Source organism: Microcoleus sp. D2_18a_D3 (assembly GCF_036702455.1).
Taxonomy (GTDB): Bacteria; Cyanobacteriota; Cyanobacteriia; order Cyanobacteriales; family Microcoleaceae; genus Microcoleus.
Genome location: NZ_JAUBTK010000061.1, coordinates 1 through 49,507 on the forward strand (window position 1 = coordinate 1; position 49,507 = coordinate 49,507).

General features: G+C 45.2%; 41 protein-coding genes and 2 pseudogenes. 23 read left to right on the forward strand and 20 right to left on the reverse strand.

The genetic code is table 11. The features are described 5' to 3' along the window. Together QUB06_RS23900 and psb30 are read left to right on the forward strand one after the other, a co-directional pair. On the forward strand, window positions 1-935 hold a 935-nt coding region (locus QUB06_RS23900), incomplete at its 5' end, for a transposase (protein WP_333437397.1). 156 nt (window positions 936-1,091) lie between these two features. Further along, on the forward strand, window positions 1,092-1,232 hold the full coding sequence (psb30, locus tag QUB06_RS23905; RefSeq protein WP_333437398.1) for a photosystem II reaction center protein Ycf12/Psb30: 141 nt from the start codon (window positions 1,092-1,094) through the stop codon (window positions 1,230-1,232). 121 nt (window positions 1,233-1,353) lie between these two features. Here the strand turns inward: psb30 and QUB06_RS23910 are convergent, their stop codons facing one another. Then, window positions 1,354-3,474: a DHH family phosphoesterase gene (locus QUB06_RS23910; protein ID WP_333437399.1), complete on the reverse strand. Its 2,121-nt coding sequence runs from the start codon at window positions 3,472-3,474 to the stop codon at window positions 1,354-1,356. Window positions 3,475-3,844: 370 nt separating this feature from the next. Between QUB06_RS23910 and QUB06_RS23915 the strand changes: the two genes are divergently transcribed. Beyond that, a complete protein-coding gene (locus QUB06_RS23915) occupies window positions 3,845-4,750 on the forward strand; it encodes a bestrophin family ion channel (protein ID WP_333437400.1) in 906 nt (301 codons plus the stop codon). A 223-nt stretch (window positions 4,751-4,973) separates the two neighbouring features. Here QUB06_RS23915 and lnt read toward each other — a convergent pair whose 3' ends face one another. From lnt to QUB06_RS23930, 3 genes are all read right to left on the reverse strand, one after another. Beyond that, window positions 4,974-6,812 (reverse strand): apolipoprotein N-acyltransferase, encoded by a 1,839-nt coding sequence (gene lnt / locus QUB06_RS23920; protein WP_445251416.1) that lies wholly within the window; start codon window positions 6,810-6,812, stop codon window positions 4,974-4,976. Between the two features lie 189 nt (window positions 6,813-7,001). Next, a complete protein-coding gene (gene psbA, locus QUB06_RS23925; protein ID WP_333437401.1) occupies window positions 7,002-8,084 on the reverse strand; it encodes a photosystem II q(b) protein in 1,083 nt (360 codons plus the stop codon). A gap of 545 nt (window positions 8,085-8,629) precedes the next feature. After that, window positions 8,630-8,977, reverse strand: coding sequence for a histidine triad nucleotide-binding protein (locus tag QUB06_RS23930; protein ID WP_006631073.1), 348 nt, complete (start codon window positions 8,975-8,977; stop codon window positions 8,630-8,632). 2 nt (window positions 8,978-8,979) lie between these two features. Between QUB06_RS23930 and QUB06_RS23935 the strand changes: the two genes are divergently transcribed. From QUB06_RS23935 to QUB06_RS23945, 3 genes are all read left to right on the forward strand, one after another. Then, on the forward strand, window positions 8,980-9,192 hold the full coding sequence (locus QUB06_RS23935; protein ID WP_333437402.1) for a hypothetical protein: 213 nt from the start codon (window positions 8,980-8,982) through the stop codon (window positions 9,190-9,192). Window positions 9,193-9,250: 58 nt separating this feature from the next. Next, on the forward strand, window positions 9,251-10,780 hold the full coding sequence (locus tag QUB06_RS23940; RefSeq protein ID WP_333437403.1) for a YifB family Mg chelatase-like AAA ATPase: 1,530 nt from the start codon (window positions 9,251-9,253) through the stop codon (window positions 10,778-10,780). A gap of 806 nt (window positions 10,781-11,586) precedes the next feature. Next, on the forward strand, window positions 11,587-12,972 hold the full coding sequence (locus tag QUB06_RS23945) for a hypothetical protein (protein WP_333437404.1): 1,386 nt from the start codon (window positions 11,587-11,589) through the stop codon (window positions 12,970-12,972). Window positions 12,973-13,470: 498 nt separating this feature from the next. On the opposite strand, the gene QUB06_RS23950 is transcribed toward QUB06_RS23945, so the two are convergent. Further along, window positions 13,471-14,313 carry a hypothetical protein gene (locus QUB06_RS23950; protein WP_333437405.1) on the reverse strand — a complete coding sequence of 281 codons (843 nt, stop codon included), beginning with the start codon at window positions 14,311-14,313 and terminating at the stop codon, window positions 13,471-13,473. Between the two features lie 603 nt (window positions 14,314-14,916). Then, the gene (locus QUB06_RS23955) at window positions 14,917-15,315 is read right to left on the reverse strand and encodes a DUF4342 domain-containing protein (protein WP_333283819.1); all 399 of its coding nucleotides are present in this window, start codon (window positions 15,313-15,315) and stop codon (window positions 14,917-14,919) included. A gap of 828 nt (window positions 15,316-16,143) precedes the next feature. Between QUB06_RS23955 and QUB06_RS23960 the strand changes: the two genes are divergently transcribed. Together QUB06_RS23960 and QUB06_RS23965 are read left to right on the forward strand one after the other, a co-directional pair. Further along, window positions 16,144-16,311, forward strand: a complete 168-nt coding sequence (locus QUB06_RS23960; RefSeq protein ID WP_333437406.1) for a hypothetical protein — start codon at window positions 16,144-16,146, stop codon at window positions 16,309-16,311. 434 nt (window positions 16,312-16,745) lie between these two features. Beyond that, a complete protein-coding gene (locus QUB06_RS23965) occupies window positions 16,746-18,230 on the forward strand; it encodes an ATP-binding protein (RefSeq protein WP_333437407.1) in 1,485 nt (494 codons plus the stop codon). 179 nt (window positions 18,231-18,409) lie between these two features. On the opposite strand, the gene QUB06_RS23970 is transcribed toward QUB06_RS23965, so the two are convergent. From QUB06_RS23970 to QUB06_RS23985, 4 genes are all read right to left on the reverse strand, one after another. After that, window positions 18,410-18,790, reverse strand: coding sequence for a hypothetical protein (locus QUB06_RS23970; RefSeq protein ID WP_333437408.1), 381 nt, complete (start codon window positions 18,788-18,790; stop codon window positions 18,410-18,412). A gap of 130 nt (window positions 18,791-18,920) precedes the next feature. Then, window positions 18,921-19,889: a protein translocase subunit SecF gene (secF, locus tag QUB06_RS23975; protein WP_333437409.1), complete on the reverse strand. Its 969-nt coding sequence runs from the start codon at window positions 19,887-19,889 to the stop codon at window positions 18,921-18,923. A 164-nt stretch (window positions 19,890-20,053) separates the two neighbouring features. Beyond that, entirely contained in the window at window positions 20,054-21,451 is a 1,398-nt protein-coding gene (gene secD / locus QUB06_RS23980; RefSeq protein WP_333437410.1) for a protein translocase subunit SecD, read from the reverse strand. Window positions 21,452-21,595: 144 nt separating this feature from the next. Beyond that, window positions 21,596-22,579 (reverse strand): alpha-ketoacid dehydrogenase subunit beta, encoded by a 984-nt coding sequence (locus QUB06_RS23985; protein WP_333437411.1) that lies wholly within the window; start codon window positions 22,577-22,579, stop codon window positions 21,596-21,598. A 194-nt stretch (window positions 22,580-22,773) separates the two neighbouring features. Between QUB06_RS23985 and QUB06_RS23990 the strand changes: the two genes are divergently transcribed. Together QUB06_RS23990 and QUB06_RS34770 are read left to right on the forward strand one after the other, a co-directional pair. Further along, window positions 22,774-22,920, forward strand: coding sequence for a hypothetical protein (locus tag QUB06_RS23990; protein ID WP_333437412.1), 147 nt, complete (start codon window positions 22,774-22,776; stop codon window positions 22,918-22,920). Beyond that, complete coding sequence (locus QUB06_RS34770; RefSeq protein ID WP_445251417.1) at window positions 22,920-23,501, forward strand: Uma2 family endonuclease; 582 nt, start codon at window positions 22,920-22,922, stop codon at window positions 23,499-23,501. The genes QUB06_RS23990 and QUB06_RS34770 overlap by 1 nt, the downstream gene beginning before the upstream one ends. Window positions 23,502-23,594: 93 nt before the next feature. Here QUB06_RS34770 and QUB06_RS24005 read toward each other — a convergent pair whose 3' ends face one another. Then, on the reverse strand, window positions 23,595-25,481 hold the full coding sequence (locus QUB06_RS24005; RefSeq protein WP_333437426.1) for a glycosyltransferase family 39 protein: 1,887 nt from the start codon (window positions 25,479-25,481) through the stop codon (window positions 23,595-23,597). Between the two features lie 496 nt (window positions 25,482-25,977). On the opposite strand from QUB06_RS24005, the pseudogene QUB06_RS24010 reads away from it, so the two are divergent. Continuing rightward, window positions 25,978-26,255: pseudogene (locus tag QUB06_RS24010) on the forward strand (hypothetical protein); the annotation flags it as partial. A gap of 6 nt (window positions 26,256-26,261) precedes the next feature. Here QUB06_RS24010 and QUB06_RS24015 read toward each other — a convergent pair. Beyond that, window positions 26,262-27,635 carry an NACHT domain-containing protein gene (locus tag QUB06_RS24015; protein WP_333437413.1) on the reverse strand — a complete coding sequence of 458 codons (1,374 nt, stop codon included), beginning with the start codon at window positions 27,633-27,635 and terminating at the stop codon, window positions 26,262-26,264. A 245-nt stretch (window positions 27,636-27,880) separates the two neighbouring features. Here QUB06_RS24015 and QUB06_RS24020 point away from each other — a divergent pair, with 245 nt between their 5' ends. After that, window positions 27,881-28,720 (forward strand): SH3 domain-containing protein, encoded by an 840-nt coding sequence (locus QUB06_RS24020; RefSeq protein WP_333437414.1) that lies wholly within the window; start codon window positions 27,881-27,883, stop codon window positions 28,718-28,720. Between the two features lie 74 nt (window positions 28,721-28,794). Here the strand turns inward: QUB06_RS24020 and QUB06_RS24025 are convergent, their stop codons facing one another. Next, complete coding sequence (locus QUB06_RS24025; RefSeq protein WP_333437415.1) at window positions 28,795-29,544, reverse strand: M15 family metallopeptidase; 750 nt, start codon at window positions 29,542-29,544, stop codon at window positions 28,795-28,797. 94 nt (window positions 29,545-29,638) lie between these two features. On the opposite strand from QUB06_RS24025, the gene QUB06_RS24030 reads away from it, so the two are divergent. Continuing rightward, window positions 29,639-29,875, forward strand: a complete 237-nt coding sequence (locus QUB06_RS24030; RefSeq protein WP_333236631.1) for a hypothetical protein — start codon at window positions 29,639-29,641, stop codon at window positions 29,873-29,875. Further along, complete coding sequence (locus tag QUB06_RS24035; protein ID WP_333149306.1) at window positions 29,875-30,213, forward strand: type II toxin-antitoxin system PemK/MazF family toxin; 339 nt, start codon at window positions 29,875-29,877, stop codon at window positions 30,211-30,213. Before QUB06_RS24030 ends, QUB06_RS24035 begins: the two co-directional genes overlap by 1 nt. A gap of 19 nt (window positions 30,214-30,232) precedes the next feature. Here the strand turns inward: QUB06_RS24035 and purB are convergent, their stop codons facing one another. From purB to QUB06_RS24050, 3 genes are all read right to left on the reverse strand, one after another. After that, window positions 30,233-31,528, reverse strand: coding sequence for an adenylosuccinate lyase (gene purB / locus QUB06_RS24040; protein ID WP_333039418.1), 1,296 nt, complete (start codon window positions 31,526-31,528; stop codon window positions 30,233-30,235). A gap of 210 nt (window positions 31,529-31,738) precedes the next feature. Then, window positions 31,739-32,125 carry a type II toxin-antitoxin system VapC family toxin gene (locus QUB06_RS24045; protein ID WP_333377397.1) on the reverse strand — a complete coding sequence of 129 codons (387 nt, stop codon included), beginning with the start codon at window positions 32,123-32,125 and terminating at the stop codon, window positions 31,739-31,741. Next, the gene (locus QUB06_RS24050) at window positions 32,122-32,385 is read right to left on the reverse strand and encodes a DUF2281 domain-containing protein (protein WP_333437416.1); all 264 of its coding nucleotides are present in this window, start codon (window positions 32,383-32,385) and stop codon (window positions 32,122-32,124) included. Before QUB06_RS24050 ends, QUB06_RS24045 begins: the two co-directional genes overlap by 4 nt. 562 nt (window positions 32,386-32,947) lie before the next feature. On the opposite strand from QUB06_RS24050, the gene QUB06_RS24055 reads away from it, so the two are divergent. Then, window positions 32,948-33,394: a helix-turn-helix domain-containing protein gene (locus QUB06_RS24055; protein ID WP_333437417.1), complete on the forward strand. Its 447-nt coding sequence runs from the start codon at window positions 32,948-32,950 to the stop codon at window positions 33,392-33,394. Window positions 33,395-33,572: 178 nt separating this feature from the next. Here the strand turns inward: QUB06_RS24055 and QUB06_RS34775 are convergent. After that, window positions 33,573-33,704 (reverse strand): annotated as a pseudogene (locus QUB06_RS34775) (adenylosuccinate lyase); the annotation flags it as partial. A 229-nt stretch (window positions 33,705-33,933) separates the two neighbouring features. Here QUB06_RS34775 and QUB06_RS24065 point away from each other — a divergent pair. Further along, the gene (locus tag QUB06_RS24065) at window positions 33,934-34,377 is read left to right on the forward strand and encodes a hypothetical protein (protein WP_333437418.1); all 444 of its coding nucleotides are present in this window, start codon (window positions 33,934-33,936) and stop codon (window positions 34,375-34,377) included. A 102-nt stretch (window positions 34,378-34,479) separates the two neighbouring features. Here QUB06_RS24065 and QUB06_RS24070 read toward each other — a convergent pair whose 3' ends face one another. Together QUB06_RS24070 and QUB06_RS24075 are read right to left on the reverse strand one after the other, a co-directional pair. Beyond that, window positions 34,480-35,424, reverse strand: a complete 945-nt coding sequence (locus tag QUB06_RS24070; protein ID WP_333437419.1) for a hypothetical protein — start codon at window positions 35,422-35,424, stop codon at window positions 34,480-34,482. Between the two features lie 173 nt (window positions 35,425-35,597). Further along, window positions 35,598-36,746 carry a DNA cytosine methyltransferase gene (locus QUB06_RS24075; RefSeq protein WP_333437420.1) on the reverse strand — a complete coding sequence of 383 codons (1,149 nt, stop codon included), beginning with the start codon at window positions 36,744-36,746 and terminating at the stop codon, window positions 35,598-35,600. Window positions 36,747-37,129: 383 nt separating this feature from the next. On the opposite strand from QUB06_RS24075, the gene QUB06_RS24080 reads away from it, so the two are divergent. The 4 genes from QUB06_RS24080 to QUB06_RS24095 all read left to right on the forward strand — a co-directional run bounded on the left by QUB06_RS24080 (window position 37,130) and on the right by QUB06_RS24095 (window position 42,666). Continuing rightward, a complete protein-coding gene (locus QUB06_RS24080; RefSeq protein WP_333437421.1) occupies window positions 37,130-38,185 on the forward strand; it encodes an alpha/beta fold hydrolase in 1,056 nt (351 codons plus the stop codon). A gap of 847 nt (window positions 38,186-39,032) precedes the next feature. Further along, complete coding sequence (locus QUB06_RS24085) at window positions 39,033-40,634, forward strand: metallophosphoesterase (protein WP_333437422.1); 1,602 nt, start codon at window positions 39,033-39,035, stop codon at window positions 40,632-40,634. 145 nt (window positions 40,635-40,779) lie between these two features. Continuing rightward, window positions 40,780-41,508 carry a DUF3891 family protein gene (locus QUB06_RS24090; protein ID WP_333437423.1) on the forward strand — a complete coding sequence of 243 codons (729 nt, stop codon included), beginning with the start codon at window positions 40,780-40,782 and terminating at the stop codon, window positions 41,506-41,508. A 135-nt stretch (window positions 41,509-41,643) separates the two neighbouring features. Then, entirely contained in the window at window positions 41,644-42,666 is a 1,023-nt protein-coding gene (locus tag QUB06_RS24095) for a YegS/Rv2252/BmrU family lipid kinase (RefSeq protein WP_445251415.1), read from the forward strand. Window positions 42,667-42,709: 43 nt separating this feature from the next. Here QUB06_RS24095 and QUB06_RS24100 read toward each other — a convergent pair whose 3' ends face one another. After that, complete coding sequence (locus QUB06_RS24100; RefSeq protein ID WP_006631047.1) at window positions 42,710-43,066, reverse strand: hypothetical protein; 357 nt, start codon at window positions 43,064-43,066, stop codon at window positions 42,710-42,712. Window positions 43,067-43,430: 364 nt separating this feature from the next. Here QUB06_RS24100 and QUB06_RS24105 point away from each other — a divergent pair, with 364 nt between their 5' ends. From QUB06_RS24105 to QUB06_RS24115, 3 genes are read left to right on the forward strand one after another with little or no spacing between them, the layout of a single operon-like run. Continuing rightward, entirely contained in the window at window positions 43,431-47,927 is a 4,497-nt protein-coding gene (locus QUB06_RS24105; RefSeq protein WP_333437424.1) for a WD40 domain-containing protein, read from the forward strand. Window positions 47,928-47,946: 19 nt separating this feature from the next. Beyond that, a complete protein-coding gene (locus tag QUB06_RS24110; RefSeq protein WP_333287612.1) occupies window positions 47,947-48,168 on the forward strand; it encodes a hypothetical protein in 222 nt (73 codons plus the stop codon). Window positions 48,169-48,171: 3 nt separating this feature from the next. Then, a complete protein-coding gene (locus QUB06_RS24115) occupies window positions 48,172-49,323 on the forward strand; it encodes a Fic family protein (RefSeq protein WP_333287610.1) in 1,152 nt (383 codons plus the stop codon). Window positions 49,324-49,507: the final 184 nt, after the last annotated feature.

The window sequence follows — 49,507 nt, forward strand, 5'->3', positions numbered from 1 at the left end:
AACCGGGAAAGAAAGGATTTCCACGTTTCAAAAAGCATGAAACCCGCGATTCTGTTGAATACAAAACCTGTGGATGGAAGCTTTCAGAAGATCTCAGAAGCATAAACTTTAGCGACGGCTTCAAAGCAGGAAGATTTAAGTTGTGGGGAACTCGCGACTTGCATTTCTACCAGCGAAGTCAAATCAAACGAGTGCGCGTAGTGCGTCGAGCCGACGGGTACTACGTGCAATTCTGTATTGATGCTGAACGGAATGAACAGCGAGAGCCTACGGGACGAACCATTGGTTTAGACGTAGGATTGACCCATTTCTACACAGACTCGGATGGTAATACCGTCGAGAACCCGCGTCATTTAAGAAAGTCAGAGCGGTCACTCAAAAAGCTTAATCGCAGACTTTCCAGAACCCAGAAAGGTTCTAAGAACAGAGAAGCGGCGCGGAATCGATTAAGCAGAAAACACCTCAAGGTAAGTAGGCGGCGTAAAGACTTTGCTGTGAAATTAGCAAGGTGCGTAGTCCAGTCCAACGACTTGGTAGCTTACGAAGACTTGTCGGTGCGTAACATGGTCAAAAACAAAAAGCTGTCCAAGTCTATATCTGATGCCGCTTGGACAGCTTTTAGGAATTGGATTGAATATTTTGGCAAAGTGTTTGGAGTAGCTACTGTTGCCGTCGCACCGCACTACACTAGCCAAAATTGTTCTAATTGCGAAAAGGTTGTGAAGAAATCGCTAAGTCAAAGAACACATATTTGTCCGCATTGTGGATTTGTTTTAGACCGCGATTGGAATGCTGCGCGAAATATATTAGAACTGGGATTGCGTACCGTGGGGCACACGGGAACCTATAACGCCTCTGGAGACATCGACCTCTGTTTGAGTGAGGAAACTCCTTCAAGTAAGTCGGGTCGCAGAAAGAGGAAGCCCAAACAGTGATGTTTGGAATCACCGTGGCTTTAGCGGGCGTGAGGATGTCAAATTTTGTTGAATTTTGTAAAGTTCCTTAAAAAATATGGTCGATCGCCCGGTAAAATCAGAAGCGGATTTTCTAATTCAACAATCTAGACTTAATCACTACAGTCAGGAGGACAAATGGACTTTATAACCGATCTTTTCAGTGGTATGGGTGGTGTAGACTACCAACTCATTGTTCAGGTAGCTTTACTCGCCGCCGTCGTGCTTTCTGGCCCGATCGTGATTTTTCTCTTGGCAGCTAGAGGCGGCGACCTGTAATTATAGCACGCTCCGGGGCGATCGAGAGTTGGGAGTTTTGAGTTTTAAATTATTCAAAATTCACAACGCTCGATCGCCAATTTTCCCAGTAGCACGAGCTTTGTTATCAAATACCGAGTTATCAAATACCCAGGGCGTGTTTAGCAGTTTGAATCAAATTTTCAAAAAAAGGTAGAGATACATCCACTTCTCTAGCATCTTTGCGGGAGTTGCCTAACAAACCGATGTTTTGTCCGGGTGCAACAGCCAAAACTTGCCCTTGAGAGTTGCGAATTCTCAATTCCTCGATCGATCCGGCTGGAGACAGACTGCAAGAATAAGTGCGATCGCAGTAATCAAACTCAACTTTTCCGAACCTCGGCGGCCTCGAAGTAGCAGCATTTGCCGGTAGCCGAACGCCCAACAATTCTAACTCAACCGATGTCTTGCCATTAAAACTATTTTCCCGCAATCGGTAAGCAATATCAACCCGCCGAGGCAAAGGAAAATATTCGCCCCAACGCCAAGCAATCGCCTTCACACTAGCCGATACATTTCCATCTTGAGTTGCAGTTAGTTTAACGTGACCTCCTTTACCCACAATTTTCTGTTCTGTTATGCAAACATTAGGCGTCCAAAATACAGGAGCCTTATTTTCAATCCCGCAAGGTTCTAGAGCATCAATTTGTCGGTAAAGGTCGAGATTAATCTCTGCCAAATTTGCCTGCACATCTACTGAAACCAGCGGTTTTAGGTGTTCCGGCTGCAAACATTGATTGGCAAAAATTGACAGTTGATTGCGGAATTGGTCGAGATTCTGGGCCGGCATAGAAAAACCGCCAGCCGCTTTGTGTCCGCCAAATTTAGTTAATAAATCCGCGCAAAAATTCAGCCCGTCAAATACATTAAACTCAGGAATTCCCCTCGCCGAACCCCGGACAATTTTAGCGGGCGGGCACGGGGGCACCGCCCCTACAGCCTCATCCTCAAAAGTACCTATAAAAACGGGTACGCCGTAGCGTTCCACCAACCGAGAAGCTACAATCCCTATCACCCCGTGGTGCCAACCCGGTTGCACGACAACTAAAACTCGTTCTTGCTGCAAGTCGATCGCACTATTCTCACACCAAGCAATGGCTTCCTGCTCAATTTCTTGGCACAACTCCTGCCTGCGCTGATTAATTTGTTCGCACTGCATCGCGTTTTTGAGAGCCAATTCGCGATCGTCCGTAGTCAGCAACTCTATCACAATTTGAGGGTCAGCCAGCCGCCCCACAGCATTAATCCGGGGTCCGAGCCTAAAACCAATATCTTCAGGCTTTAACGAATTTTGAGTCGTAGGGGCGGTGCCCCCGTGCCCGCCCTTGAGTTTTGAGTTGAGAATTGAGGGATTTTCAGCACTTCCCGGCTGCACTCCTGCCACCTGAATCAAAGCCTGAATCCCCGCCAATTGCGAGTGAGGCAACAGCCGCAAACCACGCTTTACCCAGCGCCGATTAACTCCTGTCAAAGGCGCTAAATCCGCAATAGTTCCCAAGGTAAATAACTCCAGCAGCGGATTCACCAACCCGCCAACTTTCTGCATATCAATCGCCAAAGTAATCGCCAAAACATAAGCAACGCCTACGCCAGCCAAACCGCGATAAGGCGAAGGTTCCGCAATTAATTTCGGGTTGAGAATAGCATCTGCCGGCGGCAGTTTGGGCGGCAAGTCGTGGTGGTCTGTAATAATAACTTTGACACCGAGTTCTCGCGCTCTGGCAACCGGGCCGTAAGCTGCAATTCCGTTGTCAACCGTGAGAATGAGAGCGACACCTTCGGAGTGAAATTCTTCTACAATGCGATCGTTAATCCCATAACCTTCTCGCATCCGGCTGGGAATAGCATAATCCACATTCGCGCCCAGCAGCCTCAGAGCGCGTAGCAACAAAGCCGTACTCGTCATCCCGTCAGCATCGTAGTCGCCGCAAATCGCAATTTTTTGCCCTCCCGAAATTGCCTCCCGCAACAGTTTGACACTCGCAGCCAAATCGGGAAACTCATCCATTGGCGCCGGCAAAACCAGAGATTCCGGTTCGATAAACCCTTGGACTTCTTTAAGCGAATCGATTCCCCGGTTAATCAGTACCTGTGCCAGCAAGGGCGACAAACCGATTTCAGTGGCAAACTGTTCGGCTTGCTGTGGTTGAGGCGAATAAATTTGCCACCGTTGGTTTGGCAATCGGTGAAAATGCGGGGGTACAGATGTCGGTAGCTCTTGCACGGAAGCTGAGGTTTAAAGATACATGATTAATCTTACCGAATTAAGTCCCTCCGTCAATCAATTGTAGATTTTAGATTTTAGGTTTTAGATTGAGCGTAAAGATGAGTTTTTTGGGTAAAATCCAAAGGTTGTTTGTAGGAAAGCTTTTTTCGGAAGCTCTCACCGCACCCAAATAGGGATACAAGCCCTGACAGAAGTCGTGGAGACCAAAAAATTTTAGACCAAAGTTCAAACCCCCCAGATTTATCTGTGGAGTCAATCTAAAATCTCGAATCTCAAATCGACTGGCGGGAGCCGAAGAACTAAGTTTAGCAGGCATTTGCGCTGCCAGCCCTAGGGCGCAGACTACTAATTTAATGAGGAGACTTGCATGAGTGGCGATCGACCGCCTTGGTTTAAAATTGCATTACAGGTTCGAGGCTCTGTCATTCCCTCAATTTTGCCCCGCGTTTTGCTGTGCGGTGGCTTTGGAGTTTTTATTTCCCTGCTGCACTTTTTTAAATTGCCCGTTTCCATGCCAATTTTGTCGAGTATTGTACCGAGTATTGTCATGGGTTTACTGTTAGTTTTTCGGACAAATACAGCCTACGAAAGATTTTGGGAAGGTCGAAAATTTTGGGGAACTTTAGTCAACAACGTCCGAAATTTGGCGCGCCAAATCTGGGTAGCAATTGAGGAAAAAGACCCGCAGGATATAGAACTCAAAAAGTCAGCCCTGCGCCTGTTACCTGCCTTTGCAGTGGCGATGAAACTGCACTTGCGGCAAGAAGCAGTAAATCCAGAATTGGAGCCGTTAATGTCGCCAGCGCAGTACCAAAAGCTCAAATCGATGAACAATCCGCCCCTAGAAATTGCCTTTTGGATTGAGGATTATATCCACGAGCAGTACGAGCGCAATTGCGTCGATGTCTATCAGTTAACTGGTATGAATGAGTTGCTCAACTCTATGATTGATGTATTAGGCGGCTGCGAGCGGATATTGAAGACGCCTATCCCTTTGGCTTACGCGATTCACCTGAAACAACTATTGTTGCTTTACTGTTTGGCACTGCCCTTTCAAATGGTGAAGGATTTGGCTTGGGGAACCGGCTTAGTTGTGGCTTTAATTAGTTTTACTTTGTTCGGCATCGAAGAAATCGGCATTGAAATAGAGAATCCCTTCGGACACGATGCCAATGATTTGCCTTTGAACAATATTTGTGCTACCATGCAGCGCAATATCGACGATTTAATTTCTTTATCTCCTAGCGTTCACGAACACGTGAAAGATAAGTAGACTCATTAATCATTGGTCATTAGTCATTAGTGAACTGTAGGGGCGGGTTCACCAATAATCCTCACAGTGCAAACAGATTTAATAAACCCGCCCCCGCCCCACCCTAAAACTCTTTACTAACGTTACTTTTTAACAATCAACCGAATTAACCCCGCCAATACTAACAATTTTAGATTTGAGATTTGAGATTGGTATCGAAAATCTCAATCGTATAACCTACGGGTTAATTTCTAACAATTAACCGCATTAACCCCGCCAATACTAACAATAAAGGCGTCAGCCAATCTCCCCACCGCACGTACAAAGTCCGAGTTTGCCGCCGATAAATAGTAGCATCTCGGACTTCATAGGTATTAATTCCCGACTTCCAAACCGTCTCGCCGCGAGGATTTACAAAAGCAGAGTAACCCGTATTAGTTGCGATAACTGCCCATCTATCCGTCTCAATTGCCCGCATCACATCTAGAGCATGATGTTGATCCAACATCGGCGGTTTATAATGGGCATTGTTGGAAGCGGTGATCATAAATTCGCCTCCCTTCGCCGCCTGATATCGGAAAATTTCCGCAAACGCCGAATCGTAACAAATTCCGACAAGGGCGCGACCAAACGGCGTATCAAACACTTGTTTAGAATTGCCTGGTACTAAATGAGCATCTAAGGGAGAAAGCCGATTAATAATCCCGCCTAAGATTTCATAAAAAGGAATATATTCGCCTAAAGGCACTAGCTTTAGTTTATCGTAGCGGCCGACAATTTCTCCAGTGCGATCGATCGCCAATAAGCTGTTAGTGATACTATCATCTTGCTGGGCGAAGCCTCCCACCCAAGCCACAACGCCGCGTTCGAGAATAGCTTGGTAAAAGGAAAGAGTAGAACGCTGATACTCGTTTGTCCAGATAAAAGGCAAAGCCGTCTCTGGAATTAACACAGCATCGACTTTCCTGTCTGCTAACTGTTTGTATCCAGTGGTGTAACCTTCCAAAGCGCGCTGCCAACCCCCTGAGTCAAACTTAATCTCGTTAGGAATATTGCCTTGAATAATGCCAATTTTTAAAGCAGTTGCAGCTTCTTGATTCAAAGGGCGATTGTATAAGCTCCATCCTGCAATATGCAAAACTAAAAATAAACCCGCAGGCCAAATATAAGCAACCCACTTCTTCCCTCGGACTTCTCCCTTCTTACCTCGGACTCTCTCCTGCTTCCATCCATCCGTTACATCCGTTACATCCGTTACACAATCCGTTGCCGAACTTCCTTCTTCCTTCTTCCTTCTTCCTTCAATAAAAGCTTCGGCGATTAAGCCATTTACTGCTACAATAGCGGCTGTTACGGCGCTGGGCCCGGAGAGTTGACCGAGGTGCAATATTGCTAAATTGTGCGGGCTTTGCGTGTAAGATAGTGATGTCCACCACAGCGAACCTGTACTCCAAATACTTTCTAAGGCACACCACAAAGCTGTGCCAATTAAAACGCGAGTTAATGCTGAAAATTTAGAGCAACCCCCCCCAGCCCCCCCTTGTAAAGGGGGGGAGTTAAGAACAATAAGATCGGAGCAACCCCCCCCAGCCCCCCCTTGTAAAGGGGGGGAGTTAAGAATAAGAATTGGATTTTGGCCGGGTAAAGTGAGGGAGTTGAGAATTACAAATAGCCACGCCCAAACGGCGACTAAGGCGGCTCCCCAGAGGGTGATGAATGCCCAGCAAAAAAGTGCGATCGCCAAACTCGGCCACCAAGGAACTCCCAACCAAGTCATCGGGTGAATTCCCATAATCCAAGATAAAGCTAATCCGTGATAGCCAATTCCCCAGAGTGAAGGAAGAAGGAAGAAGGAAGAAGGAAGAAGGAAGAATTTTTGTTTTTTTACTTCTTGCTTTGGCTTTTCATAACTAACAACCAAAACCCACAGGGGAGCTAATGCTACCCAAGCCAATAGCCAAGCATTTACTGGTGCGGTTGTCAATGCCATCAAAATGCCGCTGAAAAGTGCGATCGCCCAGGCTAATGTTTTGGATTTATGAACCACGAGTTTTTCAAATTTGTGCCTGTTAAATATCGCCACTTTGATGATTGCCAAAAATAATAATTCTTAATCAATATATCAGATCGATCGGGAAGTTCGGCAAGGCGCAGTGTATGGGATTTAACGGATTTAACGGATTTAACAGAAAAAAATCTCTCAAATTCTACTTGCCAAAACAAAAAGCGCCCCTATTTCTAGGAGCGCTTTTTGTTAAATCAAAAGCTAAATTTAGCCGTTGATGGAAGGAGCAACCATTGCTACTGGGGTGACTTCACCGGCGGCCAAGTCGAGAGGGAAGTTGTGAGCGTTGCGCTCGTGCATTACTTCCATACCCAGGTTAGCGCGGTTGATGACATCAGCCCAAGTGTTGATGACGCGACCTTGCGAGTCGATAATCGATTGGTTGAAGTTGAAACCGTTCAAGTTGAAGGCCATCGTGGAAATACCCAAAGCGGTAAACCAGATGCCGACAACTGGCCATGCACCTAACAAGAAGTGCAGAGAACGGCTGTTGTTAAAGCTCGCGTATTGGAAAATCAAACGACCGAAGTAGCCGTGGGCTGCAACGATGTTGTAGGTTTCTTCTTCTTGACCGAATTTGTAACCGTAGTTCAAAGATTCAGTTTCGGTTGTTTCGCGAACCAAGGAAGATGTTACCAAGGAACCGTGCATGGCGGAGAACAAAGAACCGCCGAAGACACCAGCAACTCCCAACATATGGAAGGGGTGCATCAGGATGTTGTGCTCGGCTTGGAACACGATCATGAAGTTGAAGGTGCCGGAGATACCCAAGGGCATACCGTCAGAAAAGCTGCCTTGTCCGATCGGGTAAATCAAGAATACTGCGGTGGCTGCTGCAACTGGTGCAGAGTAAGCGACGCAGATCCAAGGACGCATACCTAAGCGGTAGGACAGTTCCCATTCACGACCCATGTAGCAGAAAATGCCAATCAGGAAGTGAAATACTACCAATTGGTAGGGGCCGCCGTTGTACAACCACTCATCGAGGGAAGCTGCTTCCCAGATGGGATAGAAGTGAAGCCCGATCGCATTCGATGAAGGAACAACAGCACCAGTAATGATGTTGTTGCCGTACATCAAGGAACCAGCAACTGGTTCGCGGATGCCGTCGATGTCTACTGGAGGAGCAGCGATGAAGGCGATGATGTAGCAGATGGTGGCACTCAGCAAGGTAGGAATCATCAAGACGCCGAACCAACCGATGTAAATCCGGTTTTCAGTGCTAGTTACCCACTCGCAGAACCGTTCCCAAACGTTGCCGCTTTCGCGACGCTGTACGGTTGTTGTCATTTGGTTTATGATGGCTTAATTGAATTTTCAAGGTTCGTTGTGGGGATGCCCCACGCTTATATTAGTAACACCATTCACTAAAGTTTGCCAAGGGATTACTGCTGACAATTTAAATATTTTACAAACATTTACAAAAATTGGATTCTTGGTAAATATTTGTAGTTTTTTACAAAGCAATATTACCCACATAACAGGTTAAATATAGCGACCTGAAGAACTGAATCTATTAGCTGTTAATGGGTTCAGCAGCTTTAGCAAATTATTTTTGTTCAGGTCGATTCTCTTTCTCTTTAAATATTTGTTAATTAGGTCGTGAAGAGATAATTTTTAATATTTATTTACATATCCTCGGTGGATTCTGCGAGGGGAAATTTTTATCGGGAGAATAGTGAAAAGCGGGTTTCTAGTGCGGGCTGCATTCTCAATAATCTCCAATCCACGGGGTTTATTGACGAAAAAAGAAACCCGGTTTCTGAAGCGCTGGGCAATAGAAATCAACCGGGTTTCTGAGGATGAGTCCGCAAGTTCTGCGTAAAAATTAGGCTTTAGCCTGGGGGCCACTTCATCTGCCGTCCGCCGAGAATGTGAAGGTGCAGGTGGTCTACAGTTTGGCCGCCGTCGCTGCCGCTATTAATGACGACGCGATAGCCGTTGCTAAGTCCGAGTTGTTCTGCTACCCGCTTGACAGTCAGCAGCAAGTGTCCCATGAGAGCATGATCTCCCGATTCGGCATCGGCTAATTTGGCAATAGGCTGTTTGGGAATGACGAGGATGTGGACGGGTGCTTGCGGATGGATATCTCTAAACGCGAGGGCCAAGTCGTCTTCATAAACGATGTCTGCGGGAATCTCTTTGCGGATGATTTTGCTGAAAAGCGTTTCTTGAGTTGTCATGGGTGTTAACGAACGAAGGAAGAAGGAAGAAGGAAGAAGGAAGAAGGCGGAAGGCGGAAGAGGGAAGAAGGCCCAAGTGGGAAGTGGGAAGAGGGAAGGCCCAAGTGAGAAGGGAGAAGGGGAAGTGGGAAGAGGGAAGAGGCAGCAGGAGAGAGGGAAGAGGAGAAAAAGAAGAGGCAAGGAAAAGTTTTCTTGCCTCTCCCGATATTCATTAGTCATTGTTAATCATAATAGATGATGAATCAAGGACAGGCAAATTAAGGATAAAGAAAAATGCTTGCTAGGGTTTGGAGTGCATCGATCGTTGGAATTGACGCGGTAAAGGTTGGTGTTGAGGCTGATGTGTCAGGGGGGCTACCGAAAATCGTGGTTGTGGGGTTGCCAGATTCTGCGGTGCAAGAAGCTAAAGAAAGGGTTAAGGCTACCCTAAAAAATTCGGGATATGCTTTTCCGATGCGGAGTATTGTGATTAATTTGACTCCGGCGGATTTGCGGAAGGAGGGGCCGAGTTTTGATTTGCCGATCGCCATTGGCATTTTAGCAGCATCGGAACAAGTCAGCGGTCAACTTTTGGGAGATTATTTGTTTTTAGGGGAACTTTCTTTAGATGGGAGTTTGCGGCCTGTGGCTGGGGTTTTGCCGATCGCCGCTGCTGCTCAAAAAATGGGTATTTCAGGGTTGGTTGTACCGGCTGGTAACGCGCAGGAAGCGGCTTTGGTGCACGGAATATCTGTTTATGGTTTTGAGAATATTTTTGCAGTTACTGATTTTTTGAACAATCCTGAAGTTTATTCGCCTGTAGAAGTAAACGGTCGAGAAGAGTTAGCAAAAACGAGGTTTTCTGGTCTAGATTTAAAGGATGTAAAGGGGCAAATTCACGCGCGGCGGGCTTTGGAAATTGCGGCGGCGGGGGGACACAATTTAATTTTTGTGGGGCCGCCAGGGAGCGGTAAGACTATGTTGGCGAGGCGTTTGCCGGGTATTTTGCCGCCGCTGACGTTTGATGAAGCTTTGGATGTAACTCAGATTCATTCGGTGGCTGGGTTGTTGAAGGATAAGGGAAGCTTGGTGGGCGATCGACCTTTTCGCAGTCCTCACCATTCAGCATCTGGCCCTTCTTTGGTAGGTGGCGGCAGTTTTCCGCGTCCGGGTGAAATTTCTTTAGCACATCGCGGCATTCTTTTTTTGGATGAATTAACTGAGTTTAAAAGAGATGTTTTGGAGTTTTTGCGACAACCGCTGGAAGATGGTTATGTGACGATTTCTCGAACTAGACAATCGGTGATGTTTCCGGCTCAATTCACTTTAGTTGCGAGTACAAATCCTTGCGCTTGCGGTTATTACGGCGATTCGATTCAACAGTGTACTTGTTCGCCGCAAAAGAGGGAGCAATATTGGGCAAAACTTTCGGGGCCTTTGATGGATCGGATTGATTTGCAAGTGGCCGTTAATCGTTTGAAACCGGAAGAAATTACGCGACAGCCGACGGGGGAAGAGTCAGAACCGGTGCGGGTGAGGGTGCAGCGGGCGCGAGAGCTCGCTACTCGCCGTTTTCAGTCGGAATCTAGTTTGCGCTGTAATGCGGAGATGCAAAGCAGTCACATTAACAAATGGTGTCAGTTGGATGAGGCTTCTCGGAATTTATTGGAGATGGCGATTCGGAAATTGGGGCTTTCGGCGAGGGCTAGCGATCGCATTTTGAAGGTTGCTAGAACTATTGCTGATTTGTCGGGGGATGAAAGCTTGAAAACGAATCATGTGGCGGAGGCGGTGCAGTATCGGACGATCGATCGAATGCAGTAAACAGCGGCTCAAAAGACACAATCCCCCGATCCCCGACTTCTTAAAAAAGTTGGGGATCTAACAGTTGATTCGGAGATTGAAATCGCTTCTAAACATACGAAGTCCCAGCAGAGGGGGACTAAGGGATTAAGGGGGTATTGAAGCTCGATTGATGTTGTCCAATTATTTAATTGAGCCACTGAAACGCCCCAATGTTCCCATGTTTATTGTGTGATTTTGTGCTGCATGGTGCCAGGATCACTTGTGACAGTTGCGTAAGTCCTGTTAGTGTTAGAGTGGGGGAGGTGACGGCAAACCAAGGCAGCAGTTAAAGTGGCGATCGCGGAAGCTTTAGACCAACTGCCCGAAAGCTAGTCAACTGAAGTGTATCAGCCCAAATATCAAGAGGTTTATCAGCACGTCTACGAATCTTATTCTGAGGCTACACGCAGTATTTATACAACCGCAGCTTGAAGCTGGTGTCAATGCCACCCACCCACAGCTTTTGTCAAAAATTCCTCATAATTTCCTCAAAAATTCATCAAGTTTTTACCCACTTTTTGTCATTTTTACTGTAATTTCTGATACCGATCGCCCAAGTTGCCCGAAGATCCACAACAGCAGAATTTTTAATATTTAATTTCTCGCTCTCTCTCTCCCTCGCTCTCCCTCGCTCTTCCTCGCTCTTCCTCTTTCTCTCGCCCCCTCTCTCTGTTTCACCCTAAAATTTGAAATTTTTGAGTGACGAATTATGGCACGATCGCAGCGCGTTTTGATACCATTCAATCAAGCGCAAGACAATCAGGGAATGCACTGGAGGTGTGTAAATGGAGCTTTTCGCAGAACAAAAACGGTGCTTGGATTGCTTGGTAAGCTCGATCGAGCAATTGGGAGGTCGAGTAGACATTCCAAAGCTGGAGGAGATAGCTGAGCTAATTATTCAAACGATGAGAGGGCCTTGGCGCTACTTTCACACGTCGGAACACATTTTTGAGGTCGGGGGGTCAGTAGATCCGATCGAGGTGCTGGCTGCGCTGTTTCACGACCTCGTGTACGTGCAAGTCGATCAGGGCGTTAGTTTCAATATTAGCAGCGCCCTTTGTCCTTTTGTCAAAGAAGTGCGATCGCAGTTAGTTATTAGAGATGAAACCGAACTGCCCAACGATGCCATGTATCACCTAGTGGCCTCAGTCTTTGGGTTTATTCCCGGCAAGGCTCTCTCTCCGTTTGGCGGCCAAAACGAATTTTTGAGTGCCGTTATTGCTGCCAAATCTTTGGAGCCTTTTTTGCCAGCTAGTACGATCGCCGAAATCGCCGCTTGCATCGAAGCTACTATTCCTTTTCGTCCCGTTTCGCCCAGCGGTTTGAGTGCGATCGAACTTTTGCACCAGCGTTTGGTAAGTGCGAATCGCGATTTTAACTTGGGATGGAGCGATGCCCAAACCGTAGAAATTGTCAAGCGATCGGTCAGGTTAGCAAATAGAGATGTCGAGAATTTTGCCTCTCGAAATTCCTCTAATTTCTTAGACAATACCTGGAATTTGATGCCAGAAACTAACCACGAATTGACCAATGTTAATTCCTATACTGTTGCCGGATATCGCAGGTCTCTGCAAAAAATGGAAGGATTTTTGAACTTCCTCAAACCCGAACTGGTTTTCCAGCAGTTTATGCAAGAGCCGGACGATGAAACCTACGCTAACCTGATTGCCCGAACTCGCAAAAATATCGAAGTTGCTAAACTTTATCTGGGTATCAAGCTAATTACCATCGCCATTTTAGAAGCTCTTTCCTACCGTTTAGGTCGCGATATTCCGCTTTCAACTATGATGGGAGAATTGCGCGCCCCAGGATTTAAAACCTCGGTTTTGGAGGATTACTTGCCTAACCAACAGATCGCCTACCCATTAGAAACTCAGTTGGAAAAAGAGGTTTTAAATTTGTTAGCAATAGGACGAAATCAAGAATCTCCCTATGATATTAAAAACTCTCCCGTAGCTACGTTTATTATCAAATCTATCGGCTTTGCTGAAACTGAAAACTTTTTGAAGAAAGCTCAAGAGTTTTTTGCCGGTCATATTTCGTCGGAAGAGTTTCTGTCTTACTGTTCTCCCGATGTAATAGACACCATCTCCTCCGGCGTGATGAAACTCTTTGACAGCAGGAAGACGGCTTTAGGGAAAGTTAAATTCGTTCACCAAACAGTTTCTTAGGATAGGTTGGCACAATCTTAAAACGTTTTCCACCGCAGAAACCCGGTTTCTTGAGTTCAGCCACAATGTCCGGTTAGTCTGAGATGTTGCACCATTCTCGCTTAACAAGCTTTCGGGCCTGTTTCACAAAGAATGATTTTTCTTGTGGGGAGTGGGGGTTGGGCAGGAGATTCCGCCTATAGCAGGCTTGATTGATAATGGTGCAAGATTTCAGTTTAAACCCTAAAAAAAAGTCCTCTTTAACTAATATGTTGCACCATTTTCAATAAGCCTTTTAGGAACAGGCAAGATGCCTGTTCCACAATAAAATCTACTCTTTGTGGAACAGGCATCTTGCCTGTTCTTGAGACGCAAGATGCCTGTTCCACAATAAAATCTACTCTTTGTGGAACAGGCATCTTGCCTGTTCTTGAGACTGGTGCCAGATATCAGCTTTAAAGGACTTTAGCTAGGAGTCTGGGGTTTGAACCCCAGGCGGACTAATTCGACATCCAACTTCTATTGCGGTGAACCAGTCGCACCCTCAGCGCCGGAGTTGCTATCAGGTACAGCCGTATCCGTAGGATTAGAATCGCTCCGGCTTTCGGTATTAGTTTCGCCGCTCGTACCTGCTCCCGGAGCGCCCTCATCTTGAGTTGGAGATGGAGTAGCTGAACTCTCAGGTGCTGGAGTTGGCGGAGTCGAAGCTGGCTCCCTCTGCGAATTCGGAACCGTAGTATTGGTATCATTTGACGGCGAAGATGGAGACGGCGCTGCTTGCTGAGCGGGTGCATCTTGCTGCTGTGAATTTGGAATTGTAATATTGATATTGGGAGACGGATTTGCTTGAGGAGCCGGAGTTGCCTGTTGAGCTGGACTTGGTTGAGGACTCGGCGTAGCGTTTTGAGCTGGAGATGGTTTAACTGGAACCGGAACAATCTTTTGAATGATCGTTTTTTCTCTCTCTATAGTCCGAGTCGGAGCAGGTGTTGCTGAAGGCTGATTCGCTTTGGGTACAACAATCACAGGAGCAGAAGCAGGAGTAGGAGCCTCCTCGCTCCGATTGAAGTAATATACACTGCCCAGAACTAAACCTGCCAAAGAAGCAAGAAGAATTCCTAACAGTAACCCGCGACCAGCATTCTCATTATCGCGAACTTCTTGGACTCCAAGTTGGCGGTGGTTTTCCGCCATTTCACCCTGTACATAACCTTGGTGATGAGCGGCTTCTTTAGAAGCCTTCGCAGTTGTACTCGGAACACTTGTAGTGGTTCGTGTTGTACTGACGTGACCGTTACTTGCATCTGTGTGAACTTCTTGATGAATTTCACGGCTAGAGCTATTTTCTTCGTTAGGTTTCATAATTATCTTCGCCACAACTATTCAAAAAATCTTTGTCTGTAGGAGATGCTCTGGTTGGAAAACTTGAGCTAAGCTGTTCAGCATTTAAATCACTTACTTCGATTCACTGTCAAGATTCAGGCAAGATTCATCTGTAACCATTTGGCGTTTTGCTCATACCCAGTTTAAATGCTTAACAGCTTTCTGCTTAGGGAGTTTAGAGAACTTTTGGCTTTTCCTTCATTTGTATCCAATCTAACTTGCCAATATATTAACCAGGCTCTACCCCCAGAGTGATTACCCGACTCCCCAAAGGAATAGAATTAGCCGGACTTCAACAAAGAATACCGGCTAAATGAGTTATTTAGAATGCTTGCTGTCCAAGCATATATAGCAATCCTAAACGAGTCGTAATTTTTTTACGGCTCATTTAGTATTTCTATATTTATAAAGCCAGTTTGTGCTTGAAGTTTGTTTAAGTCCGGTTAGATAACCACCCTTAAGTTTTTAGTAATAAAGACAAGTTTTTTCTCATCCATCAACAGACGATAGTCGTACTCACTACAAACAAGCTTTATTACGGGAAATTAACCGGACATCAGCATTACTGACAACGGAGTTTTTTTACTCGGTTCTTTCAATGATGATGGTAAGGTGAGCGACTAATGCACCGATCGCTCCTACTGCTGCAATGACTGGAAACAAGGCGGCACCGATGACTCCACCCACTACTCCCACCGTCAGAGGAACTTCTACCAAAATCCGTCCCTCTTCATTTTTGATAATGATGCGGCGGATATTTCCTTCGTGAATCAGTTCTTTAACTTTAGCAACCAAATCGTCGCCGTTAATCTTCAACTCCTCGACGCTAACTTTTTCTTGAGTATAAGTAGGGGTTTCTAAAGGAGTCGTTTCAAAATTAACTTCACTAATTTTGTCGGCCGAAACTTTGTCAGATACAGGTATTGATTCGAGTTCTCTTGTCCCGACTGGTTCTTGTAGGCGTTCTGTAGGTGTGTCCATTTTTTGTTCTCCTTTTAGGTAAAAGTATTTTTGTATAGAATTATATTGAAATATAACACGCCACTTTTTTTGAATCAATCATTCTTTTGGGTGATCTTGCTGCTGCTGTCGTGATTTTCTGAAGGTATGATGATGAAAATTCCCTCACTCTCTCGCTTCTGGGCTTCTTCCATCTGTCCCTCTCTCCTTGTGCCGTTTAGTTAACTGTCCGCTTCTAACCCTCGCACCGCCTAACCCTTGAAAAACTTCCAATCCAGACAACGAAAGGATGAGAGCGACTTTCACACTCTCTGAGGCTCAGACTCAACAGGTGTACAGGTTGAAATACTGACATTGTACTGAAAGTACGATCGCCCCGCCGTGTATACAATTACCACCTCTCGTTCGGGAAACCGCACATGGAAACCGTCGCTTACTTTCCTCCAATGTCATTTCAATTTAGCTCAGTGCGATCGCCCAACCAAACCCCACCCCCCGATGTTCCTCAAATCAACATCTTAGAGTTTCTAATGAGAATTGCCTAAAATGAAGGGGGAGGAGAAGTAATAATGATCGAAATATTATCGCAACCAAACCAACTTCCTCAAAGTAAAGTGGAGGTTGGGGAAAATTCGGGTACAATAGAATTATTTATTTCTGCTTCCTCTTGATTCTCCGTGTCGGATTTGCCAGCGACAGAGTTTGAATCTCAAGTTGGTGGCCCGACGGTACTTTTCGGGAAACTTTTAAGGCACATCAAGCGGATGTGTGGAATGTGAGTTTTAGTTGCGATCGCACAACTTTAGCATCTGTCTGGAAAAATTTCGTTGGTGAAACTTTGGAGTGTCGATGCGGCTAAAGTATAAGCTGCCGAACTTGACAAATTGCTCGCCATCGGCTGTCCCTGGCTGGAAGACTACCTACAATACAATATTCGGGTTGAGTGCGATCGGCATTTGTGCGAAAAAACTGACAATTGAGATTTATGGGCAATTGCCGGAAACCAGTTTTGCCTGAATTTTACAATCGGGCGATCGGCTGCTGATTTGTCGCTATTCTTGTCTTATTGTAATATAATTTGACGCAAGGGGTAATAGCAAATGTACTGCCACAGGTCGCAGATGTCTATCCATCTGAACCAAGTTAATGTCATCAAACATTAAAAATAGCTATGACTGTTATATTCGGATTAGTAAAATCTTGGATATATAAAATTTACTACATAGTCAGGTTTCAAAAGGGTGTCTGCTGTTAAATCAATCTCACCTGCAATATCGTTTCGGGGGACACCAGCACGATTTAAGGCAAAAAAAATCCTGCTGAATTAACTGGATTCCAGCGAGCAGAGGGAAGTTGATGACTAAGCTATAAAAAGAGTTGAAAAAACCGTCTAAATAGTAGGCAAGACTCCAGCAGCCAACCGCAACTGCCAATTACCAAAGGAGGGAGCAGTGTATGAAACTGACGGGTTGAGTCCCCTAAAATCGCCGCTTGGTTTGCGATCGACTCTACAGGAATTAACCCTGTATGACTTTTTCCTAGAATCTGAGTGTCAGGGGGACGAAGTTGCTAAAATTTTTCAAGCAAACCCTTTACTTCCCGGCATCATTATCACTCAGCAAGGAAAGTTTATAGGGATGATTTCGCGGCGGCGTTATTTTGAACACATGAGCCGCCCCTACAGTTTGGAGTTATTTTCTCAACAGCCTTTGTTTATACTCTACCGCTTTACTAAAACGGATATGTTGGTTCTCGATCGCGAAACCTCAATTGTGACGGCAGTGCGGCAGTCTTTGGAGCGATCGCCCGAACTAATCCACGAACCAATTGTAGTACAAGTAGAACCGGAAACTTACAAACTTTTAGACGTACACCAACTGCTGCTTTCTCAGTTGCAAATTCACGAGTTATCAACCGTGGCGATGCGAGAGTCGCAAGCGCAATTGAGACATCAAGCCCAACAGCTCGAACTTGCCCTGCTGGAACTTCAGCGCACTCAAACTCAACTAATTCAAACAGAGAAAATGTCTTCTTTGGGGCAGTTAGTAGCAGGAGTAGCTCACGAAATCAACAATCCGATCGGCTTTATTTATAGCAATTTGCACCACGCTAAAGAGTACACGCAAGCTTTAATGCGGATGCTCGACATCTACCGACAGCACTGTCCCGAACCCATCGCAGCAATTGAAGCGGAAGCAGAAAAAATCGAACTCGATTATTTGCTAGAAGACTTGCCGAAAGTCTTCAATTCTATGCAGCAAGGTGCAGAAAGAGTGCGCGACATCGTTTTGTCGCTGCGGAATTTTTGCAGGTTAGACGAAGCTCAAATGAAGCAGGTCAACATTCACGAAGGTATCAACAGCACGATTATGCTTTTGCAAAGCCAGCTTAAAGGGAAACCGGGGCAGGAGGCGATAGAAATTCACAAAGAATACAGCGACTTGCCGCTGGTGCAGTGCTATCCCGGACAGCTCAATCAGGTATTTATGAATATTTTACTTAATGCAATTTACGCTCTGGTTGAGTCTAATAAATACGAAAATGTCGATAAAAAAACCTCTAAAAAGTCCCACTTAGGCAACCAAAAGCAGTCTTGTACAACGACTCAATCATCACTTTCTAACTCGGCTCGCCTGGTTCCTACGATTCGGATTCGCACGGAGTTAATTGAGAAAAAAAAGGTAATAATTAAAATTTCTGACAACGGCCCGGGGATGACAGAAGAGGTTCGGAAGCGGTTGTTTGACCCTTTCTTTACTACTAAGCCGGTCGGCCAAGGAACGGGTTTGGGACTGTCGATTAGCTATGAAATTGTTGTCAACCAACACGGCGGCGCATTGAAGTGCTTTTCGGAACCGGGAAAAGGAGCAGAATTTGCGATCGAAATTCCGCTTCAACAGTCTTCCGTAGCACCTATTTTGCCTCGCTTTGCGTGATACAACAGAAGGAAGTTCGGCAACGGATTCTGTAACGGATGTAACGGATGTAACGGATGTCAGGAAGAAGGAAGAAGGAAGAAGGAAGAAGCAATAAAAGTTAGGGACTCGGCCGTTGAAACCGCTTCTTGTCAAACTTTCGTTCCTCTGGCTTGAGACTAAAGAATAAAGCCCGTCGGCTACCGCGAACCTTTGCAAACCCACTTCCACAAAGGATGACTCGGCCCCCGCTGGCGAATGCGGCGCACTTGCTGTTCCAAACCCTGTTTTTCCCGGTGGGGCAATCCTCGCACCATATTGCGACTTTGCCAAGTTACTACTGCTAAAGTCATTCCCAAGCACAAACCCAAACCGAGAGTTGGCCAGCGATTAAAAGATAAACCGTAGCGCACCGCCGCCCAAGTGAAGTGTTCTAAACACAAAGCGATTTCGCGGCGCAAACCCCAAATGCTCAAAGAACCCACGCTAATCCACAGCAAGATCACAGTTAACCAGCGGCCATAAACTGTTAGTTTGTGAAGCCTTTGGACTTCTATTTGAAAAGTTTCGTCAGTAGTCATTTGTTATTTTTTATTTGTCATTAGTCATTGGTGATTGGTGATTGGTGATTGATGATTTATTATTAGTCAGTCAACAGTTAACCGTCAACAGTTAACCGTCAACAGTTAACAGTTAACCGTCAACAGTCGATTAAACTTCCTCTGACTGGTTGATTCCTTCAGCAGGGACAGGGATAGAGTGGGCCGTCCGAGTGCGCCACCAAGCTAGCAGCGTACTGGCAATGAAAATACTCGAATACGCACCCGCAATAAAGCCGACAATCAATGCTAAAGCAAAGTATTTGAGGGTTTCGCCGCCAAACAAAAAGATTGAAAACAAAGTCAGCAGCGTTGTCATCGTCGTGTTAATTGACCTTCCCAGCGTCTGCATGACCGCATCATCGACAATTTGATTTATCGACTGTCCGGGATTTAGCTTGATTACTTCGCGCACGCGATCGTAAATAACCACTGTATCGTTCACAGAAAAACCGATAATTGTCAAGAGAGCGACCACAAATAAGCTGTCAACTTCCACTCCTTGAACTAAACCCAAAAACGAGAAAATACCAAGAGTAACCAACACGTCGTGGAACAAAGCAACGAAAGCAAAAAAGGCATAATCCCACTGAAACCGGAATGTTAGATAAACCGTAATTCCCGCAAAGGAAAGGAATAAAGCCAACAATCCCGAAGTAAATAATTGTTTACCGAGGGTAGGCCCAACCGTATCAATTTGAGTAGATTGAGGAGCAAAAGCGCCTATCTTTTCGCTCAAAGCTGTTTGCAAATTAGTCCGCTGTTCGACATCCAAAGTTTTTGTTCGCAGTGACAAACCGCGCTGTTCCTTGCCGATAATTTGAATGCTGCTGCCACCTAAACCTTGGGTGTCCAGGACTTCGCGGACAACAGCAAGATCGATGGGTTTACAATTTTCCGGTTTCGTGCAGTCGAGTTCAAATTGCAGGCGAGTGCCGCCGATAAAATCTAAACTGGGGCGCAGCGGTGCGCGAATGTCGGGACGAGTCCAAGAAATCGCCATCGACACTATACCTGCGAGGATAATAGCGGCGGAAATACTCCACCAGAGCGATCGCTGTTTGATTACACTGAATTTCATAATTTAGCGAGAATTGGGAATTGGGAATTGGGAATTGGGAATTGGGCAAACAGGGAATTGGGCAAACAGGGCATTGGTAATTAATTTACAACTAATTTTTAGCGGTTTGTAGTTGACAACTATTAGCGATTACCAACTACCAATTACCAATTACCAATTACCCATTAACTATTAGCAGTTTTCGACAAACCGGGACAGAACCACTGAGGTTTCCGCAATGCTGGAAAGCTCAATACTACGAACAGCAGAGTGCGGCTGCAAGTGAGCGCAGTAAACATACTCACTCCCACCCCCAATGCCAGAGTTACAGCAAACCCTTTAACTAAACCAGCGCCCAACCAGAACAAAGCAGCACAAGCAATAACTGTTGTGACGTTGCCGTCTAAAATGCTGGAAAAAGCGCGGTAAAAACCCGATTCGACCGATCGATAAAGCGATTTCCCCGCCCGCAACTCTTCCCGCGTGCGCTCAAAAATCAGCACGTTAGCATCCACAGCCATCCCGATGCTGAGCACAAAACCAGCAATTCCCGGCAGCGTTAATGTCACTCCCAAAAGCACGAAAGCTGCCCAAGTTAATAGAGCATAAATTAACAGCGCAATATTGGCAATTACGCCGGGGAGTCGATAGTAGGCAACCATGAAAATCAAGACTAAAACTAAGCCGCCGATACCTGCGTTAATACTGCTTTGAATGCTGTCTTTACCCAAGCTAGCGCCGATCGTGCGGTTTTCTACAATTTCGACCGGCACAGGCAAAGCGCCGCCCCGCAATTGCACTGCTAAATCGTTGGCTTCTTGCGTTGTAAAGTTGCCTTGAATTACGGCACTTCCACCAGTAATTCCTGTCTGGGCAAATTCAACCCCGACGACTGGAGAACTGATCATTCTTTCGTCTAGGAAAATACCGATACTGCGTCCCGTGCCGGCTAAATTTTTAGTGAGTTGGGCAAAGAGTTCGCCTCCTTTAGTATCGAAAACAAGAGCAACGTTCCAGTTGTTCCCAGCCGCCAAGGGTTGAGGTTGAGCGTCTTTGAGGTTTTCGCCACCGAGGCCGCTGCTTTTGAATAGTTTGGCGATCGCCTCATTGCTTCTTTTCAAAGCAGCCTGATTTTCTTTAATAGCCGCCTCATTGTTGCTACGTTTCAATTCTTCTTGTTTGACCAGCAATTCCTGCTGCAACTGCCTCTCAATGCCTAATTGTGCTTCTGTTCCGGGCAGTTGTTCCAGAAATTCTAGTTTTGCCGTGCCGCCCAAGACTCGTTCTGCTTGCTGCGGGTCATTTACTCCGGGCAACTGCACGAGAATTTGGTCTTCTCCTACAGTTTGGACTAAGGCTTCGGAAACACCCAAACCGTTGACGCGGTTTTCGACAATCCGCCGCACAGCTTCTAACATTCCCTGGTCAATTTTTGGAATTGTGGGGGTAGTTTTTACTTGAATTGTGAGTTGCGACCCTCCTTGTAAGTCTAATCCCAGCCGCGTCGGAATTGTTACTATTACAGTAATGGCAGCGATGATTAAAACAAAAATTAGGGCTAATAGGGAACGTTGTTTTTGCATATTTAATTATTAGTCATTGGTCAGTTGGCAGTTGTCCGTTGGCAGTTGTCCGTTGGCAGATTTTAGTCATCAGTCATCAGTCATCAGTCAACAGTCATCAGTCAACAGTCAACAGTCAACCAATGACTACTGACTAATCACTATTTATACTCGCAAAGCTACCATTTTTTGGACTGCCTCGACAATTTGAGTGGGCTGGACAATGGTCAGTCTTTCCAAATTGCCGTTGTAAGGTGTGGGAATATCTTGTGAAGACAGCCGCAAAACCGGTGCGTCGAGCTCGTCAAAAAATCGATCGCTAATCGAAGCAATTAGTTCGGCACCAATGCCTCCTGTTTTCATGCACTCCTCTACAATAATTACTTTGTGAGTTTTGCGAATCGATGCGCCGATCGTCTCCATGTCCAGGGGTTTGAGAGAAATTAGGTCGATTACTTCTGGATCGTAACCTTCTTTTACCAGGGCGGGCACGGCTTGCAAGACGTGGTGCCGCATCCTCGAATATGTCACGATTGTGACATCTTTGCCCGATCGCACAATTTCTGCTTTGTCCAGCGGCACTAAATATTCTGTTTCTGGCAAATTTTCTTTGAGGTTGTAAAGAAGGACGTGCTCGAAAAACAGAACGGGGTTATCGTCGCGGATGGCTGATTTTAAAAGTCCTTTGGCGTTGTAGGGAGTCGAACAGGCGACTATTTTCAAACCGGGTACTGCTTGGAAATATGCTTCTAAGCGCTGGGAGTGTTCCGCGCCGAGTTGTCGGCCCACGCCGCCGGGCCCGCGAATTACCATCGGCATTTTGAAGTTGCCGCCGGATGTGTAGCGCAGCATTCCCGCGTTGTTGGAAATTTGGTTGAAGGCCAGCAGCAAAAAGCCCATGTTCATGCCTTCGATGACCGGCCGCAGTCCCGTCATGGCTGCGCCTACTGCCAGGCCTGTAAAGCTATTTTCGGCGATCGGGGTGTCGAGCACTCTAAGTTCGCCGTATTTGTTGTAGAGGTCTTTGGTGACTTTGTAGGAACCGCCGTATTGACCTACGTCTTCGCCGAGTACGAATACGGCGGAGTCGCGGGCCATTTCTTCGTCTAACGCCTCGCGGAGGGCGTTGAACAATAAGGTTTCTGCCATAGGAGGTTAAGCAATGATTGCAGGAGGGTCAGACTAGAATATTAACCTTTTGGGGGTGTCGATCTAGGAGTCGATCGCAAATTTGGCAGTTAAAACCTGACCTTTTGCCAATCTTTATCATAACATTTGTATTATGTCAATAAATATTTAAGTTAAAATAATACTAACTTGCCTACCCACAGCAGAGGAATATTATGCTTCAGACAAAAACTCAACTAACTCTGGAAGAGTTTTTCGCTCTTCCCGAAGGAGAAAGCGATATTACCTACGAACTTATTGACGAGCAAGCAGTACCGAAGCTGTCACCTAAAAATTTCATTCTCGCCTCACCCGAAGCCTAATAAAACTCCTCGAACAGTGGGGTGAGGAACGGGGAGAAATTGGTGTAGAATGGGCGGTAAAATTAACCCGCCAGCGGCGAGACTGGGTGCCAGTACCAGATCTTTTATATGTTTCTTATCAACGCTTATCTCCTGAATGGAATCAAGATGAAGTCTGTCCTGTAGCCCCAGAATTAGTCATAGAAATTATTTCACCTGAACAAACTTTCGGTCAGTTAGCTGCCAAAGCGAGAGATTATTTAGATGCTAAGGTATTGCGGGTTTGGGTAGTAGATAGCAAGGCGAAAAGCATTACAGTTTTTAGGTTAGGACTAAAAGAATATCAAGTCAGAGATAAACGCAGCCGTCGGAGACATTTAATTTTGGTGTTTTGTGTTTACACTTTCCTTCTCTGGCATACTTTAACTGGAGGATTAAGACCCAGGTGGGCAAATAAAGCTTTAAACACCTTTACTGATGCGCTCTCAGCGTTTCGCACAGCAAAATCTTTTCGGTTTGTGAAATGGTTGAACCAAAATGGGGACGTATTCTCTGCTTATAAAGCTAGTTGGATGCTCTGTGTGGGCTTGAATTTTGTTTAAGTACCGTTAACGCCACATTTGCCAGAATCTCATTCTGGTATTCTCACTGAAATTAAAAATTAAAAGCGATTGTGGGTTCCTAGCTTAATTTATTCATTTTTCAATGACAAATGTAGAGCAAAAATCATTACTGTGTAATAATTTTAATTTGTAGCGTTGGGCCAGTTTTTGTGTGACTTTAGCCTCGCAAGTTACAATAACTTCCGGCGGACTAAACTTATGATTCTTATTTTGGCGACCATACTCAACTAGGTATAATATTGAATATTTTTTTGTGGTAATATTCGCTAACTTTGAGTAAAAAACTAAGTGAGCATTATAGTTATTGCTTACTGCTGTAAAATTGTTTAGTTGTGGCATATCCTTGAAAACCTCTTGAAAGTAATCTCTATACATTATTCGAGGATTGTATTGGTCAAAACTTAGTATTTCTTGCTTGTAAACTAAGTTATAGGTAGTATTAAAATAAGGAATAGAGAAAATAGATATTACAGTTAAAGCAAAGATTAACTGACGCTTCAAAGCGTTAATAGAAAAATAATTGTTCAGCCCATTGAAAATTTCAGATATCCCTACACCAATAACTAGGGCAGCTATAGGATAAAGAGGGTTATCATACCAGTCAAGCTTAGTTTTTGCAAAAGAAATTATTAACAAATAGCCGATTAAGTAGAAAAACCCAAAAATTCCGATATTTTTCAGATTTTTTTTAACGCTGAATATACTTATTAACAAACCAACGGGAAACACATAAATCCAAGGAATAAATCTGTATTTTATCAGGTTGTGGATATAATACCAAAATGGAGCACTGTGATTTTCATGGACTTCTAAATATCTGCCACCAACTTCATGCTTGAACACAGCACTAATATATCCGGGGTTATAATGCTCTCTTAAAAAATAGTAGCTTAATACCACTCCGCTAAAAAGAATAAGTGAAATATAGAATCGAGAGGAAAATAGCAATTTCCCCATTTTCTTTTGATAAGCAGTATAGAGTAGAATACCCGGTAAGGGGAGGATACCGGCTATGCCTTTTGTCAAAACTGCTAAAATTATTGCCACCGTTGCTATTGACCAATAAAAATTCTGTTTTTTTTGTTCATTTGAGTGCAAATAAATAAAGTATGATAGTGAAGAAATAGTAATCCAAAGCACGAGTAGGGCCTCATAATCTCCGCTTCTTCCTGTGTGATAACCGATAAAACCAGAACTTGTTATTAATACCAACCCACTTACCAAACTTATTTTGATATCCTTTAAGTATTTAGTAGCAAATATAAAAATTAGAATAGCTGTACTCATAGCCGACAATGCTGATGGCAACCGCAGAGCTAATTCATTATAACCAACAATTTTCATGCAAAGGGCTATCATCCAAATTAGTAGAGGTGGTTTAGTATTCCACATATCAGGAGAACCGTCAAAATGCGTAACAATTAAGTTGCCATTTAGCGCCATTTCCAAGGCATTTACTGCTAGCCGCGACTCGTCCCACATCTGAACAGATGGTACACCTAGACTCATTAAAAATACAAAATAGCAAGCAACCACAAACCACCCTAAACTAATTGAAAACCGATATTTTATAATTGTATTAAATATGCCTAAGAAAAAATTGCCCCTGGTTGATAGCTCCTCAGTATTGAGTTTTAAAAGCGCAACTAATAAACCAATATAAAAAATTATAACACTTCCTGATAATAACAACATAAATGTCTTTCTAGAAGTATTATCAAGTCGCAAAATCCATCTTTTGGTATTAGTTCGGGCATCTATTTGAGCTACTTCTCCTTGCACAGCGACAGGATGATGATTTTCTGGTAAAGAGTAACTAATTTCCTGCGAAACTAATGCTTGAGGTGTTGAATTTGCCGTAGTCGCAAAAACCGCAGGTTGGAAGCAAAAATAGCAAAGTAACAAGATAAAGAAATAGTGTAGTAACTTTTGTAATTTTTTCCACAAAAATAAGTTCATCACTTTATACTTAATGGGTCATTAATCCTTAGAGATGTTAAGCTAAAAAAAACTGAGCTTAACAGATAGCTTGATAAAAAGTAGAGACTCGATTTTACAATAAATGCCAGGGATTAGTCAAGCCCAAAAAATAGTAATTTTATTTTCCACAATTCTGCTGTTGTATGGCAAAGTCAACTTGGCGAACCTCAGTCGTTATATAGCACGTTTAAATGATTTGTGCAAAAGCCTCGTATTTATGGAGCTTCCTAATTTTTTTGGGATTTCTTGATAAGTTCCTCATAATAAGATTAATCTAACGGCTTATCCTGTCTTCCCTTTTCTCACATCTCTATTGTTATCAACAAATTATTGTAACTCCTGGAGTTTTCCTTTGATATCCTGGATTTCATTAATTTACATTTCTTTACCTCTAACCCTATGATTTTTAGTTTTAGTTAATTCTCTTAAGTAGCACAACTCATTTAGACGTGCTATAGAGAAGCTCTCGTGACGGTTAGGACTAAAAGAATATCACGTCAGAGATAAACGCAGTCGTCGGAAGCATTTAATTTTGGTGTTTTATGCCTACACTTTCCTTCTCTGGCATACCTTAACTGGAGGATTAAGACCCAGGTGGGCAAATAAACTTTTAAAGACCTTTACTGATGCGCTCTCAGCGTTTCGCACAGCAATATCTTTTCGGTTTGTGTGTTATGGCTAAACCCAAACTGGGACGTATCCTCTGCTTATAAAGCTAGTTCGATGCTCTGTTTGGGTTTGAAATTTATTTAAGTCCCGCTAATGACTAATTTCCGAAAAATGTTTTTGCAATAAATCGTGAATAAATCGATAGCGCCGATCGCCAGTTTTTTGCAGCAGCAGACGATCGGTCGCAGCATCGAGAAAACGCCTGTAATCCCAAGGAATGTAACCCTTCGACCACAGCACGAGGCGCAAGATCAAACTTTCAATCCCCGGAATTCCCGGCAACAAAGCACTAATTACCGCAGCAACAGCACCCGCAATTAATCCCCAAATCGACCCGGAGACTAGGGTGGCAATTAATCCCAAAATCACCCAAATCAGCCCGCCAAACAGCTTAACTCCAAACTGATACTTGCGCTGTTCCTCGTCTGTTTGCAGCCAGCTAGAGGGTATGCGATCGAGGTAAAATTCTTGAATTCCTTGCTGTTCCATCCTTCTCGCCAACCATCCCAGCCAGTGGCGAATTTGTTCCGGCCGCAGTTCCTTACCTCTGGGATACTGCTTGACTTCGCCGGTGATTTGGTGGCGGATATAGGCAGTTAACAGATATTTGCGCTGTTCTTCTGCGGAAGTTATGCGCTTCCAAGCTTCAATTAAAATATCGTCGTAAGCCAGAGCCATCATGCTCAAAAGCAAGGGAACTTTTGCCAATTTCAACAACTCCGGCTCGCGCTCAATGCTGTACCAAAGTTCGCGGCTTCGGGCTTCTAGCAGATAATTTTGAATTTGAGTTTCTGTTAAAGGTTTCAATAAAACCGCTGCTTGGAGGCGAAATCTAGTATCGCAGTTTTTGTAAGCTTCAAAACTGCTGCAAGCTACTAAATGTTTGGGTTTAAATTCGCTTTCAACAAATTGATTGATTGCTTGAATGCAGCTATTTTGGCGGTGGGTTTCTACTTCGTCCAAGCCGTCGAGGAGAGGCAGCAATTGTTGTTCGGCAAGCCATTTTTTGCCGACAGCAGGAGAGATGCCGTATTTGAAGTGAAGTTGAGCAATTAACCAATCTGTGATCGCCCCGGATTCTGCTTTCCACGATCCGAGTTCAAACAGCACTGGTACTGGAAAACTAGCATCTTTTTGGGCGCGGTAAACTAATACGCGAGCTAATTCTAGCAGCGTCGTAGTTTTGCCTGCACCGGTCGCTCCCAAAATTACCAATTTGCCACCGGTGCGATCGAAAACTTTAGCAATGCTGGCTTTGGGAGGAAGCCGAAAACTCGGACGGTTGCCGGCTTTCACTTCCACATCCCAACAGCGGTTAACACCAAGAGGCGACGAGTCTTGACTGAGGTTAGCCAGTACAGCGGCGTGCAAAGACTGCGCGAGCCCTGCTTGGACTTCCTGCTTCACCTCCTCCAACAATCGATCGCGAGGCGGTTTTAATCTCAGAGGAATCAATTTTGACATTTTATCTACCTCGCGCTGAACGCTTACCTTCGCAAATTGGCGCGCAAATAACCCAGAGCAAGATTACCATCAGTATAGGCGTCCAGTATATATTCACTCAAATTATTGCGGCAATTATGGATCTAAAATTTTATATAAAAATCCTGACCCTGTGGCCCGCACTAGGTATTTCCACTATAAATTAACTGGCGATCGCCTCAACTCCTAAACAAAAATTATTAGTATAGATACAGAGAGGGTTTTTTATGTCATTTACGAAGGCTCAAATCATCACAGTAAGCTTAGCAGGAGTGGCAACAGCGGTGGGAGTAGCTGTTGCAACTATACAGTCGGGTGCGATGAAACAATCCGATCTTCCCCTTGCTGAATCATCGGCATCCACCAGAAACCAGATTGCAGGGCCGACGAACCACCCTGAATCTCGGCAACCAAAACCTCTGCAAGCACAAACCCAGGCTGCAGAATCTCCGAAATCCCCACCCCAACCTGCAAAAACCCCGGCTGTTCAATCCTCGCTAGTTGCAGGAGTCTCTGGGCCAAAAGTTGAGCCAGTAGTTGTCACACCGCCAAATTCGGGTTGCAAAATCAGTATGGCTGTAGTCAGCGATCCCAATCCACCGCTAAATGTGCGATCGATCCCCCAAGTAAGGGGCAGCCAAATAGTAGGAAAACTTAAAAATAATACCTTTGTTTCAGTCGCCGAAGAACAAAACGGTTGGCTGCGAATTACCGATCCGCCCGGTTGGATTGCCAAAAACCGCACCGAAAGCAGTTGTTCTAACGTCAACCAGCAGATTAATTTTCTACCGGGAGGAGATGAGGCAATTGTTAAAGGTCGAATCATCGGCGGCGGCACCCACTCTTACCGGATTCGCGCCCGAAAAGGTCAAACAATGACTGTTAGGACTCGGAAAGATGTTTTTCCCCAAATTATAGCTCCGGGTGGCAAACTTTTAGCAGGAAATCCTTATGAAGGCAATGAAACCGAGTGGACTGGAAAAGTGCCAGTAACAGGCAATTACACTTTACAATTAGACTCTAATTTCCGGGGATACGAATACGAATTTTCGGTTAACTTGCGATAATTTTACTGACATCTGTAGGAACAGGGCACTGCCGTCTCCCTACGAGGCTTTGCAACTTTTAATCAATAGTATAATCAAGGAATCTCGGAAAGCGATATATCAAGAATCGCAAACTTCTGCCAATCTTCTGAATCAAAGTGCCACCATTCAGTTGTGATACCGATAAATCCGTGTTTTTTCATCGCATCCTTAAGCACTTGACGATTTTTCCGAGATTCTGCGCTGCCGCCTTGATAATCTCCGTGAGCTTTTTCGGTAAAATCATCGTAAGGTGTAGGCATTTCTAATTCTTTGCCAGTGCGATCGACTAAAGTCAAATCAATAGCAGCACCGCGATTGTGCCGCGAACCCCTAGCAGGATTAGCAACATAGCGCGGATCTGGCCAAGCTTGCCACATTTGCTTAGTCACAGAGAAAGGCCTGTAGCAATCGTAAACTTTCAAACCCAATCCGATTTTTTCCAAATCTGTTTGAACTAGCCCTAACTGTTGAGCAACAGAACTTCTCAAAGCGCATTTCGATATAGGGTAAAGTTTTCGTTTCAAGAAATTGTTAGTAGTGGCGTATCGGATATCCAGGCGAATGTTGGGATTTACGCTGCGGATGTCAACCAGTCGTGCTCCACTGGGAAGTTGACTCATGAAAATGCTTTCAGGTACTACTGGGTTTGGTTCTGGTTGGGTAATTTGCACTTGTGGCGGCTCCTGGGCGCGGACAAATGTTGTATGGTGCAGACCGTGAAGCGAAGCTATCCCGTAGGGAATCGCACATAGCAACACTAGCATAAATGCGATTAAGTATTTTCCAAAACGATTAAATTTCATAGTTGTTGGGATTGTGAGTGTTAAAAAGTAGATTGAGGTCGTTGTTCTATGCTATAACCAATATTATGATGTCACCGTGACAGCAAGGGGAGCTATGAAAACTGCAATTTCACTTCCAGATTTAGTTTTTGAAGAAGCCGAGGCTTTGGCTAGTCAGTTAGGGTTATCACGCAGTGAGCTTTATACAAAAGCATTGCAGGCGTATCTGCGGCGACACAACCGGGAGCGAATTTTGAGCAAACTAAATCAAGTCTATTCTGAAGAGTCCTCTGAACTAGATCCTGTCTTGGCAAAGATGCAATTTATGTCCTTACCCCATGAGGATTGGTAATGTATCGCGGAGAAATTTGGTGGGCAAACTTGCCCTCTCCAGTTGCTTCAGAACCTGGATATCGTCGTCCCGTCTTAATTGTTCAGGATGATACTTTTACTCAGAGTCGGATTAGCACTGTAATCGTCGTCATCATTACTTCTAATCTGCGGTTAGCGGAAGCACCAGGTAATGTCTCGTTACCGAGTAAAGCCACAGGTTTACCCAAGGATTCTGTGGCTAATATTTCTCAGCTTTTTACTGTGGACAAAACGTTTTTAATTGAGTGCATTGGCACAATCCCACAGGATTTACAGGAAGAAATAGATGAAGGATTACGATCGATCTTGTATCTTTAGTAGGAAATTCAAGAGATTTTTAAATTCCCAAGCGCTGATACACTAAATCTAAGTGCCTCAATTGATACTGCGGATCGAAACAATCATCAATTTCTTTGGTGGTCATCTTAGCTGTTACCCGATCGTCCTTAGCAATTAAATTGTAGAAATTGCCGCCCGGTTTGTTCCAAGCTTCGTGAGCACAAGATTGCACAATTTTGTAGGCGTCTTCGCGACTGGTGCCTTTTTCTACTAAAGCTAACATCACGCGCTGGCTGAAGATGACTCCGCCGTAAAGGTTCATGTTTTGCTTCATGTTTTCGGGATAGACTAGCAGGTGTTTTACTAAGTCTGTGGTTTCTACTAACATGAAGTGAGTTACTGTAGAACTGTCGGGCAAAATCATCCGTTCTACGGAACTGTGAGAGATGTCTCTTTCGTGCCAAAGCGCCACGTTTTCTAACGCTGCGACGGCGTTGGCGCGGACGATTCTCGCCATCCCTGTGAGTCTTTCCGATCGAATCGGGTTGCGTTTGTGGGGCATGGCGGATGAGCCTTTTTGCCCTTTGGAAAAGAATTCTTCGACTTCGAGAACGTCGGTGCGTTGCAGGTTGCGGATTTCGACTGCAAAACGCTCGATCGATGCTGCTAAAAGTGCTAAGGTTTGGACGTATTCGGCGTGTCGATCGCGCGAAATGACTTGAGTGGATGCGGTATCGGGTTCGAGTCCGAGGTTTTGACAGGCGATCGCTTCAATTCGCGGATCGATATTAGCATAGGTTCCGACTGCGCCGGAGATTTTGCCGACTGCAATGGACGATCGCAAATTCACCAATCGGGCGCGGTTGCGAAACACTTCTGCCAGCCATCCTGCTAGTTTAAAGCCAAAGGTGATGGGTTCGGCGTGAATTCCGTGCGATCGGCCAACCATGACGGTATTGCGATGTTGTTGAGCCTGATAGCGAATAGCTTGACTCAATTCTTCGACACGTTCTAACAAGATATTGACGCTGGCGACTAATTGCAGCGCCAAAGCGGTATCGAGCACATCGGAACTGGTTAAGCCGAGGTGAATGTAGCGGCCGGCATCGCCTACATATTCGTTGACATTTGTCAAGAAAGCGATCATGTCGTGGCGGACTTCGGCTTCAATTTCGAGGACTCGTTTCGGGTCAAAATTAGCCTTAGCTTTGATTTCTTCGACTGCGGCGGCGGGGATGTAGCCGAGTTCGGCTTGAGCTTCGCAGACAGCGATTTCTACTTGCAGCCAGCTTTTCAGTTTGGCGGTTTCAGTCCAGATGTTGCCCATTTCGGGCAAAGTGTAGCGCTCTATCACGGTGGGAGTTGGGGAATGCGATCGTCCTATTGTACCTCTGCGAGGGGATACAAGAGTCATAGGACTTACACATGGGCCCAGAAACCGGGTTTTTTACGAAAATACAGAGGTTGCAGCCGGCAGATGCGGTAAAAACCCGGTTTCTGATTCTGAGTGCGATATTCTTTACCGATCGCCGATTATAAGTTAAAGCCTATTCAACCGATCGCTCTACCACAATCTTTGTACTGGGTAGCTGTCGAATACAGCATCAATACTTAAGATAGGCATTTGAGTCACAACGGCTTGAGCAATTAAGAGTCTATCGAATGGATCGCGATGAGCATTTGGCAATGTGTCTAATGCAAAAATATGAGCTAGCTCGATCGGCAAAATTTGCAATCCATTGACTTGCTGCTGGCGTTCTATCAATTCAGTTAAGGACACGTTCAGTGTTAACTTCCCAAGCTGAAGCTTAATTTGCATTTCCCAAATACTAACCAAGCTCGTAAATAAAGTATGAGTTGGATCGGTGATAATATTCGTCGCTGGTTGCGATAAGTTTTGGGGAGAGATCGCTAGCCAAATCAAGACGTGGGTATCCAGCAAAATATTCATGCTTCACCCAACCAAAACGCATCAGGAAGTGGCTCGTTAAAATCCTCACTCATCCAGCCCATCCCTTGATGCAGACCCAAAACTCGTTGTTGCGGAGGAGGAGGAGGTGCAGCTTCAACTGAAGTGTTTTCGGGGCTCGATCGCATCTGTCGTTCCAGCAAAAACTCTGCAAAAGTTAACAAAAGCTGCTGATTTTCCGGGAGTAAGTGCTGTAACTTACCTAGCAAATCTTCCAAAAGTTCGATCGTTTGAGAAGTCATCTTGTTCCCCTCAATGTTGGCGATAGTCTCATTATCCGTTATTCTTTGGCGATCGATGCTCATCTTGAAACAAAAGCACCATTGATTTCAACACTTGCTACTGGCCGAAAACCAGCTTGCAATAAACCTTTTTCTAGTTTTTTACTGCTTTTTATCTGATGTTACCCATTTCGGGCAGAGTGTAGCGCCCTATCGCGGTGGTCGTTGGGGAGTGCGATCGTCCTATTGTACATCTGTGTGGTATCGGTCTTGAGTCGGGATGGGGAATTTGGGGCGATCAAACTATCCCTTTGGGTAATTTGAATATTTCGTTTGTTTCGGATATTGCGTTTATGGCACGGTAAGTGTTATCGTCAAGGAAACAACCAAGTATATGCCGGCTAAATACTTACATACCCTTCCAGTAATGGCTGCACAGGTTTTCCGCGATCGCAGCTTCTGTCTGCTGACCAATAAAACGGGGTCTGGTATAATCAGCGGTTTAAACCGCTGATTATACCAACTTATACCACCATATTGACTCTGTGCTTCAAAAACAATCACATCAAAAAAGATATTAATTATGTTGAACCAAAAAGCATCGCTTGAGTCAGTTTTGATTCCCGAACAAAAACAAGAAGAAATAGCCAAATTAGATATGATTCTCAGCCACGAATTTGCACAACCAAAATTAGTCGGAAGTAACGGAGAAGAGATAGTAATTCCTGAATCAGTCTACAGCATTTTGCGTCAGGTCGTGCGTGCAATGGCATCAGGTCAAGCTATCTCTCTAGTACCTCACAATCACGAACTGACAACACAAGAAGCTGCTGATATTCTGAATGTATCCCGACCATTTCTGGTCAAGTTACTAGACCAAGGAGAAATTCCTTGTATCAAAGTAGGAAAGCATAGACGTATTCGTTTGGAGGATTTAACTGTATATAAAGAACATCGAGACAACAAACGTCGCAAACACTTGGATCGGCTAATCGAGATGACCGAAGAAGCTGGTTTGTACGAGGCATAGAAATAATTCCAACATTAATATGTCTAAGCTTAGTGTTGTCCTCGATGCTTGTGTCCTGTTTCCTATGTATCTGCGCGATACTCTGCTTTCCACCGCCGAGGCTGGTCTGTATTTACCGTATTGGTCGCAGAAAATCCTTGATGAGGCAATGAGCAACCTTGTCCGCCAAGGGATATTATGCCACGGCGGGGATGTAGCCGAGTTCGGCTTGAGCTTCGCAGACAGCGATTTCTACTTGCAGCCAGGTTTTCAGTTTGGCGGTTTCAGTCCAGATGTTGCCCATTTCGGGCAAAGTGTAGCGCTCTATCACGGTGGGAGTTGGGGAATGCGATCGTCCTATTGTACCTCTGCGAGGCCTCCGTCTTGAGTCGCGATGGGGAATTTGGGGCGATCGGGCGATCGAGTTTCCGACTCCCCAACCACCGGACAAGACTGCCTGGACTCTATATTCTAAATTGGAATATTTGTCAAGCTCGACCTTGTACAAAATTTGCTATAATAAAAGGGTAAAGTTGAAAAATCTACTAAGGTCATTCGTTATGAGTAATTATCGCAATAATCTATATGGAAAGACTCGCCTTGAAGTTAAAAATATTAGGTCAGAAGTATACTGCGTGGTTTCCTATACACCCCGAATAATAGCAGGCTTCGTAAAGCCTGATGGAAATTATCCTACAGTTGTAACTAACTCTGAGAAATATAACACCCCAGACTACTCAACAGCAGATGAAGCCATTGCTCATGCAAAGGGATGGGTGGATTGTATGGAGCATTATTACTCTTGTAACCAGACTGATCCCGACGGAAATGAAGATTACTACAAAAATGCTTATGAAAAGGATTCATTAACGCATAAATCTTCTCCTGACTACAAAGATGCTTTATCAATTAATTCTGCTGAGGCATTGGATCTAGCCTATCAAACAGGCTGGGAAAATAAGTTATCAGAATTAAAAAATATTGATGGAGATGTAGGGAATTAAGCCGGAAGGGAAGGTATAGACCCCAAATCGGATCTATACCTTCCCAACCTTTTAAGTATCAGTGGTCATAGCAGAATCCTCAAGATTTGTATCTTTGTCCCCTTAGAAACAGTATTTACTATCACTAAACTCGGGGTTCGCTGTATCTCTATTAGTCCTGAAAGGAATATAAGACCTTTCGGGGCAAGGTTTCACATAGATAGAAAATGTAGAGGTAGCGATATCAAACAGGGTTTTTTGTTCTTGAGGTATTCCAAATTGAGCGCAGAACATCACAACTACAGCACCAACAGAGTGAATCGCATTAAGTAATGTTGCTTCATGTAAAGATGCTTCTCGGTCATGTTTGGTGTTGTTGTAGGCATTATACCAATAAAGTGATTTGGTAGGTCGATTTTGACGCCAGCAACTAAAAGGTTGAAAACGAGGAAAATTTGGATACGATCTAAGAGCTAAGGTATAATTAGCTAAGCACATAGGTTCCAAGAGTTTTACATAATCCTGGGTATTCCAGGATTGTTTACTGTTTTTAATGTATTCGTGCTCTTTTAATACTCCTTTGCAAGAGGCTTCGACTTCCATACAAGCAAGTAGTAATAATTCGCGTATTTTAAGTCCAAACACATGAACATTTTTCTGTGTGGGTTCTATGGTCAAAAATAATTCATTCATTTTTTTTATCAGTATTTCAATTACCACAAGAGATTGGGTATAGCTTTCTGGATTAGATATAAGTGATTCAGACGATAGATAATGTGATGGATACCACATACGTTTATAAAATTTCCCAGCTTGATTCAATGAAGGGCGAATATCAGTTGCTTTAAACTTGTTTTTAATCCAGTCTTCTAGGGTTGTATAATTAGATTTTTGTTCTTCTATAGCTAGATGGTTAAAGGGATATCTTTCAGATAAAGCATAATAAAAACAGCTATCTTCATAGGCAAAAGCATAGCGAGCATTAAAAAAATCAGCGAGATCATAAGCGAAGTGGAGGTTCATATCCCAAGGGGTAATATTAGGTTTGAAAACCAGCAACTGACTCATTATTGCCTCCAAGATTTTTAACTATTATATAATAACTGATTGGTAAAGTCAAGAGAGGTTATTCACCCTTTAATCTTAGCAAATTTACATAAGGTCAATCCAAACAAATTTGTTATTTTAGAATTAAACCTAAACAAAATTTTAAACCTTTTCAACATTCCATCCATGTTTGGCTACTTTGGACATAGAAAAAATATTTTGCCAAAATATGGAATAAGTGCAAAGCCAATACACTCTGCCAAGCGCGGTGGCACGGCATTTCCAATTTGCCACATTGCCTTTTTCATCGAACCTTCAAAAATAAATGAATCCGGGAAAGTTTGCAATCTAGCCATTTCGCGAGCTGAAATAACGCGATTGAGATAAGGATGAATATGAGTGCCACCGTGATTTTCTTTAACAGTCATGCTCGGTTTTCCCGGATACTGTCGCTTGAAAGCATCGGCGTAGCTTTCATACAAAGAACCGCCTGGTGGAACTTTAGCAAGTCTTTCCATGTACTCAACTGAATGACGAGTCCATTCGTGGTTAATTTCCGGTATGGGAGTATACTCTGGTAAATCATCAATTGCTGACTCAATCGCTTTATATTGTTCGGACAACAATTGCGGCTTCGGATAGGGATTTTGCATCCCAAATCTATTGGCAATAAAAATGGCTCGCGGGCGGATTTGCGCGACTCCATAGGCGGCTGATTCCAGAACAGCAACGGACATATTGGGATAGCCAATTTCCTCAAAAGCCTCGCAAATGGCTTGCTTAACAGCTCCTTTTTGTATAGTCAATATTCCGGGTACGTTTTCCATGACAACATACCAAGGACGTATTTCAGAGACAACGTGGACAAACTCTCTAAATAAGCGATTTCGAGGGTCGTTGGGGTCGCGTTTTCCTGCAACTGAGAAGCCTTGACACGGCGGCCCGCCTACCACAACATGAACTTCGGGCAAACCAATTTCAGCGAGCAACTTTTGGGGATTTAAGTTTTTTATATCGTCGCACAAGTGATGGCAATCTGGAAAGTTTTTTGTATGAGTTGCCGAGGCGATGGGATTAATTTCAACGCTTGCTACTGGTCGAAAACCTGCTTGCAATAAACCTTGCGTCATGCCGCCCGCACCGCAAAAAAGATCGACAAATGTATAGTCTGATTTTGGCAGTGACTGAGATTGAATATCAATGAATATCTTGTAGGGGTCGCAGTCATTTGCTTCTAGTTCGCGTTGGATGCGTTCGTAACGCCCTAATTTTGCTTTCTTCTGCTTTTTGGCAGGAATTGGTTCTTCCTCGTTTGAGAACAAAGACAGTTGTATTGCTTCCATTTTATATTTGTTTACTGCGTTCTATCTGATGTTGCCCATTTCGGGCATGGTGTAGGGATCGATCGCGCTTGGAGTCGAGGAGTGCGATCGTCCTATTGTACATCTGCGCGGGGATGAAAGACTCAGAAACCCTGTTCCTGAAAGCAACCAGGTTTTTGTAGTTTGGGCGATCCGCTACAATATGCTAAACCTCGTTAGCTGGCATTCTTCTCTATTCGCCAATAAATGGTTCCAAATGAATAGCCATTAATATTTTGGCTTGACTTCGCCCTTGAGTGCATTTACTCAAAAAGTATTGCGATTTTCAGGGTTATTCGCTAGAATAGCCAACCTGTCAAGTAAAAAAATCCCACTCGCGAGACAGACATTTCCGACATTCGCTTATGACCATTGCCTATACTCCACCTTGGCTGCTGAACAACGGCCTATTAATGACGTTGTACACGGCATTAAGGGCTAGTCGCCGTTGGGAAAAGACGATCGCCTACCCAGAGCCCCCTTACCGAGAACACATCTTTACTGGTGCCTGTGGAGTCCCGATTTTCGGCTGGGTGGCCATCCCCGAAAATCCCCGATATACCATTGTCGGCACTTACGGCATTACTGGCGATCTGGATAATCAATGGTATCTCAAGCTACTAGGCCGTAAAGCCTATGCCCAAGGCTGTGCAGTGGTATTATTTGACTGGCGAGCTCACGGCAAAACAGCCCAACTCTCTCCCACCCTTACTTCAGATGGCCTATACGAAGGTGAAGATTTCGTTCGGATTGCTGCTGCTGCTAAAGAAATGGGATGTCCCGCGCCTTTTTGGTTCACGGGTTATTCTCTGGGCGGACAATTAGCCTTGTGGGCTGTAAAATCAGCTCAGACGATCGCAGATTGGGGGCCTGACTTAGGGATCGAAGAGTCAGAACTAGCAGGCGCGGCGGTGATTTGCCCCAGCTTGGACTCGAACCGTTCTCTGTCTTATCTAGTTAAAGATGAGTGGGGGAAATTTTTAGAAAAAGCGATCGCGCGACAGTTAAAAAAACTAGCAAAACAGATAGCCGCATCACATCCAGGGGCGATCGATCCAGCCGCTATTGAACGCGCCAACAGCATTTGGGGCTTTGACAATGAACTGGTAATTGGCCCGTTAGGTTTCTCCTCTGTGGAAGAATACTATGACGCTAGCAGCGCTCTACACATTTTGCCTCACCTCAAAAAACCCACTTACATCCTTTATGCAGCAGATGATCCGATGTTTGACCCGGTGCTTGTCCCTGAGTTGCAAGCCATTAGCGCGAACAATCCTGCCTTAGAATTAGTGGTGACAGCCTACGGCGGTCATGTTGGGCATATCAGTAGTAAACGTTGTCAGCATCAATTTGCTGATAGCGATCGGTGGTGGGCATGGAATCGGATTTTACAGTGGTTCGATGCCTTGAGCGTTGATTAAGATTATCAAATAAAACCTGAACACTCCTGGGCAATAGTTGCGGGGAGGAAAGGATTAGGGGGTTTAATTCCTCCAGTCCAGAACCTTAAAACTATTTCGCAAAAACACTAGACATCTGGGCAGAAGCTGAATGGCTCACTGAGGCGCAATTGTGCATAATTTGCACAGCCAATTGACTTAACCTCGATGTGACGACAGCATAAGGATTAGAAGCAATTAGAGTTAAAAACTGGTAAATAAATATCGATTAATTTATTCGTTTTTTTGAGAATTGTGTCAGCTATTAACTAGGTAAAACGAAAGCTCATACTCTCAATCTAATCAAACCGCAAATTGCGAGAAATACTCTCTCGTAATTCCTTTTTCTTAACCGAAATTTTTCTTGAGCCAGTCGAAACCAGCATTCCCCCACCACTAACCGCCAGGGGTGGAAATTCCTGTCGAGAGAGCGAAAGTCCTCGCTTAGAAGACTAAAAGTCTTTTCCTATCAGCTTTTCAGTCGGTTTTAACTCACATCTTGCACCATTCTCAATTACTTGTTTAGGAACAGGCTTTTCGGCCTGTTCCACAAGAAGACTCATTCTTTGTGGAACGGGCCGGAGAGCCCGTTCTTGACAATGGTGCAAGATATCAGTTTTAACCGACTTTCGCTGTCAGACGGGGGTTTCAACCCCCGGCGGGTTGAAGAGAATGGTGCAAGATGTGAGTTGTAACGCTGTATTCTCGTCCAAAACCCGGTTTCGGAGTACCCGCGCCTCGATTTTCAGCTTTTAGAGAGATGTAAAAACTCGCCCGATCGCTGCAATATTAATAACTAGGAACTCAGCAATTTTGGAGAAGAGGTGAATTGAAATTCGTTTCCGACCCGCAAATAACAGTCAAAATCCGCAAAATGAAAGAGCGGGTGCGGTGGCAAGAACACTCGATCGTCGATCGGGGAATCGACCAAACTCGGATGGTTTTAGAATCTCAAACCACCGACTCTCCAGAGTTTTCGTTTTTAGTCGTAGGCGACAGCGGCACGGGCAATCACCGCGGCTACAATCCCCAGCGGCAGATTGCCGAACTGATGGTTTCGGAGCGCGAAACTTGCCGTTTCGTCCTCCACACGGGCGATGTCGTTTATCTCGTAGGTTCCAGCGAATATTACTTGCAAAACTTTATTCGCCCCTACCGAGAATTTATTGTCGGCGGCGAGCATCCCTCCCGGATTGCCTACGATCGCATGGTGTTTAATTTTCCGTTTTTGCCCGTACCGGGAAACCACGACTATTACGACTTGCCGATAGTCTACGGCATTCTGTCGGCCACAGCTTTACCGCTGCGCCGGCTGTTGGGTTCCAAGTTGGATCTCGATGTCGGCTGGCACGGTTCCGATCGCGGAAATACCTACGCTAAAGCCTTTCTCGACTACCTCAAAGCTCACAAAATGCCGGGAGAGCTCGATCGCCACCTAGACGCCCACTACACCGCCAGCACCAGCACAGGCCGCTGCCTCCGCTACCAACCCGGACGCTTTACCCGCTTACCCAACCGCTACTACACCTTCCGCAGCGGCGGCATCGACTTCTTCGCCCTCGACTCCAACACCTTCAACGAACCGTTACCGATCCCGAAAACCAAACAGGGCGACATTCGCCGCCAGGATTTGGAACTCGATCGCCAGAAATTGGAACAAGAAAAATTGGTAATGCTCGAAATGTGCGATCGGCTGAAGCCCGAAATTCCCGAGGAAGACGAACAGCTAGACGACTTGACCGCCAAATTAGAGCAAGTTGACGAAATGTTGATGGATATTGACAAACAACTGTCCCCCGACAGAACAGCCGCCACCGACGTTGAACAGCTCGAATGGCTGAAAAAAAGGCTGATTGACTCTTGGCGCGATTCCGAGGTGCGGGGGCGGGTAATTTACCTGCACCATCCCCCCTACGTGACAGAGGCGACAAAGTGGAATCAAGCTCAAACTTTGGCGGTTCGGTTGCGATTGCGCGAGGTGCTCGACGGGGTGGCCGATGCAGTTGGGGAGGTGGCGCGGGGGCGTCCGCTAGTAGATTTGGTGCTGACTGGCCACGCTCACTGTTTGGAATACCTGCGGACTGGGGATACTGGACACGGCGACTCTGGGATTAATTGGATTGTCTGCGGGGGAAGCGGTCACAGTCTCCGCCGCCAGCGCCCGGAAGGGCCGATGTTGCAGGAAGCTTTGAGTCCTGAAGCTTATCGGTTGGCGCGGCAGTCTGGTTCCGAAACAGCCAGCCGGCGGGTAGCGGAATCTTTGCTATTTGTCGGCCGCAGCGGTCAAGGTTCCTACAAACGCCGTCCTTATTCGTGTTTGCGGATTGATGTTCTCGATGGGTGTCCCCCGAAGTTCCGCATCCGACCTTTGGTTGTCGAACGATTTGAGGGGAAATGGCAGGATATCTCGATCGAACCTTTTGTGATTTAACTTTCGTTTTTCTGTAAGTCTCGATCCCCTTGAAAAACCTGGGCTTTGACCGATTCCGGTTCCCGCTTTTTTAAGGCTAGGGGCGATCGAGATCCGAATGCTGTCACAAAATACTCGTATTAACTTAATTGAGGAGAAAAATTCAATGATTGCTAATTTAACCGCCACCGGCTGGGAAATTATTTACCACCGCGCCCACGCTTTACTCGCGGCGCAACTTGGCGGACAGTGGAAGCGCTCGAAATCTCCGCTTCGCCTCTATGAAACCATAGCGGCTATTTCCCATCACGACGATTTGGAGAAAGAATGGGAAGAAAATATTTTGACTGAAGCGGGCGCGCCCTTTGATTTTACGTTGCAGACGGAAACTTCTCTGCCGAAAATTAAAGCCATGACGGAGAATTCCCTCTATCGCGGTAGGTGGGTAGCAATGCTGATTTCTATGCACATGAGCTATCTCAATGAAGGAAAGCGGGGAGAGTCGAAGGAACTCGATGAGTTTTTGGACGAACAACTGGAAAATCAAAAAAAATGGCAAAAAGAGTTGAATATTTCCGAGGAAGATGCTAAGGCAGCTTATGCTTTTTTCCAGTGGTGCGATCGGCTATCATTAATTCTTTGCAGCCGCGAGTTACCCGCCGGAGAACGAGCTTTAGAAATTAGTGTCGGCCCGGACGGAAAGCGCTACGATATTGTACAGCACAGCAACGAACTCGTGACTGTAACTCCTTGGCCTTTTGAAGAAGATAAGTTTACTGTGAACGTCGAAGCGTGCCTTTTGGATAAAGTCAAGTTCGACAGCAACCAGGAAATCAAGGAAGCGTTGCACAAAGCTCCCCGCGAAGTCTTAGAGTGGACTTTTGTCAAGTCTTAATTAAACCTCTAGCACAAATACTGCACCGTTCTAGGTTTGTAGCGAGAACTTAAGTCCCAGCGAGTTTGATGAGGACTGGAGTTCTCACTACAAACCAATTTGATTGTTGCCAATTGACCGGACATAATATTATCAATGAGCAATTACCAATTACCAATTACCCCTTACCAATTCCCAAATATGAAACGTTCAGCTTGCCTAATTTTCAATCCCGTCGCCGGTAACAGCGACCCCGACCAAGACTTAGCTAGAATTCAGGAACTTTTAGAGCCTCTTATTGACTTAGACATTCGGCTGACAACCCCCGAATTAGACGCAGATCAAATCGCCCGCGAAGCAGTTGCTAGGGGAGTTGAGGCAATTATTGCTTGCGGGGGCGACGGCACATTATCCGCAGTTGCTGGGGCGATTGTGGGCACAAATATTCCTTTAGGAATTATTTCGCGGGGAACTGCTAATGCTTTTGCTAATGCTTTAGACATTCCGAATACAATTGAAACCGCCTGTGAAAATATTTTGGGAGGGTTGACGCGGGTGGTGGATGCGGCGATTTGCAACGATGAAATGCCGATGGTTTTGTTAGCAGGAGTGGGTTTTGAGGCGGAAACCGTCGAACTAGCCGATCGCGAAATGAAGAATCGCTGGGGAATGCTGGCTTACATTCTATCGGGAATTAAACAGTTAAACAATTTAGAAAGATTTGAAGCGGAAATCGAAACCGAAGATAGAATTATCAGCCTTACTGCTGTGGCGGTGACAGTGGCGAATGCAGCGCCGGCTACTTCCATTTTAGCTCAAGGCCCGGCAGGGATTATTTTTGATGACGGCTTGCTGGACATAACGCTGGTGGCGCCTCAGAATAAAGCAGGGGCGATCGCAGCTTCTTATCACCTATTGCAAACAGCTTTGACCGGCAATCCTACCGATCGCGACGACATCGGTTATTTGCGGGCAAAAAAAGTAAAAATTACTACTGAGCCGCCTCAAAAAGTGGTTGTAGACGGCGAAATCATCGGCATGACTCCGGTTTCTATTGAGTGCGTTCCGGGAGGTTTAACTATTTTTGTACCGCGAGTTGAAGAAGAACCCGTGGTGGAAAAACTCACCGGTTTATCGGACATCGAAATTACATTGAAACCCTTAGATGAAAATTTTTAGCGACACAAACAAAAAGAAAGACCGCCCGGGCGGTCTTTCTTTTTTAGGCGTCTAAAATTTGGCGAATGCGGCGCTCCAAACGTTCGAGATCGAGTCCGCCTTCATCGCGGCTGATGCGGCGCACGGTGACGTTAACATTGCTCAAATCGGCCAGCAAATCTTGGAGGATTTCTTGTTGCTGCCGAGCTTGAGTTATTTCGCGCGGTTCCTGCACCAAATCGCGAACAATTGTATCTTCCGCGCGCGAAGCAACGATCGGGTCTGCTTCGCCGTCTACGTGCACAAAAGTGCGCCGACCTGGCCCCCGTTCTTCTTCAATTGGTATTACTGCTGTTACTCGATCGGAGCGTACATATTTGCCAAATCCCAGGTGGACTAAGACAGACGATTGTATTTTCATAGTTAGCAAGATTTATTTGTAAGTTATCTATATTTTAGCTTTTGCATTCAGGATATAACAAATAATATGACAGTTAATTCTACTACAAAACATATCGGTTTTTGCTCGGTTTTCTTATCGTCATTTGTGGTAAAATATGCTAAACTAATTAACTGAATATAACCTACGCACGGGTAGTCAGAAACCGGGTTTTTTCCGAAAAAATTTCGTTCCAGCCAGCAGAGTCTCTAAAAACCCGGTTTCTTTTGCCGGAGTGCGTAACTCCTGTTAACATAGAATTACAGCAGTTTGCTGTCGCAACGCATTTCAGGGACACAGCCTACCGATTTGAGCCTTACTTCCACGGACAAATAGGAATACCTCCATGATCCCAATTAGTCTCGACTTAGTTATCAGCCTCCTGACGGCAATTCCCTTCGGCACCGTCAAAGACAAGTTTCAGCGCAACGAAACAGTAATCAAATTATTAAAAAGATTTAACCTCGACCCCGATGCTCCGCCGGCAGATTTTAGCGGAGTTTATGTTTATACTTTAGTAGAATACGGCGCTGGCAAACCCAAGCAGATTTTAGAACTGTTTCGCCAAAAAGAGATTGAATCAGCATTTCGCAAAGCTTTCGAGTCCGATAGCCCAGCCATTTTAATTCAAGCAGGCGATGAATATCTGAATGAGAGTGCTTTAGGCAAAGAAATTCGAGATTTAGGCATTGACCCCCGACGGGAATTCATGGCATTTGCCGCCGTGTTTATGGAAGTAGCCAAGCGGACGCGGACGCTGGGAGATGTGATGGTGGGAAATGCGATCGCCTCTTTGCAAAAACGCCTATCTATGGTAATGGATCGCATCGAACGCCTTCCCACTATCGAAGGAATTCGCACCGAATTTGCACGACTGGAAGCTGAAGATTATCCCGCACTTCCCGCCGCAGCATCAACTAATATTCAAAAGTCTAAAGTTTTTATTTTATCGCAACAAGTTCGAGGTTGGTTTGAAACATTAAATTATCAGTTTGAGAAATATGAAATTTGGGAAGATAACTATTTTGAATTGATTATCAATGTTCCCGTCAGACGCAAAAAGTACGATCGCATTTTAGTGCGCGGAATTGCCGGAGAAGCGGGACTCAGAGACATCTCAGCTTTGCGCGAGTCGGTGGAAAGACAGCGCACCGATGAAGGCTGGTTAGTCACCGCCCGCCGCATCAGTCGCGCCGCGCGGGATGAAGTAGAAAAAGATGAAAATCGCGATTTAGCTTGTTATACCTTCGATGAATTACTCGACCAAGATGCCGATTTCACCGCTTATCTGGATTGGCTAGAAACAGAAATTACTAGCCGAGAAATTGATACCAAATATGTGCCGCTAGCCTGTACGAAAGAAGAAATTGACCCCGATACTAACCGCAAGATAGGCGTCAGTCATTATGACGGGCGAGATGGCTGGATCGAAGGTTATATTGACCTGTGGTTGAATGATCCAGTAAAAGAACATATTTCAGTTTTAGGAGAATTTGGAACCGGGAAAACTTGGTTTGCGATGCACTATGCTTGGATGGCGCTGCAACGCTACAAAGAAGCTCAAAAGCGCGGCTTGGAACGTCCGCGTTTGCCGTTAGTAATTCCTTTACGAGATTACGCCAAAGCAGTTAGCGTTGAGTCGCTATTTTCCGAGTTTTTCTTTCGCAAGCACGAGATACCTTTGGCAGGTTATTCGGCTTTTGAACAACTGAATCGCATGGGCAAATTTCTGTTGATTTTCGATGGTTTTGATGAAATGGCCGCTAAGTGCGATCGGCAAGAAACCATCAACAACTTCTGGGAATTAGCAAAAGCCGTTGTTCCCGGCGCAAAAGTCATCCTCACTTGCCGTACCGAACACTTTCCTGAAGGCAAGGAAGGACGGGCATTGTTCAATGCAGAACTGCAAGCATCAACAACCATTTTAACTGGCGAAACTCCCCAATTTGAAGTCTTAGAACTAGAAAAATTTAACGACGCGCAAATTCGGCAAGCGCTGTCATTTCAAACTGAAGCGGCGACAGTCGAAAAAGTCATGGGAAACCCGCAACTATTAGATTTAGCGCGTCGCCCGGTGATGACAGAGTTAATTTTGGAAGCATTGCCCGATATTGAAGCTGGAAAACCCGTCGATATGTCGCGGATTTATCTGTATGCGGTGCGGCGGAAGATAGAGAGAGATATCAAAGCAGAACGTACTTTTACTTCTGTAGCAGATAAGCTTTACTTTTTGTGCGAACTGTCTTGGGAAATGCTGTCTACCGACCAAATGAGCCTCAATTATCGCGGTTTTCCCGATCGCATTCGAGGCCTGTTTGGTTCCGTCGTCCAAGAGGAAAAAGACTTAGACCACTGGCATTATGACATGATGGGTCAAACGATGCTGATCCGCAATGCAGATGGCGATTATACTCCAGCCCACCGTTCGTTATTAGAGTTTTTTGTCGCTTATAAATTTGCGGCGGAATTGGGAGTTTTGGCGGCTGATTTTACCGAATTAGTTGCGCCAGAACAGTCTTGTTTAGATCGTAATGCAGCGCCTCAAAAATATGCTTGGTCTAATTATTGTCGATTGCAAGCCAAAAAGAGAAATAATGGTGAACTTATCGCGCCTTTGCAGGGATTTGCTGCTGAAGATTTAGGGCAACTCCGTCAGAGTTTCGGACACGCGCCGCTGACAAAAGCAGTGATGGATTTGTTGTTGCCAATGGTAGGGGCTGTACACTCGTGCCGGCCCTGCCTCGATGTAGGGGCAGCTACGGAGGAATTATTGGAAATTCTGGAAGCAACGCGGGGAAAAAGTGAAAGTGAGGTAGATTATGTGGGAGGGAATGCGGCGACGGTGTTGGTGAAAATCGATCGCACTGCGTTAGAAGGAAAAGACCTTTCTCGTGCAGTTATTTTAGGTGCTGATTTTACAAATGCTAGCTTGCACCGCGTCAATTTTGCTGAAGCAAATTTAGCTAATTCTGATTTTACTAAAATCTTCAGCAGTGTTCGGTCAGTAATATTTAGTCCTGATGGCAAACTGTTAGCTACAGGTGATAGTGATGGCGTAGTTAGCTTGTGGGAAGCTAGCAGTGGCAGAGAAATATTGACCTGTAAAGGACATACCAACGTGGTGGAGTCTGTCGCCTTCAGTCCTGACGGTAAGATACTTGCTAGTGGCAGTTATGAAAATACAATCAAGTTATGGGATGTCAAGACTGGTGAATGTTTAAAAGTTTTGCAGGGACATACCGAATCAGTAATGTCAGTCGCCTTCCATCCTGATGGGAATATACTTGCTAGCGGGAGTTTCGATCGCGCGATAAGGTTATGGAATATCCGCACGGGTAAATGCCTGCAAATTTTGCACGGTCATACTGAAAATGTGTTTTCAGTCGCTTTCCATCCTGCTGGTGAGATGTTGGCCAGTGGCAGCGGCGACAACACAGTAAGGCTATGGAATATCAACAGTGGTGAATGTCTGAAAATATTGGAGGGACATACTAAAAACCTGTATTCAGTTGCTTTCAATTCTGCTGGTGAAATACTTGCTAGTGGAAGTGGCGACAAAACAGTGAGGCTGTGGAATATCGGTAGCGGTGAATGTCTCAAAACTTTGGAGGGACATTTCGATCGAGTACGGTCAATCGCCTTTAGTCCTTCGGGGGAAATACTCGCAAGTGGAAGTTTCGATCGCACTGCAAAACTGTGGGATATCAACAGCGGTGAATGCTTGAATACTTTGCAAGGGCATAACGATCGAGTAGGGTCAGTCGCTTTCAGTCCAAACGGTGAAATACTTGTTAGTGGCAGTTACGATAAAACGCTGAGGCTGTGGGATATCAACAGCGGTGAATGCTTGAATAGTTTGCAAGGGCATAGCAATCAAGTAAGGTCGATCGCCTTCAGTCCAAACGGTGAAATGTTTGCCAGCGGCGATGACGAAAAAACAGTCAAGCTGTGGGATGTCAGCAGCAGTAAGTGCCTCCAAATCTTGCACGGGCATCTCGATCGGGTAAACTTGGTTGCTTTCAGTCCAAATGGTGAAAGGCTTGCTAGCAGCAGTTATGACGAAACATTGAGGGTGTGGGATATTCGCAGTGGTGAATGCCTCCATACTTTGCCAGAATTTGGCAATGAAACACGATCGATCGCCTTCAGTCCTTCGGGTGAAATACTTGCTAGTGCAGGTTATAACCAAACGGTGAGGTTGTGGGATATCGGTACTGGCGAATGCCTCAAAACGTTGCAGGGGCATAACAATTCTGTACACTCGACTGCCTTCAGTCCTTTGGGCGAGATATTTGCCAGTGCAGGTTATGACGGAACGGTAAGGCTGTGGGATATCCATACTGGTGAATGCCTCAAAATCTTGCAGGGGCATACGGGTTGGGCGCGCGCGATCGCCTTTAGCCACAACGGTGAAATACTTGCTAGTGGTAGTGTCGATCGAACAGTCAGACTATGGGATATCAACAGCGGTGAATGCCTCAATATTTTTCACGGGCATACTGATTGGATACGTTCAGTTGCCTTTAGTTATTCTGGTGAAATAGTTGCTAGTGGAAGTGTAGATGGAACGGTAAGAATATGGGATATCCGTACAGGTGAATGTCTCAAAATTTTGCAAGATCATACCAGTAGAATTAACTCAGTTGCCTTCAGTTCAAATGAAAAAATTATTGCTGCTTGTAGTCGGGATGGCACAATTATGATGTGGGAGATTGAGACTGGTGAGTGCCTCAAAATCCTCAAAAGTGACAGACCTTATGAAAACATGAATATTGCTGGAGTTACGGGTTTAACGGAAGTTGAGAAAGTTACGCTCAAAGCTTTAGGGGCTGTTGAAAATTAATCATCGCAAAGGAGGAATTATGCAGTCAGCAATACGAATTACAACCAAAGTTCTTGCAGGAAATAAACTTGAAATTCAAGTGCCGCCTGGTTCTGTTGGTGAAGAGGTTGAAGTTTTTGTGATTATACCAGAAAAGCCTGAAGGCGGGCGGCGTAAAGTGTTGGAATTGCTTACAGAAATCCGCAGCCGTCATGTTTCCAGAACTGTTGAAGAAATCGATCGCGAACTTCAGAACTATTAGTCTATGAGCTTTATTCCCCGCTTCTCATACAATCACAATCTGGTTAAGCATTTGGGAGTCATCGAGGGTGCCCGTGCTGTCATTAAGGTGTTACCATTGCCACCTGATACGACTCTACGCCTGCGCCACGATGCTTTGCAAAGAAGTACGCGCAGCTCTACTCAGATTGAGGGTAATCCCTTGGATGAAGCGGCGGTGCGACGGGCGATCGCCAGGAGCTCGCGCACGGGAAGTGATGCTGAACAGGAAGTCCGAAATTACTGGCGGGCACTCGATCGGGTGGAAGAATTCGCAGAAGCCCAAACCCCGATTACAGAAGCATTTATCAAAGAACTGCACCGAATAGTCATCGTGCGCGGTCGCGGGCGGCGGGGTAGCAAAAGCGAGTATCGCATTACAGAATGCCCTGTGGTGGATACAGTCACGCGGGCGATCGATTACGGACCACCGGAACCGGGGGACGTACCCGCCCTGATGCGGGAATTAGTCGATTGGCTATCTTCAACGACAGCAGCAGAATGGTCAGCCCCTATCCGTGCGGCTATTCTGACGCACCGCTTTCTCAGTATCCATCCATTTAACGACGGGAACGGTCGCACGGGACGGCTATTGGCTACTGCTGAACTGTGGCGTTCCGGCTATCGAATGCGAGGGTTTTTCTCATTTGATGAGTATTTTAATGCCGATCGCGATCGCTATTACCGTTCGTTGCAGATGGGACTGCCGGTGAACTTCTACGAAGGTCGCCACGACCCAGACCACACGCCCTGGCTGCTTTACTTTGTGGAGACGATGGCTCGTGCCGCCGATGAACTGCAAGCTAAAGCTAAGTCTCTTTATCAAGGCGCTTCTCCTGATGCCCTACCCTGGGAAGCATTGCCACGTCGCTCTCAACAACTCCTCACCCGACTTTTGGCAAGGGTTTTGGATGGAGTGGAAAATCCTTTTGCCATCGACGTTTCAGATGTTGCATCCTGGTTTGGGATTTCGGACAAGACGGCCCGCGAATGGCTGCTTGAGTGGACTGAAGGTAGTTTGATCCATCCAGTTTTAGCAGGTTCGGGGTCAAGAGTCCGCAGTTACGCACTAGCTGAAGAGTGGATCGCTGCTTGTTTCAAAATAAGGGAATCAGTTTCGGAAAATAGCGGAAGTTAATTTGAGCATTTAGCCCCTAATTTGAGGGAGGTTTCACGAATTTACAAGGTTTTCGGCTGTTTTGAGTCTAAAAATAACGGAAGTAGGTTCGGAAAAATAACGCCTATTTAGGGCTTGCTGAAAAAGTAAGAAAACAGGATTTAGAAAGATGAATGAACTCGCGAGTCCCTTGATACTATAAGCT

What these genes read in the sequence shown, in the direction of transcription:
- psb30 (WP_333437398.1), top strand. Translation starts at nt 1,092, where the DNA reads ATGGACTTTATAACCGATCTTTTCAGTGGTATGGGTGGTGTAGACTAC.
- QUB06_RS23915 (WP_333437400.1), top strand. Translation starts at nt 3,845, where the DNA reads ATGAGTGGCGATCGACCGCCTTGGTTTAAAATTGCATTACAGGTTCGA.
- psbA (WP_333437401.1), bottom strand. Translation starts at nt 8,084, where the DNA reads ATGACAACAACCGTACAGCGTCGCGAAAGCGGCAACGTTTGGGAACGG.
- QUB06_RS23930 (WP_006631073.1), bottom strand. Translation starts at nt 8,977, where the DNA reads ATGACAACTCAAGAAACGCTTTTCAGCAAAATCATCCGCAAAGAGATT.
- QUB06_RS23940 (WP_333437403.1), top strand. Translation starts at nt 9,251, where the DNA reads ATGCTTGCTAGGGTTTGGAGTGCATCGATCGTTGGAATTGACGCGGTA.
- QUB06_RS23945 (WP_333437404.1), top strand. Translation starts at nt 11,587, where the DNA reads ATGGAGCTTTTCGCAGAACAAAAACGGTGCTTGGATTGCTTGGTAAGC.
- QUB06_RS23950 (WP_333437405.1), bottom strand. Translation starts at nt 14,313, where the DNA reads ATGAAACCTAACGAAGAAAATAGCTCTAGCCGTGAAATTCATCAAGAA.
- QUB06_RS23955 (WP_333283819.1), bottom strand. Translation starts at nt 15,315, where the DNA reads ATGGACACACCTACAGAACGCCTACAAGAACCAGTCGGGACAAGAGAA.
- QUB06_RS23960 (WP_333437406.1), top strand. Translation starts at nt 16,144, where the DNA reads ATGCGGCTAAAGTATAAGCTGCCGAACTTGACAAATTGCTCGCCATCG.
- QUB06_RS23970 (WP_333437408.1), bottom strand. Translation starts at nt 18,790, where the DNA reads ATGACTACTGACGAAACTTTTCAAATAGAAGTCCAAAGGCTTCACAAA.
- secF (WP_333437409.1), bottom strand. Translation starts at nt 19,889, where the DNA reads ATGAAATTCAGTGTAATCAAACAGCGATCGCTCTGGTGGAGTATTTCC.
- secD (WP_333437410.1), bottom strand. Translation starts at nt 21,451, where the DNA reads ATGCAAAAACAACGTTCCCTATTAGCCCTAATTTTTGTTTTAATCATC.
- QUB06_RS23985 (WP_333437411.1), bottom strand. Translation starts at nt 22,579, where the DNA reads ATGGCAGAAACCTTATTGTTCAACGCCCTCCGCGAGGCGTTAGACGAA.
- QUB06_RS23990 (WP_333437412.1), top strand. Translation starts at nt 22,774, where the DNA reads ATGCTTCAGACAAAAACTCAACTAACTCTGGAAGAGTTTTTCGCTCTT.
- QUB06_RS24005 (WP_333437426.1), bottom strand. Translation starts at nt 25,481, where the DNA reads ATGAACTTATTTTTGTGGAAAAAATTACAAAAGTTACTACACTATTTC.
- QUB06_RS24015 (WP_333437413.1), bottom strand. Translation starts at nt 27,635, where the DNA reads ATGTCAAAATTGATTCCTCTGAGATTAAAACCGCCTCGCGATCGATTG.
- QUB06_RS24020 (WP_333437414.1), top strand. Translation starts at nt 27,881, where the DNA reads ATGTCATTTACGAAGGCTCAAATCATCACAGTAAGCTTAGCAGGAGTG.
- QUB06_RS24025 (WP_333437415.1), bottom strand. Translation starts at nt 29,544, where the DNA reads ATGAAATTTAATCGTTTTGGAAAATACTTAATCGCATTTATGCTAGTG.
- QUB06_RS24030 (WP_333236631.1), top strand. Translation starts at nt 29,639, where the DNA reads ATGAAAACTGCAATTTCACTTCCAGATTTAGTTTTTGAAGAAGCCGAG.
- QUB06_RS24035 (WP_333149306.1), top strand. Translation starts at nt 29,875, where the DNA reads ATGTATCGCGGAGAAATTTGGTGGGCAAACTTGCCCTCTCCAGTTGCT.
- QUB06_RS24045 (WP_333377397.1), bottom strand. Translation starts at nt 32,125, where the DNA reads ATGAATATTTTGCTGGATACCCACGTCTTGATTTGGCTAGCGATCTCT.
- QUB06_RS24050 (WP_333437416.1), bottom strand. Translation starts at nt 32,385, where the DNA reads ATGACTTCTCAAACGATCGAACTTTTGGAAGATTTGCTAGGTAAGTTA.
- QUB06_RS24055 (WP_333437417.1), top strand. Translation starts at nt 32,948, where the DNA reads ATGTTGAACCAAAAAGCATCGCTTGAGTCAGTTTTGATTCCCGAACAA.
- QUB06_RS24065 (WP_333437418.1), top strand. Translation starts at nt 33,934, where the DNA reads ATGAGTAATTATCGCAATAATCTATATGGAAAGACTCGCCTTGAAGTT.
- QUB06_RS24070 (WP_333437419.1), bottom strand. Translation starts at nt 35,424, where the DNA reads ATGAGTCAGTTGCTGGTTTTCAAACCTAATATTACCCCTTGGGATATG.
- QUB06_RS24075 (WP_333437420.1), bottom strand. Translation starts at nt 36,746, where the DNA reads ATGGAAGCAATACAACTGTCTTTGTTCTCAAACGAGGAAGAACCAATT.
- QUB06_RS24080 (WP_333437421.1), top strand. Translation starts at nt 37,130, where the DNA reads ATGACCATTGCCTATACTCCACCTTGGCTGCTGAACAACGGCCTATTA.
- QUB06_RS24090 (WP_333437423.1), top strand. Translation starts at nt 40,780, where the DNA reads ATGATTGCTAATTTAACCGCCACCGGCTGGGAAATTATTTACCACCGC.
- QUB06_RS24095 (WP_445251415.1), top strand. Translation starts at nt 41,644, where the DNA reads ATGAGCAATTACCAATTACCAATTACCCCTTACCAATTCCCAAATATG.
- QUB06_RS24100 (WP_006631047.1), bottom strand. Translation starts at nt 43,066, where the DNA reads ATGAAAATACAATCGTCTGTCTTAGTCCACCTGGGATTTGGCAAATAT.
- QUB06_RS24105 (WP_333437424.1), top strand. Translation starts at nt 43,431, where the DNA reads ATGATCCCAATTAGTCTCGACTTAGTTATCAGCCTCCTGACGGCAATT.
- QUB06_RS24110 (WP_333287612.1), top strand. Translation starts at nt 47,947, where the DNA reads ATGCAGTCAGCAATACGAATTACAACCAAAGTTCTTGCAGGAAATAAA.
- QUB06_RS24115 (WP_333287610.1), top strand. Translation starts at nt 48,172, where the DNA reads ATGAGCTTTATTCCCCGCTTCTCATACAATCACAATCTGGTTAAGCAT.